Genomic DNA, 57,671 nt, shown 5'->3' on the forward strand with positions numbered 1-57,671 from the left:
ACCGCATAAAAGAAACGCGCTTTTTATGGGAAGGCCCGCGCCTGCTGGCTGAATTTAATGGCTATCGCTCGCAAATTTACGCCTACGGCGATCAAAACAGCTTCGCCCCGCTCGCCCGCATCGACGGCGGTGGCGACGACAGTCAAATCTATTACTATCACAACCAGGTCAACGGCCAGCCGGAGGCGATGACCGACCGTGAAGGCAACGAATGCTGGCGCGGCGAATCTGACAGTTTTGGAAAAGTCACGGGTGAAACCCGCGCACAGCGGATAATGAGCGGTGGCCCACAGAACCTGAGAATGCAGGGTCAATATCTCGACAGGGAAACCGGGCTCCATTATAATTTACACCGTTATTATGATCCGGATAGCGGACGATTTACCCAGGCTGACCCGATAGGGCTGGCGGGCGGACTGAACCTTTACCAGTACGCGCCGAATGTGCTGGGGTGGGTGGATCCGTGGGGGTTGAGTTGCGGAACAATAAAAGCTAATAGCCGAAATGAAGCGTTGAATCGAGCTCAACAACATGCACAAGTTCCAAGAATTTCTCGTGGTGGGCAAGATATTAGTTTGAATGATTTAAATCCAACTAGCCGTGGGGATAATTGGGGAAAAATGAAAGCTGATGGAGCTCAGAAATTAGGCCGACGTAACCCTAACGGGAAAAACTCTCGATTTGAACATCCAGATGGACATCCGGCAGATGCTGGAAAACCAGATATACCAGACCATCATTCAAATGGGCATGTTCATGCAATCAATACTAAAGGGGAAGAGGTAATATTCACATGGTAAAACATGAAAGATTGATAAAATTCCCAATGCCTGATTGGAATAGAGTAATTAGCTCAGATCTCGATTCAATAGCGTATTGTTTATGTTATCAATACGATATTGATCTGAACGGCAATGGGCCTTATGGGTTTAATACTAACAAAGCATCCGGAATTATTAATGATGCATTCCCTAACTTATTCTTTTATGAGAATAACGGTAAAAATAATAAGGTTAAGTTACTCAGTACCCAGGCGATTAAAAGTAATGGTATTTACCTGTATGGAAACGTCGATAAAATAAATTTATTACAACAGGATTTGAATTATTATTATTTATCAGAGAAAAAAAATGAGATGAGGTTGAAAAGATCCCTTGCGCCCGAACCTTTACCCTCGGAACCTTTGCTATTGAACCTGGTGAGGAATCGTGAATATAGGAGTGATAGCATAAAGAGAATAATTGACTCAGAATGTGGTTTATTTGTATATCATCATTATATGCCAGCTGCAGGTGACTGTGTTATATTATTTGACCGCCATCTTGTATTTTCATTAAAGAATATTGCATTGAATTTTGATGTGGAGTACTTCGAAGTAGATTCAATCGATTTTTTAAAAGCATGGTGAAATGTAAAAATCCACATAAGTCGCAAGATCTTCCCGGCTGTTTTTATTGGTATGTTAAATGCCCCGGAGCGCCGCCTAAGCGGCGTTCTTCATATCTCGGTTAGTCAGCTTATCCTATACACTCCTCCGTGCTTACTTCATGATCCGGCATAGAACCCTTTGGAGCCGGCCATCAACATCGTGGTATGCCAGTTGTGCGCATTTTTACGACATCTACAGTACCGGCTACAACGGTGGATTATCTATTATCGAGTATCTCGGCTGACGCCCTGCCCGCACCTGGTTTATTTGATTAAACCTATTTGGTTTCAGGTGGGCTCATTTTGGTCATCCCCGCCCGCTTATTTCCCGGGCTGAGAACCAGCCACACGGCCACGCAAATGAGTATTCCGCCTGCGAAGAATCCCCTTGAGAGCGTTTCATTGAGCATCAGATAGCCCCACAAAATACCGAACGGCGGGATCAAAAACGTCACCGTCATACTGCGTAGTGGGCCGATATCGGCGATCAGGCGGAAATACAGGATATAGGCCCACGCCGTGCAGATAAGGCCGACCGCCAGCACGCATAGCCAGACCAGCGGCTGCGCCCAGTGAACCGGTGCTTCGGTCGCAGAGGTGTAGAGGAAGAACGGCAGCAAGAACAGCGTGGCGCCCAGCTGGCTGCCGGTGGCGACCAGTTTCGGGTCTAGGCCGCCGCGTTCAGTTATCCAGCGGCGGGTCAGGAAACCGGCCACGGCATAACAGCTGGTCGCCACCAGACAGGCGATCACGCCCGCCAGTAATTGCGACACGGATTCTGCGCTGCCGGTGGTGGTCAGCAAGGTGATGCCGAATAAACCAGTCAGCACACCGAGCGCTTTTTTGAACGTCACGATTTCGTGGAAAAATAATCCGCCGAACACTACGCCCATCAGCGGCGTGGTGGCGTTGAGGATCGCCGAATACCCTGCCGGTAACCAGCGCGCGGCCAGACAATACATCAGGAATGGCAAACCGGAGTTGATGACTCCGAGCAGCAGCGAACTGCCGAATTTTCGCTGGTAATCACGCGGTGTCCGCATCACGGCCAGAATAACCACCAGTCCTATAAACCCGAACAGTACGCGCAAAAACGCCGTATTGATGGCACCGAACGCCGGAGCCGCCACCCGCATAAACAGAAAACTGCCACCCCAGATCGCCGCTAACAGTAACAGACGGCAAAAATCACCCGCTTTCATTCGCGTCCCCTATTGAAAATTAGCTATTGCCTTGTTTTAGTACTGGAATTAGTCACGATGAAAATCGTGTTAATCAGTGTAGTGAATACGCTGGCGGATTAACCTCCTTTTTCTTGCTTTTATATTCTGAACAGGACGCTTAAATGACCGATTTTTCGCAGGCTGATTTTGATGTTCGTGTGGAATGGGGCGCGCCAGCCATTGAGCATCTGGCGGCGGAAGCGGACTGTATCGTGATTATCGACGTGATGTCGTTTTCCACCTGCGTCAGCGTGGCGACTGAACGTGGTGGAGTAATTTTCCCTTATCCCTGGAAAGACGCCCGCGCGCAGCAGTTTGCCGCAGAGAATAATGCTGATTGCGCTCACTTTGACCGCCGTTTTCAGGGACCCGGTTTTACCCTTTCGCCATGTTCTTTGCGCGATATGCCCGCCGGAACACGGCTGGTGTTGCCGTCACCAAACGGATCGGCACTTACGTTTAAAGCCAAAACGCATACTGCAGCGATTTTCAGTGCCTGTTTTCGTAATCTGACCGCGACCGCCCGCGCCTGTGAGCAGTATCGCCACATTCTGATCGTGCCCGCCGGTGAAAAGTGGCCGGACAACTCTCTGCGTCCGGCGCTTGAAGACCTTGTTGCCGCCGGCGGGCTGGTTTCCCGTTTTACGTACAGGAGTTTGTCGGCAGAAGCCCGTGCAGCCCGCGCTGTGTATCAAAACCTGACTCGGGCAGAACTTGAAGATTGCGGCTCAGCGCGTGAACTCACGCGTCGCGGCTTTGCTGCGGATGTCACGCTGTGCCTGCAGGAAGATGTCAGTGATTTTGCCTGCAAGTTGCAGGACGAAGCCTTTACTGTGGTCCGCTGAAAGAGAAATCGCTCTTTTTGATCCTCGCCGGATCTGTAATCCGGCCAAAGTTGTGTGATAGGTTAAATACTTATCATCTATCTTTTGCTGCGCCTTGCGGCGATGCTGTTTTTTCCGGGACAGAAGACAATGAGCCAGAGTAAATCGGATGCGTCACAACATCCGCAGGGAGAAAGCGCTGTCAGTAGCGGGATCTCCGTTATTGCTTTATTGGTTGCTGCTGCTTTTTTCATGGAGTTTATCGACGGCACGGTGATTGCGACGGCGCTGCCGCAAATGGCGATTTCATTCGGCGTTTCAGCGGTTGATCTGAATGCCGGAATGAGCGCTTATATGCTGACGCTGGCGGTGCTGATCCCGGCCAGTGGCTGGGCGGCTGAACGTTTTGGTGCCCGCACCGTATTCACCTTTGCCCTCGCCGTCTTTACGCTGGCGTCGCTGTTTTGTGCAATGGCGACTAGCGTCAGTGAATTCATCATCTTGCGTATTATTCAGGGGATTGGCGGTGCGCTGATGGTGCCGGTCGGGCGTCTCACTGTGCTGAAAACGACGCCGAAACCGCAGCTTATCAAGGCCATCGCCACGCTGACCTGGCCTGCGCTGGTGGCGCCGATCCTCGGGCCACCGCTCGGCGGGTTTATTACGCATTACGCCTCGTGGCACTGGATTTTCTATATCAACGTGCCGCTCGGGATTATTGCGATGGTTCTGGCGTGGCGGCTGTTTCCGCAGGAACGCCCCACAGAAACCAAGCATTTCGATAAACCGGGTTTCCTGCTGACCGGGCTGGCGATGCTGTCGCTGGTGACGGGGCTGGAGCTGATCAGTCAGGATCATATCCTGTGGACCACTGCCGTGCTGTTGCTGGTGGCGGGTGTGGTACTTTCGGTTCTGGCTGTCCGTCATCTTTACCGCGATCCGGCGCCGATGGTGCATCTGGGATCGATGGTGATCCCGACGTTCCGTATCTGTATGGGCGGCGGTTCACTGTTTCGCGTCACCATCAGCGCGGTGCCCTTCTTACTGCCGCTGATGTTGCAGGTCGGGTTCGGGATGGATCCGTTCCATGCCGGTTTGTTAGTGCTGGCGGTATTTGCCGGTAATCTGGCGATGAAACCGGCGACAACGCCACTTATCCGCCGTTTCGGTTTCCGCCCGGTACTGGTGGTCAACGGATTACTCAGCGTTTTCTCGCTGCTGTTTTGTGCGTTTATGACGCCCGGTACGCCGGACTGGCTGGTGATGTTACTGCTGTTCCTCGGGGGCCTGAGCCGTTCAATGCAGTTTACCGGCATCAGCACGCTGGCGTTTTCGGACGTGCCGCAAAAGCAGATGGCCGATGCGAATACCCTGTTCAGCACGGTGTTACAGCTATCGGTCGGACTTGGGATCACCGTGGGCGCGCTGGGCACAAGGCTCGGCGAGCAACTGATCAGCCTGTTCCACTGGGATGATGTACCGGGGATGAGCTTTAAAATTGCCTTTATCGTGATCGCCATTCTGACACTTATCGGCTGGCTGGATATGCTGCGGCTAAAACCCGATGCAGGCTCGACAGTCTCAGGCAAAAAGTGAATAACTTCACTATGATGAGTCGTGTTAATTAACCTTGTTTGGAGACTCCGATGTTCAAAGGATTAAGTGCATTTCCTCTTACACCGCTGACTGAAAAAGGCATTGATGAAAAATCGTTTGTCAGACTGATAGAGCGGCTGGTCAGTGCGGGTGTGGATTCGATCGGGGCACTGGGGTCGACGGGCAGTTATGCCTATCTCAAACACAGTGAGCGCGACCGTGTCGCGCGGCTGGCGGTCGAACACGCCAACGGTATTCCGGTGATGGTCAGTATCGGATCTGTGCGTACCTCGGATGTGCTGCATCTGGCGGAAGATGCTCAGCGTGCGGGCGTGAGTGCCGTTTTACTGGCGCCGGTGTCGTATCAGAAACTGACCAGTGACGAGGTTTTCACGCTCTATGATACGGTGACGCGTCATCTTTCCGTGCCGTTGTGTGTTTACGATAATCCGGGCACGACGCATTTCGATTTCACCGATGAGCTTTACGGGCGCATCGCGCAATTACCTCATGTGGCGAGTATCAAAATCCCCGGTTTGTCTGCTGATCCCGTTGCCACACAAAAACGTCTGGCTGAAATTCGTCCGCTGGTACCAGAACACGTCACGCTCGGTGCGGCAGGCGATCTGGCTGCTGCCACGGTTCTGACACAAGGCGGCGATGTCTGGTATTCCGTGATTGCCGGTTTATTCCCGGAGATCCCGCTGGCGATCACCCGTGCGGCACAAAAAGGAGATACCCAAACTGCGCAGGCTTTATCGGCACAGCTTGAGCCTTTATGGGAACTGTTCCGCCAGCACGGCAGCCTGCGGATTATTGCAGGCGCTGCCGAAATCCTCGGCCTGGTGTCAGCGCCCTGTCTGCCATTACCGCTGCGGTCAGTCGCGGGTGATGAACGCCAGCGTCTGGCCCGTGTTCTCGAAGAACTCGGTTTGCGCGCATGATCCAGTCGGCGGGCATCGGTCCCGCCGTCATTTCACTCTCCTGCTTCCACGCCATAAACAGCCACCCTTTTTGACCCTTATTCCCCCGTTTGATTTCGCTTAAATCCCTTAAGGTGGCTGCATCATGAACCTTTTCTGCCTGCGCGATGGCGCGGAGCAAAACCACTAAAGGCTATTCAGGCGTGGCAAAATCATTTTTACGCAGTGGCAGTCTCAACGACATCCTTGCGCTGGGCGAAAACGGGCAGCCGGTTTACGCATCAGCCCTGCAATTACGGGAAACCTTACGCTTGCGTAAACAACCTGCAATCGCGGATTGTCTGGCTATTCCGCAACTCAATGAGGCCGGAGACCGCCTCGACTGGTACTCCCCGCGCGAAGGCAAAGTCGTTTCCTGGGCGGCAGCCACTGACACCGCACGCGCCTCGGCGTTACGTCAGCTGGAAAACTGTCTTGATACCGTGGCTCAAATCAGCAAAGCGGCAAAATCCTCCGAAAAATCAGCCAGCCAGTTTTTTGGCGCGTTACTGGAAAAAGCGTTTCGTTTTCCGGATCAAAACCACGTTTATCTGGTCGGCGGTCAGCCTGTTCTGACGTTCTGGGGATTTGTCAGCTTAGACAGCACCGCCAATGCCGAACCTTTTGCAGCCCTGCGCAATACGCTCAGAGCCGATGACCCCTTACCGACCCTTTCGCTGGCCGCTGAAAAAGTCAAAACACCCGATCCGGTCATCGCGCAAGAGCCACCCGTTAGGGTGATAAAAACCATCGAAGCACGTGCGGCTGAACAGGAAGCAGCAACGCCTGAACCTGTTGCGCTACCGCGTCGTAAAATTTCACCACTGATCTGGGCGCTGCCTGTGGCGGCATTGGTGGTAGCCGGTTCGGCAGCGGGCTGGTTGTATTCGCGCACGCCTGCGCCAAAAGCAGAGATTGCCAAAACCGAGACTGCGAAACCTGCTCCGGCAGCCGAACCTGTAGCCATCGCCCCGCTGCCGGTCGCTGAGCCCGCGAAAGCGCCGGAAGTGAATGCCCCGGATGTGAAAGCAACGGGTGCCGCACCGTTACCGGCCGCCCCTGCTGCTGTTGTGGTGCCTTCACCGGAACCGGTCGCGGAAGTCGAGAAGACGCCGGTGGTGACGGAACCTGCCCCTGGGCCGGTCAGCAAAGATGCGCTGGTCATGCCGCCGGACTCGGTAAAAATTGGTTCGACAAAATTCCTCAACGGTAACTGGAGTGGCATCGTTGAAATCAAGGATCCGGTCACCGGCAAGCCGCCGGTGCTGCGTTATCAGTTCAAACAAGGTCAGGGCACGGTGAAAATTACGTATGGCGCCGGAGTCACCTGCCGCGCACCGGTGAATGCCGGTCTGATGCAGTCGGGGAATTTGGTGATCAACAGCCGTTATAAAGCGAAATGCAGTGACGGTTCCCGCTATCAGATGCCGGAAATCAGCTGTACCCAGGGCGCGACTGGCGCAGCCGTGTGTCAGGGACGCTACAACGGCGACACGGTTTACCCAATGACGATTAAGCGCGAAGGTAAATAAGACCATGCTGGCAACCATTACTGATTTTAAACAAAAGATTACTTTGATCCGCGACAGCGGCATCCAGTTTCTCGACTTCGCGCTTAAGCCGGTCTGGGATCTTGAACTGCCTGCCAAATTTGTGCGTAAAAGCGCCAACGGCCCGCTGTTGCGGCTGGATTATAATCCGCAAAATGGCCGTCATTTTTTACCGGCAGCCGACGGTGGCGCACCGGAAATGGTGCGTCCGGAGTTCAGTTTTCCACTGGAACAGTCTTTGAAGCTGCTCGATCAAATCTGGCTGCCACTGCCTTTCCTGCGCTTTAATCCGCCGCGTACTTTCATGGCGGGTCCTGATAACTGGGCACGGGTGCAGGTCCGCCAGCTGGATACACCCGAAGCGGACGGCAGCACGCACCGCGTGGTGATTGCTTTCGATACCCGTGTGGCGCAAAGCGATGACGAGCAAACCCAGCTATCGCCGGTAGCGGATGATGTGAAAAACGGCATCAGTTTTGCGCTGGCGTGGCATAACGATGAACTGCCTGATTTCCTTGACCAGACCTGGGTGGACGGCTGGCTGCGAGAAGTCTTTACCGAACAGTCCGCCATTCGTGAACAGCGTGAGGCGCGCAACATCAAAGTCGCCCTGCGCGAGTTTGAATATCAGGCGCACTACCTGAATTTACTGGAAATGCTCGGCAGCCAGCTGGGCATTCCGGAGCTGAAAATCAGCGGTGCTACTTTGCAGGAGCCGGCCATCAACGTGGATCTGATCCTGGATGTCGGTAACTCGCATACCTGCGGCATTCTGGTCGAAGATCACGTGGGTGAAACTGACGGTCTTAAACAGACCAGTGAGCTGCAACTGCGTGACCTTTCACAGCCCCATTTCCTCTATAACGAACTGTTCGAAAGCCGCGTGGAGTTTGCTCAGGCGCGTTTCGGTAAACCTAACTTTTCCGCAGAAAGCGGTCGTGATGATGCGTTCATCTGGCCGTCGATTTTGCGTGCCGGTCGTGAAGCCAGCCGTCTGGCTTTGCTGCGTGAAGGTACCGAAGGTTCGACGGGTATTTCCAGTCCGCGCCGTTATTTGTGGGATGAAGACAGTTACACGCCGGGCTGGCGCTTCAGTCAGGGCGGTCACGGCGCAGTCACCGAGCCGGTTGCGGCGGCCATGCCGCTGACGTTTCTGATTAATGATGAAGGACAGCCGTTGTCCGATCTTCCGGCAGAAGATCGTCTGCCGGTATTTTCGGCGCATTACAGCCGCAGTTCGGTGATGACACTAATGCTGTCTGAGTTGCTGGCACAGGCGCTGATGCAAATCAACAGCCCGGCGCAGCGGACCAAAATGTTGCGTTCTTCCGCCCCCCGTCAGTTACGTAATATCATCCTGACCCTGCCTTCGGCGATGCCAAAACCGGAGCGTGAAATTTTCCGCCGTCGTATGCAGGAGGCGATTGGTCTGGTGTGGAAGTCGATGGGCTGGCATCCGTCTGACGACGGTTTTAAAAACCCGGCAGACAAGGCGAAAAGCCTGATGCCGGTGCCGGATGTGCAGATGGAATGGGACGAAGCGACCTGCGGACAGATGGTGTATCTGTATAACGAAACGCAGGTGAATTTCGGCGGTCACACCGGCGAATTCTTTGCCAGTATGGCGCGTCCTGACCGCGAACTGGCGGATGACGAACCGGTCGGCAAAACCCTGCGCATTGCCTCGATTGATATCGGCGGTGGCACGACTGATCTGGCGATCACCCAATACTGGCTAGACGATGGCATGGGGAATAACGTCAAAATCACCCCGCGTCTGTTGTTCCGCGAAGGCTTTAAAGTGGCGGGCGACGATATTCTGCTCGACGTCATTCAGCTCTACATTCTGCCTGCATTACATGCGGCGCTGAAAAAGACCGGTCTGGCGAATCCCGACGGACTGATGACGCGTCTGTTCGGCAGCGAAGGCCGCATGGACGGTCACGCGACGCTGCGCCAGCAAAGCACATTGCAGATATTCATTCCGCTGGCGCACGCCGTGCTGGAAGTGTATGAACGCTTTGATCCCCTGGATACTCACGCAGAAATCGACGCGCCGTTTGGTGAGTTGCTGGAACAGACGCCGACGCAAAAAGTGCTCGATTATCTGCACTCGGAGATCCAGCGCGTGCTGCCTGCCGGTTCCGCGGTCTTTGATATTTTGCAAACCCCGCTGGTGCTCAGGCTCAGCAAGCTGCACGGTGAGTTTTTATCCAACCGGATGAGCATAACGCAGAATCTGCGCTCCTTGTGCGAAGTGGTGTCGCTGCACGATTGCGACGTCCTGCTGCTGACCGGCCGCCCTTCGCGCTTCCCGGGTATTCAGGCGCTGTTCCGTCATCTGCAACCGTTGCCGATTAACCGCATGTTATCGCTCGACGGTTATCACACCAGCGGCTGGTATCCGTTTAATAAACTCGGACGCATCGACAACCCGAAATCCACTGCTGCGGTGGGTGCAATGCTGTGCCTGCTGGCACTGGATCTGCGTCTGCCCGGTTTCTATTTCAAAGCCGGTGATTTCCAGCCGTATTCGACGGTGCGTTATCTGGGCATGCTCGATGGCAATCAGGCGCTGACCGACGAGAACGTCTGTTACAGCGACATTGACCTCGATGCCCATGATTACAAACTCGACGGCGCGGCGAACTTCCGTATTCGTGGTGCCATCTGTCTGGGCTTCCGACAGCTGGAAAATGACCGCTGGCCTGCGTCTCCGCTGTATACCCTGACGATTACTGAGCCAGAGCTGGCGCGCAAAGTGGCGGGTGACAGCGTGCTGCGGGTCAAACTGGCGGTGAAAAAAGGCGAAGATCACCCGACGCCGGAATTTTTTGATATTGCCAGCGCGGTGCTGGATAACGGCACCAAAGTGCCGGTCCATCATCTGCGTCTGCGGCTTAATACACTGGGCGAAAGCCATTACTGGATCGACAGTGGGAGCGTATTCGTCTCATGACAACCAGCACAACAGCAACAATTCCGGCGCAGGCATTGACCACGAATGTGCTGCAACGCCAGTTTGCCGCCGCGTCCGACACCATTGGCGACGCCCTGAGCTGGGTGGAGAACACCCGCGCTCAGGCGCCGCGTCTTGATCTCGAAGCCGACCGGCTGAATTTGCAGTTAAAGCGCTGTCGCGACAAAGCGCAACGTCTGGCGCTGGCCTGTGAACTGCCGCCTGCGCTGGGCTTTTACGGCCATTCTCAGGCCGGGAAGTCCTATCTTATCTGCTCGCTGGCGGCGGGCAATTATGGCCGGTTAGAAACCCGCCTGGGCGGCGTGACACTGGATTATCTGACACAAATTAATCCGGGTAACCGTACTGCGCGGCTGGCTACGCGATTCACGCGCCAGTCCGATGTGCGCGACCGCGCTTTTCCGGTACGCGTGCTGCTACTCAATGAGCCGGATCTGGCCCGCATTGTTATCCGCGCCTTTGAGCCAGACAGTCATTATCACGTGCCGGATACGCAGCAGATCACCGAACATCTTAATAAGCTGATGATGCATCGCCAGCCGGAGCCGGTTGAAGGCTTCAGCAGCGGGCAGATGATGGGATTATGGGATTCCATGGTCCGACTCGATGCCCGCCGGTTCCGTCACCTGAATGCGCATTTCTGGCCAGTCGCGGTGAACCTGGCGCCCTATCTGAATGTCGATGACCGCGCGCGATTGTTCTCGATTCTGTGGGGCAATGTGCCTGCGCTGACCACGGCTTACCGTCATTATGCGCATACGCTGCAACATCTGGGTGGCGCAAAAAGTTTGCTGGCTCCGCTGAGCGTGCTGGTTGATGACGCGATGCAACCGGCAGACGGTATTTTCAGCCAGTCTCCGGCTTTCGACATCGAGATTTCCGTCTGCCCTGAATTCGACGGGGCGAGTACTGCACCGGTGACGTTGTCACTTGAAGAGCTGACCCTGCTGGCCGCCGAAGTACAGATACCGTTGCTTTCGCCGCCACGCGAAGCCTTGTTTGAACAATTTGATTTGCTGGATTTACCGGGGTACGGCACCGCAGAGGAGGATGACAGCGATGACGACATCACCCCGCTGTTTCGCGCTAAAGTCGCTTATCTGCCGGAACGCTATACCGACCGCCATGAGATGAACATGCTGATGGTCTGCACTGCCGCGGATAAACGTGATGATGTGGTCGCCGTTGGCCGCACACTCGAGCACTGGGTTAAGGAGATGCACGGCGAAAACACGCAGGTGCGCAGCCGTCGTAAACCGGGGCTGGTCTGGGTGCTGACGCCGTTTGACCGGCGGATGACGCAGTCTTTGCATTTCGACGAAGCCGTTCAGCGTCATGTGGGAAATCCGGGCGATGCCTGGGGCGCATTGCTGGCAATGGACGAGCGTGGGCTGCAACGCATGGCGGATTATCTGGTGGCAGAAATCCGTCCTGATGTGCGTCTCAACCGTCTGAGTGAATTGCGTGATGAACTGCATCGCGAACTGGCGGATAACCTGCTCGGGCGCTGGTATCAGGAAGGCGAAGCCGCTGATCCGTTACAAAAACAGCGCACGGTACAGACAGTGATAAAAGCGTTGCAAACCCGTACCGGCGTTCACGGCGAATTACTTGAAAAACTGTTGCCGGGCCGCGATGAACTGCACCGTATTTATCTGGAACATACTGGCCAGCCCGCAGAAACCGGGGTTCAGGATGAAGCAGGAGCGGAAAGTTTTGGTATCGGTATCGATATTGATCTCTTCGCCGAACAGCAGGATGCGCCTGTGTGGCAGGCGAAACCGGATGATGGCACCGCGTTTGCCCGTCAGGTGCAGCGTTACTGGATAAACCATCTGCGCAGCCTGCCGGAGAACGAGCCATTGATCGCCTTGCTCGGTGTGGCAAAACCGACGGTCGAATTGCTGATGGAAGAGCTTATCACCGCCAGTTTCCGGCTCAGTTTGGGCGAGGCGCTGGTGCGGTCGCTGGGCAGTGTATACCCGGCGGGGGCGCGGGAACATGACCATCATGCCGACCGGCAGGTTTCCCGTGCGCTGACCGTATTGGGTGACTTCGTGGCGTGGCTGGGCTTTGAAAAGCAACCGGAAGATGAGCGCCCGGAAAGCCGTATCAATAAAGGCCACAAGATCTTCGCCAAACCGAAGAAAAGCATCGCCAGCTGGAAATCTTCCCGGCGGCTGACCAAACTTTCCGCCACCCCGACCAATTCCACCGCATTTTATATTTACGACTGGCTGGTAGGATTGCAGGAAAGCATTATGCGCAATACGGGTTACGCGGCGGGCGGCGAAATCCCGGCAACGGAACGTGCTGCTCTGGCCAGACTGCTGAAGGCATTAAAAGCCGGTCACTAAAAAGATAAAACCGGAACAAACCAGGTTCCTTACCCAGATACCTCACAGGCACTGTTTGCAACAGTGCCTGTGAGGAGTTGCCGTGACTTATGATTAAAACGCGGTTTCTAACACTTCGAGCACGTTGTACTCTTCATCCACCAACAGCAGTGCTTTCCATTTATCAAATGTCAGACACGGGTGGGAGGTGCCGAACACCACAATATCCCCGACCTGTACGTCAGCACCTGGTTTAAACGTTAGCATGGCATGCTGATCCATAATTCCTGTCGTTTCAATGGTTTCCCCGGGGCTATCAAGTAACTTACCCTGGCGATAATGCGCAACAGGATGTGGCAGGCCTGCGTCGAAGGCGCTGTCACGCTTGCCGAAGTTCACAATCGCACGGTCACTTTCTGGCACGGACTGTACCATTGCCACCAGCTCCAGTGCCGAGACCAGATCTCCCCCTAAATCGCAGGCGACTTTGTCACGCGCCATCAGCTCATTCTGCGCCTGGAGATAGATACCGCCGTCGTGGGTGATATAGCAACCAGGGCGGATTACCACGCGGCAGTTGGCGGGTTTCTTCGCTTCCAGCCAGACGTTGCAGACCACGTCATACCAGACGGAACCTGCTCCGGTAAGTATAAATTCACCCCCGACATGGCGTTCCAGCTGGCAGGCCAGCACGGCGGCATCGCGCAGCAAGGCTTCAACGTGTGGTCGTGGATTTTCACCGTGCAGCACGCCCTCATACAACTCAAGTCCACGCAGACGCAAACCCGGCAGCGTAGAAATAGTTTCTGCCAGCATCAGCGCATCTTCTGCTGTTCGGCAACCGCAGCGCCCGCCGGGTACACCCAGCTCAATCAGGACATCAAGTTGTTGGTTTTGCGCGCTGAAAAATGCATTCAGCGATTTCGCATTGGTGAGGCTATCTACGCAGCAAAGAAAATCTACGTCCCGATACTCATTTTTAAGATCCGCGACCAGCTGCATGTTCGCCTTGCCCACGAGCTGATTTACCATGAGCACGCGCTTCACACCAGCGACCATCGCAATGCTGGCCTGCCAGGCGCTGCCCACGCCAACAGCCCAGGCACCGGCCTGCTGCTGCTGTTGGAAGATCCACGGCGTCATGGTGGTTTTACCGTGTGGTGCAAGGGATACACCGCGAGTATCGGCATAACGCTGCATCCACTGAATATTGTTCTCCAGCGCCGCTTTCCTGATTACCGCTGCGGGCAGACAAACGTCTTCTTGCAGGATATTCGCCGGGGTAAACATCAGGGCGGATTTATGTGGGGCGAGGTTACCTGACTGGTATTTCATAACATTACTCCTTGAAGAGTGTCATTTTTATAATAACGAGTATCGCATGTAACTTATTGAAATTAAGGTATATGTAATATTATCTTAGGATTTTGTGAATAAAAGTATCATAAATATGTGTGTTTTTTGCGTAGTCTTCCACTGTTTTTATGGCTTGTAAATGGTTAACTTTAATCAGGAACATTGCGGAGGTATGGAAGACATGAAATTCGATTATCTGTTCAGGAACATTACGGTTATCGACGGCAGCGGCGGCCCGGAATACCGCGCTGATGTTGCCATCAAGGACGACTTGATTGCTGAGATTGCACCGGCAATCAGCGGTCAGGCGCAGAATGAAATTGACGGCACGGGCCACGTGCTGGCTCCGGGTTTTATCGACGTCCACACCCACGATGATATCAACGTGATCCGTATGCCGGAGTATCTGCCGAAAATCAGTCAGGGCATTACGACGGTGATTGTTGGCAACTGCGGGATCAGCGCCGCGACGGCCACGATGAAAGGTTGCGTGCCAGATCCGATGAATCTTCTCGGGGATGTGGCTCAGTTTATCTACCCAACGGTTGCTGACTATGCGCATGCCGTTGAACAGGCTCGTCCGGCGATTAATGTCGGGACGCTGGTGGGTCACACCGCGTTGCGTAATAACCATATGGACAATTTGTTGCGCACCGCGACTGAAGATGAAATCAGCGGGATGCGCAAACAGCTTCGCCTTGCGCTGGAACAAGGCGCTCTGGGATTAAGTACCGGGCTGGCTTATGCCTCAGCATTTCAGTCGTCTACTGAAGAAGTGATGGCGTTGGTGCAAGAGCTGGCGGCGCAGAAAGGGATTTACACTACCCATTTGCGCTCTGAGTTTGAACCGATCCTTGATGCGCTGGATGAGGCATTTCGCATTGGTCGTCACGGCAAAGTGCCGGTTGTGGTCTCGCACCATAAATGCGCCGGTGCTAAAAACTGGGGCCGTACCGTTGAAACCCTGAAGCTGTTCGATAAAGTACGCGAGCACCAGGATGTGTCCTGCGACTGCTATCCGTATTCCGCCAGCTCTTCCACGCTGGATATTCAACAGATTACTGACGATTTCGACATCGTTATTACCTGGTCAGAGCCCCACCCGGAGATTGCCGGACTGTCTTTAAAACAAATTGCGGAAAACTGGTCAATGACGTTGGTTGAGGCGGGCAAGCTGTTGATGCCAGCCGGAGCAATTTACTACAACATGGACGAACAGGACGTCCGTCGGGTGTTGACCTATCCGGTGACAATGATCGGTTCTGACGGTTTACCCAATGACCCGATGCCGCATCCCCGACTTTGGGGGGCTTTTCCCCGCGTGCTGGGTCACTATAGCCGCGACGAGAAGCTATTCCCGCTCACGGTGGCAGTACACAAGATGACCGGTATGTCAGCAGCACGGTTCCAGCTTCCAAAACGCGGCCTGGTGAAATGCGGCTATTATGCTGATCTTGTTATGTTCGATCCGCAAACCGTGCGCGATGTGGCCAGTTTCAGCCATCCCCAGCAAACTGCTGCGGGCATCGAAGCGGTGATGGTCAATGGTGTGATGAGCTATGGTCAGGATAAAAAAGTTATCGGACGAGCAGGACGTTTCCTGCGCCGGTAAAACAATAAAGTGGAAGATTACCTCGTCATCCACCCCAAAAAAGGAGTAAGCATGAGCATTAAACGTTACGGAGTAGGCGGAAGCACCGGTACCGGCGGGCAAAAACTGCCCTTCGCTAAAGCTGTAGAAGCGGGCGGCTGGCTGTACGTTTCCGGACAAACCCCCATGATAAACGGCGAAGTGGTAGAAGGCGGTATCATCGAGCAGTCACGCCTGGCGATTCAGAACTGCGTGGACATCATGGAAAGCGCGGGCTACACCCTGGCCGACGTGGTACACGTCAAAGTGTTCCTGACCGATTCCCGCTATTTCCAGTCATTTAACAAAGTATTCAGCGAGTACTTTGCTGACCATCCCCCTGCCCGCGTTTGTTGCGTGGCTGACCTGGTGGTGGACTGCAAAGTGGAAGTGGATTTGACCTGCTATAACAGCGAACGGGCGAAATAAGTCTGACGCAGGGCGGATATTATGTCCGCCTAACTAAATATTAAAAAATATTATTCGGCATATTTGCAATGTATGCCAATGGGTTTTCTGTATGTTTTTTCAGGAAGCTAATTTCATATTTATTATTAATCTGGAAGTGAGTTATGAATAACCCTGTATTCTTAATCGGTTTCATTATTTATGCTCTCGCCATGATTTGGCTTGGCTGGTTTGTTTCACGTAATCAAAAAAGCGGTGAGGATTTTCTCCTTGGCGGTCGTTCCCTGCCGATGTTCTTAACGCTGGGCTCAACAGTGGCAACCATGGTCGGTACCGGCTCAAGCATGGGTGCGGTTGGTTTTGGTTACAGCAATGGCTGGGCGGGAATGCTGTATGGCCTGGGCGGTGCAGTAGGAATTTTACTGGTCGCCTGGTGGTTTGCACCGATTAGAAAATTACGCTTTATGACGATGAGCGAAGAACTTTCTTATTATACCGGCGGTAGCCATGTTATAAAAAATATTGTCGGACTGCTGATTTTCGTCGCTTCTATTGGCTGGCTCGGCGCACATATTCTCGGTGGGAGTTTATATTTATCCTGGGCGACGGGTATCGACTTAACCGTGGCGAAAATTATTATTGCGTTTGCCTTTGCTATATATGTTGTCATCGGGGGATATTCTGCGGTGGTCTGGACAGACACAATCCAGGCGTTGATTTTATTCTTCGGTTTCATTCTGATGGCGATCCTCGCGGTAGTCCACGTCGGAGGATGGGATGCCATTCAACATGCGATGGATCCTAAAGCCCTGAGCTTCCTGGCGGTAGATAAGCTCGGTGTGATACCTGCATTGTCTCTGGCAACCGTTATCGGGGTGGGTGTACTGGCAACGCCGTCATACCGCCAGCGAATCTATTCAGGTAAAGATGTTTCTTCGGTCCGCCGTTCGTTTGTCTATACCGGCATCTTGTACTTATTCTTCTCTATTCTGCCTGCGATCATCGGCATGGCCGCTTTCACCATGAACCCGTCGCTGGAAAACAGCAATTATGCTTTCCTGTTTGCGACGAGCTTCCTGCCAAGCGTACTTGGGATGGTTGTGCTGATTGCCGGGCTTTCGGCGACCATGTCTTCTGCCAGTTCTGATGCGATCGCCGCGGTGGCTATCATGATGCGTGACCTGTACACGATGGTGACCGGCAAGATGCCACCGGAAAACAAAGCCATCACCCTTTCTCGCTGGATGTTGGTCTTTGTGATTGGTTTGGCTCTGATTTGTGCACTGACCTCAAACGACATCATTAGCTATATCACTAAAATGATTTCCACCCTGATGTCGGGGCTGTTTGTATGTTCAATTCTGGGGCGTTTCTGGATGCGTTTTAACTGGCAAGGGGCATTAACGGCGTTGTTAGCTGGCGCGGCAGTCTCTATCGCTGTTCTGGTGAATGACAGCTGGATGGCATTCTGGGGTAACCCATGTATTCCTTCCGTTCTCGCGAGCTTGTTGGGTTCGATTTTGGTGACTGTATTGACTCCGGCGAGCAAAGTCAGTCGCGAAGAAGCGCTGGAGATGATTACCCGTGAGCGTGAAGGTCAGCCAGCTGCCCCGGTCCCGCTGGGCAAGAGCGCGACTGAGAACGCATGATGAACGAAAACTATATTGCCATTGACTGGGGTTCGACACATCTGCGCGCCTGGCGCTACCACAGCGGACAGTGTGTCGACAGCCTGCAGTTGCCTTACGGTGTGAGCCGTCTGGCAGAGAAAACTGCTTGCGAGGTGTTCGAACAATACATTGCGCCGTGGCGTGAGCAGGAAGTGATCCCGGTGGTGATGGCCGGGATGATTGGCAGCGACGCGGGCTGGCAACCCGTGCCCTACCTGCCCTGCCCGGTTTCTCTTCTTGAGTTAAGTGATCAGATTTATGAAGTCGCTGAAAAAGTGTGGATTGTGCCAGGGTTGCGAACCGGGCAAAACGTGATGCGCGGTGAAGAGACCCAGCTGTTGGGGGCAATGCTACTTTCGCCCGCCGCCTGTTATGTCATGCCCGGTACACACAGTAAATGGGTGAGCATCGCAGGAGATAGGGTCAGTGATTTTGCGACCGCCATGACCGGCGAACTTCATCACATCCTGATGAACCATTCGCTGATCGGCAAAGGATTACCGGCGCAGCAAGATGATGTCGCGGCATTTGCGGCTGGCCTGCAAAGTGGGCTGGAATCGCCAGCCCTCATCAACAAACTGTTTGCCGCGCGGGCCAGCCGGGTACTGGGCTCCCTGCCGGCAGAGTCGGTGAGCGAATGGTTATCCGGCCTGCTGATTGGGGCTGAGGTCGCTACGCTGCAGGACAACACGACCCAGGTCACGTTGGTAGGAGGCGGATCCTTGTGCCGCCGTTACCTTCAGGCGTTCGCTACGGCGGGCATTCAGGCCAGCGAAATCGCAGGTGATACCGCATTCCAGCAAGGAATAAGGAGCATTCTTGATGCAAGATACTAACGCACTGGTCGCGATACTTCGCGGCATCCATCCCTATGAGGCCAGCGAGCATGTCGGTGCACTGATTGCAGAAGGTTTCGGCTATATCGAGATCCCGCTAAACTCGCCGAACTGGCAGCAAAGCATTCCGGCAATGGTGGAAAGCTACGGCGATAAGGCAATGATTGGTGCGGGAACAGTGCTGCACGTTGAGCAGGTTGATTTTCTGGCGAAAGCCGGGGCAAAACTGGTGGTGACGCCGAACACCAATCCTGCTGTGATAAGGCGTGCGGTTGACGCAGGAATGCTGGTTTGTGCCGGGTGTGCGACGGCGACTGAGGCATTTGCTGCCCTGGAAGCCGGCGCGCAGTGTCTGAAAATCTTCCCGTCTGCGGTTTTTGGCCCGGCCTATATATCGGCTCTGAAGGCTGTATTACCGCCCGACGTCCCGGTTCTGGCCGTGGGAGGCGTCACGCCTGAAAATCTGGGCGACTATCTGAAAGCGGGTTGTGCCGGAGCCGGTCTTGGCAGCGATTTGTATCGTGCCGGACAGGATGTGGCGGTGACGCGTACGCAGGCCCGACGGTTTATGGCGGCATTCACGGTGTAACCACGCTGCCAGCAAAACTAATCTCCCAGCGGCTGGCGGTCAACGCCGCCGCGATGGCTGTCCAGCGCCAGTTTAATGCGACGCAACCGGTCTTTGGCCTGACTCTTGTTGGCCATAGCCAGCTCTGTTGCCAGCACGTCAATCATCGCCAGCATCGCGTAGCGCGACGTACTCGGTTTGAAGATGTAGTCGTTCTCACGCACGATCAGCGGCAAAACTATATCGGCACTGGCAGCAAGCGGTGTCTCTTCCGGAGTGATGGCGATAACTTTCGCACCGTATTGTCGCGCGATTACCGCGCTCTCAATGATCTCCTGCGTGTAGCCCCCCAAAGACAACACCAGCACCACGTCGTTTGGCGCGACGGCGGAGCACATCATGCGCACCAGAAGACCGTCGCTCTGGCTGACGACCGGCAGGCCGAGGCGGAACAGACGGAATTGCACCTCCTGAGCACAAATCGTTGAACCGCCGCCCATGCCAATGGCCAGTATTTGTCGGGCCCCACTCAGCCAATCCACGGCTTTCTTCAATAACTGCGGGTTTAGCGCGCGGCGATTGATATCCAGCACGTTGATGATAGTTTCATAAATTCCCTGCACCCCTTCCAGGTCGGGAACGTCAAGAATAAAGCGTTGCCCGACGGCCAGCGACTGGGCCAGCTTCACTTTCAGTTCCCGAACGTCTTTACAACCAATTGCGCGGGCGAAGCGGGTAATGGATGCCTGGCTTGTCCCGGTAAGACGTGCCATTTCTGCAATCGGCAGTGTTGTGGCGGATTGAACATCGTCGAGAATAAATTGCGCGATACGCTTTTCCGTAGCGGTCAGTTCCACAAAGCGGTCGGTGATACAGGAGATAATGTCGATGGACAAGGCCATGGTACGTCTCAGATAGTGAAGATAAATAAGTGGTACTTTGTACCATTTCAGGCACTGTTGCAAATACCGTCATAAGAAGTGTTTCGCTGGCGTCCCCTTCCCCTTTTCCACTGAAATTTGCTTAAATGGAAATACAGATTCCGCACGCAATTCCGCAAACGTTGTTACACAAATTGCCGGTAAGCGGACGATAAGTATGGGGTCAGTAAATTTCATTCACTGCTCAGCGTGTACACCAAACTGACGACCGAACATCCTATCGTTCGGGGGCGTTATCAGCTGGCAAACTGTTATAGGGGGCGCGCGGGTTTAATTAATTCTGGCGGTGTGGCATTAATTAATGCCGTGCAGGATGTCTGTCTGGACAAGAAAGTCACTATTGTCTGATGTTATTTTAGAAATATTAGTTTAGCTGAATAAGTGTGCGAGTCGGGAGTCACCTTCCGGCTTTTTTATGTCGGTTCAGAATATTTTGTTTTTGATTAATTTCAGGCAGCTGATTAATTCAGAATTCGATTTAAGACTGAACTTTTTCATGATATTTCTTTTGTGTACGCTGACAGATTTCTCTGCCATTTGCAATTCTCTGGCAATGTGTACGACATCATTACCTGCGTGAAATAGCGAGGCGACGCTGGACTCCCTGGCAGATAACCTGGGTTGCCGGCAGTTGGCACAGTCACGTGGCAGCTGGTCAGGTGTACCTGTTGTGTGGTTTGCCCAGCCTGTTAACACCCGTTTTCTGATGCTGTCCAGTGAACTCTTGCGGTTAACAAAAATAATATTAGTAATGCATAAAGGTAAGTCTGAAACGAAAGGCACTGTGCGGGAATCGTATACTGCAATAATCAGGCTGTGCGAATTACGCTGCTGAAATAGAGGTTGGCAGAGAGTACTTTCACCGGCACTGAATCTTTTAACGATAATGTTCGCAGCAGAAATATTGTCTTCAGTCAGATCAGAGATCTGTACGGGTATTTTTTTTCGAGAGAAAATATCTGCATCAGAAAAATTTCCATGCCGTAACGATATGCCACATTCGGGTCATCAAAAAAAATATTTAACATGACAGGCTTCAGCTTATTAAAATAATTAATGGTGCCTGTTATCCTCCTGCAGGCTTGTGGCTGATATTACTAACTTAATGGTGATATTCAAAATTTTTTCGGGTCTACTTTTACACTAAAAACCTGTTTGCTTTTAAGATCTTCATTACTTCGTGGTTTTTAATCCGAGAATCAAAGGCCCTGAGTGCTGGCCTTTGGTTTTTACCATGCTGCGACCTACTCCGTCAGCACCCAGACGCTGACACTGCCTGCTGCACAAAAGAATACGGCGGAACCTTTTTCGTCAGTTTCGACACACTCTTGGCGGTTATCCAGCAGGTCATGCCATTTTTTGTGCCCGAAGTTATCGCCCAGTTCGATAGTTTTTTCGCCCGCTTCGCCGTTTGACATCACAACCACGCAGCCCGGATGTTCCGCGGTTCCGCTGCGGCTGAACGCCAGACAGTTCGGGTGATCAAAATAATCGATCTGAACGCCCCATGCATGAGTTTGCCGTGCTTTGATTAAGGTTTCCAGCCCCGGGATCACCGGCATGTCGATGGTGTAACTGTTACCGTCATCGCCTGCATCCTCGTAACTCGCACCGCATAAGTCCGGATAAAAGACTATTGGTACGCCCTGTTCGCGAAGCAGGATCAGCGAATAGGCCAGCGGCTTGAACCAGGGTTCAATGGGCGCTTCCAGTGACTGCAACGGCTGGGTGTCATGGTTAGCCACCAGCGTGACGGCGTGCGCGGGGTCGGCTGCCACCAGCGTATTGTCAAAAATCTGGCTCAGATTGTAATCCGCGCCCTGCTTTGATGCGTGATGGAAGTTCAGCTGCAATGGCGCATCAAAAAGCATGGTTTTACCTTCGACCTGCTCAATGTAATTTTGCAGCGTCGGAACATCATGCGACCAGTATTCCGCCACGATATAAATTGGATCTTGTGCCACGTTCTGGACGTGGTCAATCCAGTCCTTGTAGAACCACGCCGGAATGTGTTTGACCGCATCAAGGCGGAATCCGGTGCAGCCGGTTTGTTCCAGCATCCAGCGTGCCCAGTATTTGAGTTCCTCGCTGACCGCGTTGTTGCGAAAATCGACGTTGGCGCCCATCAGGTAATCATAGTTACCGAATTCGTCATCGACCTGATCGTTCCAGCCGCCGCCGGTGTAGTCGTTGATGATTTTGAAGATGCCCTGCTCATCAGGATTTTCGATGTGATCGACGCCGCTGAAGCAGTGATAATCCCAGACGAATTTTGAATACTGACCGTTGCGGGCAGCGAAGATAAAACGCGTCCAGGCATCGGCCTCAATGATGTCGTCACTGATTTCTTCACGATTGTCGATATTGACGCGGTTCACCTGCACGCGCTCTTTCTCATCCGCACCCATTTTATGGTTGAGCACCACGTCGAGGATCACGCCCAGTCCCTGAGATTTCAGCGCGTTGATGGCGGCCAGTAAGCCCTCTTTATCGCCATATTTTGTTGCGCGCGTTCCTTTCTGCTCAAACTCACCCAAATCAAATAAATCGTAAGTGTCATAACCGACCGAATACCCGCCGGAATCCCCTTTATACGCAGGGGGTAGCCAGGCGGCAGTGATGCCGGTTTGTGCCAGCCATTCGGCCTTTTCGGCAATTTCCGGCCAGAGCTGGCCGCCGTCCGGGTAATACCAGTGGAAGAACTGAAACAACGTAGGATTCTGCATACAGGATTTCCATTCAGATGACCGGGAAATGAAGTATGGAGCAAGATAGGAAAAAATGCGGTAACAGGTGGAAAATGAGGCAAAAAAAAGCCGGTCAGCGAAGTGACCGGCCTGGAGATAACGCGGCGTTATGATCAGTCGATATCAGGATGCTGCGCAGTCAGGTTCTTTCTTTTGGCTTCAAGTTCAACAATCTGCGCATCAATATCTTCGATTTTCTGTTCGATATTGTCGTGATGTTCCTGAAGAATTTCTTTCGCTTCTGCGCGGTCGGAAGCAGCCGGTGTCGCGCCTTTGAGCGGGCGATTAGCGGTTTCTTTCATGAAGATACCGGTGACCAGTCCGATAACTGCCACGACCATCAGGTAGTAAGCAGGCATGTACAGGTTGCCGGTAGCCTCTACCAGCCAGGCGGCGATAGTCGGCGTCAGACCGGCAATCAGCACCGAGATGTTGAAAGCAATGGCCAGCGCGCTGTAGCGGATATGCGTCGGGAACATTGCAGGCAACGTTGAGGCCATGACGCCGATGAAGCAGTTCAGCAATACGGCCAGGATCAGAAGTCCGGCGAAGATCAGCCCGACTACGCCGCTGTTAATCAGAATGAAGCAAGGGATTGCCAGGATGAACAGGCCAATACTGCCGATGATAACGAACGGTTTACGTCCAAAGCGGTCACTCAGCAAACCCATGAACGGCTGGACAAACAGCATACCGACCATGATGGCGATGATAATCAGTACGCCGTGATCTTCCGAGTAATGCAGGCTGTGCGACAGGTAGCTCGGCATGTACGTCAGCAACATGTAGTAGGTGACGTTGGTGGCGATGACCATCCCGACGCAGACAATCAGCGGTTTCCACTGTTTGGTCAGAATTTCACGGAAAGAGACTTTAGGCGGTTCTGCGATATCTTTACGTGAATCGCTGTCGATTTTATCGACGTGCTGCTGGAAAGTCGGGGTTTCTTCGAGCGCATGACGCAGGTAGATACCGATCAGGCCCAGCGGTGCGGCGATGAAGAACGGAATACGCCAGCCCCATTCCAGGAAGTTGGTCTCACCTACAATGCTGGAAATCAGTACTACCACGCCCGCGCCGAGGATAAAACCTGCGATAGAGCCGAAGTCCAGCCAGCTACCGAGGAAGCCGCGTTTTCTGTCCGGAGAATATTCCGCAACGAAAATCGCTGCGCCGGTATATTCACCACCGACAGAAAAGCCCTGCGCCAGTTTGGCCAGTAACAGTAAAATTGGCGCCCAGATGCCGATGGTGGCGTAACCGGGGATCAGGCCGATACAGAAGGTACTGACCGACATGATAATGATGGTGACGGATAACACTTTCTGACGGCCAAACTTATCGCCCAACGCACCAAAGAACAGACCACCCAGAGGCCTGACGAGGAATGGAACGGAGAACGTGGCCAGTGCGGCAATCATCTGAATGCCCGGATCAGCGCCAGGGAAGAACACCTGGCCCAATGCGAAAGCAACAAAACCGTACACACCGAAGTCGAACCACTCCATCGCGTTACCTAGCGCTGCTGCGGTGATTGCCTTCTTAAGTTTGGAATCGTCAATGATGGTTATATCGTTAATATGCATTGGTTTAATGCGTTTTTTTCTCAATCTAATCATGTACATCCCTTTTCTAAAATAACTTCACTGTGTAAAGCGTGAGGTATTTGTTCAGTACCCTTGATCTATATAGGGTAATAATTGTTATTTACGAAACTATGACATTATAGAATGTTTTTTACAGAAGTGAAAAATGTGATCAATGTTGCATTTTTAACAGCAGCACCGTCAGAGTACGCCGGTAAGTGGTAATGTGTTTTCAATTTAATGAAATTGCATTTCAATTAATAAAGGAAGCCCAGATACGGCTGATTTTATTGCCACTTATGAGGTGAATCATGGCGAAAGGTTCTCAGATTCAATTCAATTTCCACACCGTTCAGGATGCACAGACCGGCGCGCGCGTAACACGTCTGACACCGCCGGATGTTCTCTGCCATCGCAACTATTTTTATCAGAAATGCTTTACCCGCGATGGCGGTAAGCTGCTGTTTGCCGGTGAATTTGATGGCAACCGCAATTACTATCTGCTGGATCTGAAAACGCAGAAGGCGGTTCAGCTGACTGAAGGCAAAGGTGACAATACCTTTGGCGGCTTCCTTTCCCCGGACGATCAGTATCTTTATTACGTGAAAAATGAGCGGAGTTTGCAACGCGTGAAGCTGGCTGATTTCAGCGAGAAAACCGTCTATACGGTGCCGGAAGATTGGGTCGGTTACGGAACATGGGTCGCCAACAGCGAATGCACCAGTCTGGTCGGTATCGAAATCAGCCGTGAAGACTGGACGCCGTTATCTGACTGGAAAATCTTTCAGGAGTTTTATCACAGTAATCCGCACTGCCGCCTGCTGCGTGTGGACTTGATCAGCGGCAAATCACGCGTAATACACGAAAAAAATGAGTGGCTCGGACACCCGATTTATCGTCCGTTTGACGACAATACCGTCGCGTTCTGCCATGAAGGCCCGCATGACCTGGTGGATGCCCGTATGTGGCTGGTGAATGAAGATGGCAGCAATGTGCGCAAGGTGAAAGAACATGCGCGGGGGGAAAGCTGCACGCATGAATTTTGGGTGCCGGACGGATCCGCACTGATGTATGTGTCTTATCTGAAAGGCCAGCAAGACCGCCATATCCGTCGTTATGAACCGCAAACCGGCGAAGATATTTGTCTGATGACTATGCCTGCCTGTTCACATCTGATGAGCAATGAAAACGGGACGCTGTTGGTCGGTGACGGTTCCGGTGCGCCGGTAGATGTGAAAGATACCGCCAGTCATACGATTGAAAACGATCCGTGGCTGTATATTTTTGATGCCCGAACCCGCCAGCATGCCCCGCTTGCTGCGCATAACAGCTCTTGGCGGGTGCTTGATGGCGACCGTCAGGTGACGCATCCGCACCCTTCCTTCTCGCCCGACGATCGCCACGTGTTGTTTACCACCGATTATGAAGGCCTGCCGGCGCTGTATCTGGCAGAAATTCCGGATGCCCTGCTCAGCTCGTTAAGAAAGGACTAACTGATGTTTGTATTTAAAAAAGATATCCCCCTTCAGGATTTAGGCGATGGTGTAAGCCGTCGCGTTCTGGCGCATGACGGCAGCATGATGGCCGTTGAAGTGTATTTCGAGGAAGGCGCGGTCGGGCCGATGCATAACCATGTGCATGAGCAACTGACTTATGTGTTGTCTGGTCGCTTTAAATTCACTATCGGTGAGGAAACTCACGAAGTGAGCGCGGGAGATACGCTGTATAAAAAGCCGTACATCATGCATGGATGCGTATGTCTGGAGAAAGGTGTGTTACTGGATACCTTCACTCCACAAAGAATGGATTTTTTATAACTGCTTTCTGCCATAAAGAAAACCGGTGCCACTTGAGCACCGGTTTTCTTGTCATCTGAAAACCAACTCTTACGCGAGGATTTCACGCACAAAGTTTTCGATTTCTTTGTTCTGGCAGTTTTCGAAGAAACATTTCTGGAAACGCTCGCCGGTGACAGCGGTTTTCACCAGTTCCGGATCGATAGCGCGCAGCGTATCGAGATAGTTTTCTTTCACAACCGCGGCTTTCACCTGGTTCAGAATACCGGCATTGCGCACCTGAGGTTCTTTACGGTCTGCCGGATAGCCCTGACCTTTCACGCCGGTAAAGGCTTTCTCGAAGATGAAACGCACGTTAAGTTCTGCGCCCCAGCCGAAACCTTTAGCGAATGGCAGTGACAAAGCGTTGCCGTTATTGATTTGTGCGAACAGGAAAGCATCCGCCGGATCGATACAGTAACCGCAGTTAACGCCCGGATGAATGTTAAGCGACATCAGCGCGCCCTGACCTGTCCCGCAACCCGCCACCACAAAATCAACCGCTTTGGAATTAAGCAGAATGCTGGCCATGATGCCCAGATGGATGTAAGTCAGGTGGTGGTCCTGCTCATCAGACATGCCCACGTTGTACACCGGATATTCTTTCTCAGATGCCACTGCGTTCAGTTCTTTCAGGATAATCGCGTTTTTAGCGGCCTGACTGTTTTCCATCATCAATGCAATTTTCATGAGATTTCCTCTTTGGGCAGCGGTTTGACCCGCTGCTGTCGGTGATTATTGAACAATAATTAACGTGCCAGCCAGCCGCCATCAACGGCAATCGTGTAGCCATTAATATAGTCGGACGCCGGAGAAGACAGGAAAACCACCGGCCCCATCAGGTCAGCCGGCAAGCCCCAGCGGCCAGCCGGAATGCGCCCCAGAATTTCTTCGCTGCGCGCTTCATCGGCGCGAAGTTGCTGGGTGTTGTTGGTCGCCATGTATCCCGGCGCGATGGCGTTCACGTTGATATTGTGTTTCGCCCATTCGTTTGCCAGCAGACGCGTGACGCCCATTACGGCGCTTTTCGATGCGGTGTAGGAAGGCACACGGATGCCGCCCTGATAAGAAAGCATCGACGCAATGTTAATGATTTTGCCGCCAGTGCCTTGTGCAATGAACTGTTTAGCAACGGCCTGGGACATGAAGAACACCGATTTGATGTTCAGATTCATGACGTCATCCCAGTTCTTTTCACTGAAATCAATGGCGTCTTCACGGCGGATGATCCCGGCGTTATTGACCAGAATATCGATATGACCCATTTCGGCCACCGCGCGTTCGAGCAGCGCCGGAATGACTTTGGTATCGCTGAGATCGGCAGTCAGGCTCAGGAAACGACGCCCTGTTGCGCCGACGCGTTCGATAGTTTCAGCGGGTTCCACAATGTTGATGCCGACAATGTCACAGCCTGCTTCTGCCAGACCAATGGCCATACCCTGGCCTAAACCGGTATCACAGCCGGTGACGACCGCGACTTTCCCCTTCAGAGAAAAATTATCCAGAATCATGATGTTTCCTTTTCATAAAACGGAGGCGAATGCGCTTTTCCGTAGGATTTTTTGGTTGTCGGGCTTTGCCCGGCTCCTGAGTCATGGAAAGAGTCTAGCGAGAAAATCCGCGCAACTCAACAAAATGAAACATCATTTCAATTTATATAAACTTTGGTGTTGATTTTTGTTGAGTTGATCACGTCCTGAGGAATACCGCTGTGCGGATGCCTGAAAGGTACATCATTAAATGATGAGAAAAGCAGGATGAAGGCGACGGAGAACGTCAGGAAATCAAAGGGAGAGTGAGACTGGGAGAGAAAATCAGATTTCACTGCCCGGCAGGGAAGCCGGGCCAGCGGTACACGCTTACAGGGTAAGCGGAAGTGTTTTTTAGTGCAGGCTGCCCTGACATTCCGTGGCCATATTGAGGCCGCGGCGCCAGTCGCCTGGTGTCTGACCGAACTGACGTTTGAAACTGCGGGTGAAAGACTGTTGCGAGTCAAAGCCCAGCGAAATCGCCACGCTGACAATCGGCTCGCCGCTGCTGGCCAGCATATCCGCAGATTTCTTCAGTTTCTTCTCACGAATGAACTCGCCCATTGGCAGTCCGGTATGCTCTTTGAACATCCGCTGAAGATACCAGCGTGAATACCCTGCACGCTTGGCGACAGTTTTGATATCCAGTCGCTCTTCCAGATTGTGATCGATCCAGTCGATCAGGTCGTGAATGAAATCCTCGGTTCTCATGGGCAATCTCCTGCTTATTTTTTTGTTTGTGCGCCCCGAGGGCGACTCGTCTTTTTATAAACTGACGTAGTTTTTGTTTAAATGCAAGTTTTACTATTGCATTTAATTTGCCGTTACCGGATAGTCACCTACCCCGAAGTAAACATTCTGTAAAATAGCACAAAAAGTGTAACAGTAATTCTTGCACTTTAGTAGGCGCATCCTTACAATCCCCTCGAATCAATTGTATCAGTATTTGATACATTATTGTGCTGATGAACGGCACAAGTCCCAAAAAAGTCAGATCAGGCAAAGGACGTTACCCGGCGGACAGGCCGGTGTATTGCCTGACAGCACTTACTCACTGGAAATAAAAATAATGATGAACCTGCAAAAATCACAGGTTGTTGCACGCGGCCGCTCCGGTGGTACGCATTTGACGTTGCGTCTTTCAGGGATCGCGCTGATGGTTGCCCTGCTTGCCGGGTGTGATAACAGCGTGGCACAAAATTCGGCTCCGCCTGCCCCGCAGGTCAGCGCCGCAGATGTTTTGATCAAATCTATAAGCCAGTGGGATGCGTTTAACGGACGTGTGGAGGCGGTACAAAGCGTACAACTGCGGCCACGGGTATCCGGTTATATCGATAAGGTGAATTATCAGGAAGGTCAGGAAGTGAAAAAGGGTCAGGTGTTATTCACCATTGATGACCGCACTTACCGGGCGGCACAGGAACAGGCTCAGGCAGAGCTGGTTCGTGCGCGCAATCAGGCCGGTCTGGCGAGAAGTGAATCGGCACGTACCGAGGCGCTGATGGGTACGCAGGCGGTATCAAAAGAAATCGCCGAGCAGCGTCGGTCTGCGGCATCGCAGGCGCAATCTGATGTGCTGGCCGCTCAGGCACAGCTGGATATGGCGCAGTTGAATCTTGATTTCACCCGCGTGATTTCGCCGATTGATGGCCGTGCCAGCCGTGCGATGATCACATCAGGAAATCTTGTGACCGCCGGTGACAGCGCCAGTGTCCTGACGACGCTGGTTTCACTCGATACCGTTTATGTCTATTTCGACGTTGATGAAGGCACTTTCCTGCGTTATCAGGCGCTGGCCCGTGACGGAAAATTTAATGACAACCCGCAGAATCGTTTGCCGGTTCACGTGGGATTAGTCGGCGAAAACGGTTATCCACATCAGGGCGTCGTGGATTTCACCGATAACCAGCTCAATTCCGGTACCGGCACTATCCGTATGCGCGCCCTGCTCGATAACCGCGACCGTACTTTCACGCCGGGATTATTCGCCCGAGTTCAGATGCCGGGCAGCGCACAGTTCAGCGCGATGCTGGTGGATGATAAAGCCGTGCTGACCGATCAGGACCGCAAGTTTGTGTATGTGGTCGATAAAGACGGTAAAGCCCAGCGTCGCGATGTGGAAGTCGGCAGGATGTCCGGCGGCTTACGTATCGTGCAAAAAGGCCTGGAAGCCGGTGACCGGGTGATCATCGATGGCGTGCAGAAAGTATTTATGCCGGGAATGCCGGTGAATGCCAAAACCGTCAGCATGGCGGCCAATGTTTCCGCTCCTTCTCCTGCTGCCGTTCAATAAAAGAGAATCCTGAATCATGGACTTTTCCCGTTTTTTCATCGACCGGCCTATATTTGCGGCTGTTTTGTCGATTTTGATTTTGGTTACCGGGGCAATCGCCATCCCGCTGCTGCCGGTCAGTGAATATCCCAATGTCGTACCGCCGAGCGTGCAGGTGCGCGCCGAATATCCGGGGGCCAACCCGAAAGTGATCGCGGAAACCGTGGCGACGCCGCTGGAAGAAGCCATCAACGGCGTTGAAAACATGGTGTACATGAAATCGGTGGCCGGTTCTGATGGCGTGCTGGTGACAACCGTGACGTTCCGTCCGGGAACTGATCCGGATCAGGCACAGGTTCAGGTGCAAAACCGTGTGGCGCAGGCGGAAGCACGTCTGCCGGAAGATGTACGCCGTCAGGGGGTGACCACACAGAAACAATCGCCAACGTTAACGCTGGTGGTGCATCTGGTTTCCCCTTCCGGCAAGTATGACTCCCTGTATCTGAGCAACTACGCCACGTTGAAGGTGAAAGATGAGCTGGCACGTTTGCCGGGTGTCGGACAGATCCAGATTTTTGGTGCAGGCGAATATGCCATGCGCGTCTGGCTGGACCCGAACAAAGTTGCCGCCCGTGGCCTGACGGCTTCTGATGTGGTGAAAGCCATGCAGGAGCAGAACGTGCAGGTTTCTGCCGGTCAGCTGGGTGCAGAGCCAATGCCCAAAGACAGCGATTATTTGCTGTCGATTAACGCGCAGGGACGTCTTAAAGACGAAGACGAGTTCGGCAAAATCATTCTGAAAAGCGGTGATAATGGCGAAATTGTTCGCCTGCGGGATGTGGCGCGTATCGAAATGGGCTCCGGCAGCTATGCGCTGCGTTCACAGCTGAATAATAAAGATGCCGTGGGTATTGGTATCTTCCAGTCGCCGGGCGCTAATGCTATTGATTTATCGGACGCTGTGCGCGCCAAGATGACTGAACTGGCTACCCGTTTCCCGGAAGGGATGAGCTGGCGTGCGCCGTATGACCCGACGGTATTTGTGCGTGATTCGATAAGCGCCGTTGTCCATACGCTGCTCGAAGCCGTGGTTCTGGTGGTGCTGGTCGTTATCTTATTCCTGCAAACCTGGCGTGCGTCAATCATCCCGCTTCTGGCCGTGCCGATTTCAGTGATCGGGACGTTCAGTATTTTGTATCTGCTCGGGTTCTCGCTCAATACCTTAAGCCTGTTCGGGCTGGTTCTGGCGATAGGGATAGTCGTCGATGACGCCATTGTAGTGGTGGAAAACGTCGAGCGAAATATCGAGGAAGGACTCGCCCCGAGAGAGGCGGCGCATCAGGCGATGCGGGAAGTTTCCGGCCCTATCATCGCGATTGCGCTGGTGCTGTGTGCGGTGTTTGTGCCGATGGCGTTTCTGTCCGGCGTAACCGGCCAGTTCTACAAGCAATTTGCGGTGACTATCGCCATTTCTACCGTAATTTCCGCAATCAACTCGCTGACGCTCTCCCCTGCACTGGCGGCGTTATTGCTGAAAGCGCATGGCGCACCGAAAGATATGCCATCGCGTTTGATTGACCGTCTGTTCGGCTGGATTTTCCGTCCGTTCAACCGTTTCTTTAATGCCAGTTCTCATCGTTATCAGAGCGCGGTGTCGAAAACGCTGGGTCGTCGTGGTGCGGTGTTTGGTGTTTACGTTCTGTTGTTATGCGCAGCGGCGTTTATGTTTAAAGCGGTGCCGGGTGGCTTTATACCGACGCAGGATAAACTGTATCTGATCGCCGGCGTGAAGATGCCTGAAGGGGCTTCGCTGTCGCGTACTGATGCGGTGATCCGCAAAATCAGCGCGATGGGGCTGAGCACTGACGGTGTGATTGATGCGGTGGCCTTCCCCGGTCTGAATGCGTTGCAGTTCACCAATACGCCAAATACCGGCACGGTGTTCTTCGCACTCAAACCACTGAGCGAACGTACGCGGACAGCGGCGGAGATTAACGCGGAAATTAACGCCAAGATCTCGCAGATTCAGGAAGGTTTCGCCTTCTCAATTATGCCACCACCAATCCTCGGGCTGGGTCAGGGTTCAGGCTATTCCCTGTATGTGCAGGATCGCGCAGGGCTGGGTTATGGCGCGTTGCAGACGGCAATCAATACGATGTCCGGTGCGATTATGCAAACGCCTGGCATGGGTTATCCGATCTCGTCTTATCAGGCTAACGTGCCGCAACTTGACGCGCACATTGACCGCGATAAGGCTAAAGCTCAGGGTGTGTCGCTCGATGATCTGTTCAGCACGTTGCAGGTTTATCTCGGTTCGTCGTATATCAATGACTTCAACCGTTTTGGCCGTACCTGGAAAGTGATGGCGCAGGCCGATGGTCAGTTCCGTGACACCGTGGAAGATATTGCTAATCTGCGTACACGTAACGATAAAGGCGAAATGGTGCCGATCGGCAGCATGCTGAATATCACCACCACTTACGGGCCTGATCCTGTTATCCGTTATAACGGCTATCCGGCGGCTGACCTGATTGGTGACGCTGACCCGCGCGTACTGTCTTCTGCACAGGCGATGACGGAACTGACTGCGATGTCTAAAAACCTGCTGCCGAATGGGATGAATATTGAATGGACGGATCTGAGTTACCAGCAGTCCACACAGGGTAACGCCGCGCTGATTGTGTTCCCGATGTCGGTACTGCTGGCGTTCCTGGTGCTGGCTGCCTTGTATGAAAGCTGGACACTGCCGCTGGCGGTTATTCTGATCGTTCCGATGACCATGCTGTCTGCGCTGTTTGGCGTCTGGCTGACGGGTGGCGATAACAACGTCTTCGTACAGGTCGGGCTGGTCGTGTTGATGGGTCTTGCCTGTAAGAACGCGATTCTTATCGTCGAGTTTGCCCGTGAACTGGAAATGCAGGGTAAAGGGATTGTTGAATCGGCTCTTGAGGCATGTCGTCTGCGTCTGCGCCCTATCGTGATGACCTCGATTGCGTTTATCGCAGGGACTATCCCCCTGATCCTGGGACACGGTGCCGGTGCGGAAGTGCGCGGTGTCACTGGTATTACCGTGTTCTCCGGTATGCTGGGCGTGACGCTGTTCGGCCTGTTCCTGACGCCGGTGTTTTATGTGGCACTGCGTAAGCTGGTGACCCGCAAGAAAACGGTGCTGGAAACACAGACCGTGTGATCTGAAAATCTGAATGCAAAAAGCCGGGAGATTATCCCGGCTTTTTTATGTGCTTTTTCTGAGATGTCTAACAGAAAATGGCTGAACGCTATTTGGAACAGAGCGAACTGTCTGCGTATTCCGCTGCTAAGTCTTTAGTGCATTTGTACTTGCCACCGCGCTCGAATTCCGCCAGTGCATCTGCCACAGTGTGACGCGCCAGAACCTGGAGCGACGCTTCTTCAGCTTCGTTGACGATATTCTTGAAATACATACAGGCATTGGCGCTGACGACACAGCGTGCCGGAACATCGGGACGCGCAGCCCACAGGCGCTTGTCTTCTATCACCGCGCAATAAATATCACGCAGGGAAATCTCTTGCGCCGGGCGACCCAGAGTGATCGAGCCGGTGCGGCCAAGCGTGGAAACGATAATGCCGTGTTGCGTCAGCGGCACCATCAGTTTGCGGATAAAACTGGAGTTGGCTTCCAGACCCGTTGCTAAAATCGCACTGGTGCAGCGCTGGTCAGCCTTTTGGGACTGAGCGATACAAAACACCATCTGCATAGCTGTCGGAAAGCGATAATCTAACATGTCATTGTCCTGAGAAACCAAGTCTTAGGTAAAACACCGTATCACAGAGGAATTACCCTGTCCGTGATCTGGTCAATAATATAACAAAAACCCTGCGTATTGTACATGTGATTTATCAATAGATTTCAATCATGTAGAGCACAAATCGCTTAATAATTAACCCTTGCCAAATCCCCTTTCCACCTCTTTAAATTCAAGCGCTTGTAAGAAAACCAAGCAGGATCAGGCAAGGAATTGCCGGGTTTTTAAACGGAAATAGCCTCCATTACTTAACCAAAATATAACATGATATTCATCGATCGGTAAAAGCGCTCAATCAGCCAAAACTGATCGTACCCTTTAGAATTTTGTGGTCTTAGCCGAGACTATTCTGACACTTTGTTTGGCAGGGAATGGTGATGAGGTTCTTACTGAATGTTCTGGTCTAGGGTGGGGTTGTTTTTGTTGCTGTGGTTATTCCTGGGGTATGTCTAAACAAGCTGACCGCGTCGAGTGAAAAGGATTGTGCGCACAAAGGATAAACAGAAGAGTGTTTTTATGATTAGACTTATCAATATAATATTAACAAGTCGGCGACAAATAACCTGTTTAATATAAAAAGCCCATCCGGAGATGGGCTGAATAATATTCATTGTTGTCTATTCAGATAACAATATTAGAACTGGTAAACCATACCAACACCTACGACGTCATCGGTAGAGATACCGTTGTTTTCGTAGAAGTCATCGTGTTTGTCCAGCAGGTTGATTTTATATTCAGCATAAGCAGACATGTTTTTGTTGAAGTAGTAGTAAGAGCCTACTGAAATATAATTGACCAAATCTTGAGTATCGTCATTACCTGGTGCTGTACGACCGGTATTTGCATTCAGACTTTTACCACGGGATTGCAGGTAAGACACTTCCGGACGCAGACCGAAGTCGAACTGGTATTGCGCTGTCACTTCAAAGTTATGAGTTTTGTTTGCTACTGTATCGCCATCACCGTATGGAGTCATATTGGTGGTTTCTGAATACATGGTGGCCAGATAGATGTTGTTAGCATCATATTTAGCGCCAACAGTCCAGGCATTCGCTCTGTCACCGCCAGCAGTAGTATGGTTGACTTGTTCATTGGTACGGTCAGACGAAGTGAATGCAGCACCTAAAGTCAGACCCATGCCAAAATCATAGGCAGTGGATAACCCGAAACCATCACCATTCTGATGGCGGACGTCACGGTGATTATTCGTACCTTCATTAGCATTGAAATTGGTATCTTCAGTGTTGTTGCTGCCGTCATTAGCCCCCTGATATTGCAGAGCAAAACTCAACCCCTGGACTGCGCCGAAGAAATCATTGTTACGATAGGTTGCAACACCGTTTGCACGTGACGCCATGAAGTTATCGGTGTAGGAATATGAGTCACCACCGAAATCTGGCAACATATCTGACCAGGCTTCTACGTCATATAACACGCCGTAGTTACGGCCGTAATCGAACGAACCGTAGTCGCCGAATTTCAGACCTGCAAAGCCCAGACGCGTAGCGTTGCCACTGGTACCATTGTTTTCGCTGTTGTTGGCTTGAACGTTGTATTCCCACTGGCCGTAACCGGTCAGCTGGTCAGTAATTTGAGTCTCGCCTTTAAAGCCAACACGAATGTACGTTTCATCACCATCATCACCCGTGTTATCAGAAAACTGATGGCGTGCGTCGACTTTACCGTACAGATCAAGTTTATTGCCGTCTTTATTATAAACTTCTGCTGAATGAGCAGCGCCTGCGACCAGTAATGCTGGAATAATAAGGGCCAGTGCTTTTAATTTCATGACGTCATTCCTTTATCATTTAATTGAATGTTTAAATTTATTATATATACATAATCAATGAGTCAGAGCTCGCATTAATACTACCTATATAGTTCCGTGGTTCAGAAGATAAATTATCTGTTTTGGTTTTATTATTCATTGCTAATTATTTCAGTGTGATATTTCAATATTCAGCATGAATGTATAAACAACATGCATATGAAATTTATATTTATAGTGATGCAATATATTGTGATAATTTAATTTCCGAGTTCTGGCATCATCACCGGAATTCAATTTTCCCTTCCTTGGTTTTAACTTCATGAGTCATGTCGCGACCCCTGTTAGCGGCTTTATATTTTTGCCCCGCCTGATTGCGGGGCTTTTTTTTCATAAAAAAACCCATAACCGGCGAAAGTTATGGGCTCAACAATTGAGAGAGAACTAAAATTTCTACGACGAGGTCAGAGAGACTTCCCACAACAACCTTCACAAAGGAGGCTGGCACTGTGCCATGCACAAGGGCAACACCCGTTATTCAGGGGACAACACATCATACTATCAGGAGAAAGTGAGGCTAATCGCACAGCTCATTCCAGTAGCTAAAGCGCATTAAGCGTGTGTAGCGATCAGGCGCGGCGAAACCAGGCCGGATCACTGTTCCCCACATCGATACCGTACAGACAACCTGTCGCCAGAAAACTCTCCAGCAGACGCGATGTGTCCTGCGCCATCTCTTCAGTATGTTGATGTGGCTTACGCCCAGTAATGCGCTGCCATAAAGAACGGTGTTCAGTATTTTGTGCGGTCGTTGACATACAGGCCTCCGGTTATTCACGGTTTTCTGTTTAAAGCTGTTTTAGAGCAAGCTTTTCAGACTCGTAGCAGACGGTATCTTCTGCTGGAATACCTTCAGTTAACCTTTTTCTTTGTGCAAACAGAACCAACGATTTATGCTTTCTTTATGAAGTTTTGAACTAACACTTTCCGGGCCAGACGCCTTCACAGAACAGTTTAGCGCAGGCAAGACTGTTCTCATGACGCACTTTCGGATCGCCCCGCGTCTGTGCCAGTTGTACCAGAATGCCGGTAAAGCATTGTGCCATCAGCATGGCCGGAATATCCTCGCGAAACAGTTTATTCTGCTGACTGACTATCAGATTTTCAGCCATCAGGTCACACAACAACCTTTGCGTTTCCTGTGCCTGCGGAGGTAACAAAAAGGCCTGTTCCGTAGCGGCATAATCTTCTGCAAAAAAGTTGAGCAGTTTCCGAAAGTTTAGCGCCATCCGGTCAAGCACCTGATTTTCTGCAACCTGTGGTGCAATTTGTAATGAACGTACAAGCGCGCTCAGACGCTCGCGAAAAGCAATCACATCTGTATGGTTCATCTTTCTATCCACCCTTCGACGGGGATAAGCAATCCGAGGTTATCGTCTGCCAGCCTCTCTTTTCGACGCCGGTACATCCCCGCCCAAATTCACTCAGAGTTGCCCCAGCGGGATATAGTATTCGCAGGTCACGCCGTTAAGCGCGGATTCACGCGAATATTTTTCGAGATCCGGCTGCATGATGAACTCCAGCCCCAGCGTCGGTAAAAATACCGAATAGAGATACAGGATAAAGTCATTCAGACGGCCGAGATCGTACGGATAATTGATCTTCAGATAACGGCTGGCCGGTACCAGGATAGAATGGTTATCGCTCAGTCCGACCTGATGCGCCACGGTGTATTCCATCTGCAAGGCGTTGGCGACTTCATCCTGAGTATCAGGACGACAATCTGAAAGCCCCCAAACCGGTGCCAGCAGGGATTCCGGCGTTTCAAGATAGCGCAGTAAACCGGCACGGTGGACGTGGTTTTTACTGTTGAATAACGCTTCTATCGGATACGAATGGATAACCGTTTCCCCTTCGAACGCCATCTCCGGCAAATCGACAATTTCATATTTGGGTTGCGGAAATTCATCGACAGTCAGCGGTGCCGTGATGCCGTTCATGGTCCATGACGCGTTGCGACGGTACATTCCCGGTGTTTCTGCAAAGTTCTTTTTGAATGAACGTGTGAATGTTTGCTGCGAGTCATAAGAGTAATACAACGAAATATCGAGGATCGGCATATTGGTAAGACGTAACGCGATCGCCGCCATAGTCAGACGGCGGTCACGAATGTATTTGCCCAGTGCGTAACCCGTTTTACTTTTAAACAAACGCTGAAGATACCACGGAGAATAGCCGGTTTTTTTCGAGGCTTTTTCCATGGTCAGACGGTCACTTAAGTTGACTTCGATCCAGTAGAGTAACTCTTTGATCAAGTCATCGTGAAAATCAGGTTTTTGTTCGCTCTGCAAAATGAACTCCCGGTGCTGCTATAAAGTCGCGCGGATTAGTGCGCAACAGATTTTGAAAACACGTTCACTACGATGACACCCGCGATGATAAGCCCGAGGCCAATGATCGCCGGAGTATCCAGCTTTTGTCCGTAACCAAACCAACCAATAGCAGAGACCAGAACAATGCCGACACCTGACCAGATGGCATAAGCAATACCGGTCGGCAGAGTTTTCAGAGTCAGAGACAATAAGAAGATGGCGATCGTATAGCCCAGCAGCGTAATGACGCTTGGCCATAAACGGGTGAATCCTTCGGAGCTTTTCAGGCAGCTGGTTGCAATAACTTCGGCCACGATAGCCAGCCCGAGAAGTAAATATGTTTTAAACATCTGATGCTTCCTTACTGCACGACTTCCGGGTATACAGCTCATTTTCAATGGCACGGCCGAGGTTGTATTGCGCGCAGGTCGCGCTGAGCCCGAGGGTTTCCAGTCGTGACATGGCGTCCATGCTGCTGCTCAGGCCAATCAGGCGCCAGGAGATATATTCAGCCGGTTCGCCATGCACAAACTCCCCTTTTTGTCTGCCAAACCGGATGGCATCAGAAACCAGCTCATGCCAGTCAGCCACTGAAAGCGCAAAGGCGTCTTTGATCAGCGGGTCCTGTTCGGTCAGCAACATGGCCTGATGCCACAGCGGGATTGCCATCAGAGATCCTTCGTCTTGCGGATCAACCAGCAACAGATTTAGCCGTTCGCGGGCGGTCAGCGTCAGAGACTTTTCCTCAAGCTGGGTTTTGAGGATTTTCATTACCTGCGTATAAGCCTGCGCCCGCAACTGAGCGGCGCTGGAAAAGTGGTGATGAACCTGACCTGTTGCAGCCCCGGCTTCTTGTGCGACCCGACGGACAGTCGTCGCGGCCAGTCCCTCACGGCGGGCAATTCGCGCAGCAGCTTCCAGGATGGTATTGCGGCGTGCTTCTTTACACAGATAAACCACAGAGAAATCCGAAGCAGAGTAGGCAGATAGAGGATAATGCCAACACTTGGACGGATGTTCAAGATTTTTTGAGAACGTTCATTCACCTGTGGTTATGTATAGGTGTAGATATAGGTTATATACCTGGTGAATGAATTGTCATTTATTTATCAGTGCACACAAAGCTGGATGCGGAACGGATATCACCCTGCCCGTTATATTTCGGATACAGCGGATAATCGCACAGGGGCATTTCCCGCCCTGCTGTCGCTTTGTTGACATCAATCATGACCTGCTGTCCGGGAGGGATCCCATGATCGACCCATTTATCCAGCGTGCCGAGTGAATCCCAGCTCGCGCGGAAAGTCCCGCTGCTGTGAGTGAATCCCGGGGCCAGATAGAACCGGGCAAACTGACGGAGTTCTTTCTCGCCAAACTCTGCCCTGAGTTTTTCGTAATACGCCACGGTATTACCCGGCGGTACCGCCACGTCGGCGGTGCCGTGCATCATCAGTAATTTTCCACCATGCTGAACAAACGCGCGGATATTTGCATCGTCGTTATCCACTTGGGAGGCAAGTTCTTTGAGGCGTGTCTGATGAGCGCCGGGATCAAAGGTCAGGGAGTCATAATCTGCGTCTCGCATGACTTCATAACGAACGGCCTGATCGCCCATCATGTAAGGAAAGGAAATAATAATATTGGAGGCTTCAGGTTTTGGCTTGTCTGCGCCGGAACCAAATACGCTGACCAGCGCCGAGGCGTCTGCGCCGCGTAGTATCGGCCAGGGCGCAAAATGATCGCCGCTAGGCAAATTAATCCCCAGCGGCACGGGATTATTGAGCATCTCTACCAGCGAGATTTGCGTGTCTGAAAGACAATTTGCGCCGGTATCTTTGCCCTGCGGACAGCGCAGATGCGCTATTTTAAATGTTGCGCTACAGGCATCAGGATTAGCCACCACGCCGTCAGCCAGTCCGTCCAGTTTGTCACAGGCACCGGTCACGGCATTGGCAATCAGCGCGGCTTTGGCCGGCGAAATCCACGCACCCGGCGTATTGTAGATGGCCTGTCCGATACGGATACCCGCCATGTGTAATTCCACGACGTTATATACCGGATGGATGGCTATCGCGCCGTCATAGTCGAGCGGAAAGCGCTGGATTGCGGCAAGGGCTTCGTGCCCGCCCTGGGAATTGCCCTGATAATACAGGCGTGACGGCTTTTTACCGTAAGCCTGCGTGATGAGTGCGACGGCGACATCGTGGGTCTTCTTAATCTGAGCGCCTGCGAAATTGTCCCACGCTTCTTCATTGAGCGTAAAAGACGCATCCGATACGCCGCCCTGATGACCGGAGTCGCTGCCAAATGTGGCATAGCCCTGTTTCAGCGCGCCCGGCGTTGCAGCGGGCGCCAGTCTTGCGGTATCAGCATCTTTAACCGCACCGTCAAATCCACTGCCTCCCAGTTGCAGGGCTTTCCCGTTCCAGCTGAGAGGCAGGTAAAGCTGAAAATTAATGTCGGGTGCTTTTAAATCAATGGGTTTTATCTGCCCTTCGATTTTACAATGCAAATTCCCGGGATGCCCGGCCATCGCGACATTGGCCACCACCGCGCCACGGGTAGGTAAACCAATTCTGGCGGCTTCGATGCGGGTATTTTTCAGGGCCACGCACTGCGCTTGTGTGAGAACCGCCGGGGACGCTTGCACAACGTTTGCGAAGAACAACACAAAATACAGAGTATAAAAACGCACTTTCATCAGACAGCGGTCATCCCATCGGCATAAAAATGGCAGTTTGTCATTAAATGCTGAGCGAAAACAGCCCTATGTTTATTCATTTTATCTTTAGAACGTCCAGCGAACTCCGCCCGTATAACCCCAGCCTTTTGCGCCGTTGCTGTTAATTTCTTTGCGATAATCCACTTCGGCATACAGTGACAAATCGTTTTTAAAGGTCACGGTTCCCCCGCCACCCAGTTCGCCCATCTGCCCGAATTTGCCGCTGGTAAAGTTCTGACTGATTTGCGTGTTTTCGGCGCCAATCGTGGTTTTGGCTTCGCCACCCCAGCCGCGATAATAGTTTGCACGAACGTAAGGCGTATACTGGCGACCGGTATCATCAAGCCAGGTGCGGTCGGCGCGTAAACCCACGCGGCCAATGGTCTGACTGTAATCCTGATAATCCACCGTGGTGCTGTCTTTATCCGTGAAGTTATCCATATTGATGCGGGTGTACATCAGTTGCGCCTGGGGTTCCAGCTTCATACCGTTATCAAACTGGTACGGATAACCGGATTCCAGAGAGGCGCTCCAGCTTTTCGCCTTGGGTGAGCCCACATTATTTTGGCGCGAAATATCCGTCTCACCGTGATGATTATCGAATGACAGAACGCCATCCATATAAAAGCCATTCTGCCGTTGCCAGGTCAGATAAAGCGCAATGCTGTTGCTGTCAAACGTCGTGCTGCTGTAACCATCTGCCGCTTTAGGCCGCATGCGGCTGTTGCCACGCGTATAGGCCAGACCGCCACGTAAACTGTCTTTGTCGCCGTCGAGACGCAATACGTTTCCGCCGATCTGCATGGCGTTGTAATCCATATCGAAATCATAACCAAACTGCTTAAAGCCGACGTTGGATTTATAGGTCATGTTCGAACCGATATAGCGCAGGAACATTTCACCACCTGTGCCGTCCGTCAGGCTCTGTTCGTGGCGTAATTCCCCCAGCCTTTTGTGTAAATCGTCAATGACGGAGGCGTTGTAATAGGCCAGTGCCACGGGTGCGGAAATATACGCAGGAACCTGCGGGGTGACGGCCCGGCGGCCCGGCGCGCAGTTGTCCACGCCATTCACCACACAACCGTCATCAGGAGGATTAGTTAGCGGCTGGGTGCTGGTATCAACCGGTGTGGACGGAGCCTCCGGGGTTCCCGGATTTGCAGGCGTGACCGCGACCGGTGGAACCGCTTTATTACACGCATCTCCCTCACAGACATAGGCATTACCAATGCGGTAATCCCAGAATGTATTGGTGATGCCACCCGCCACCGTGCGCTGATTGGCGTCGCTGTTGCCCGGCGCAAAGCTGTACAAATCATAACGCCATGGGCCGGCCGCCAGATAACCTCCTTTTAGCGCAAAACTCTTAACGCTCGAATTCCCGGCCACCTGCACTAACGAAATCCCTTCATAGGCTTGCATTGAAGAAGAATGATTGAGGTCAGTCAGTACGCCCGTACTGGCGGCAGCCGGTGTGACATCCAGAATAGTCGTGCCGCTGCTGGCATTGCCGGTAATTTTTAACGTGTCGGTAAACTGGTTACTGCGCACTCCACCTTCATTAAGGTCAGTTATCATGTTTACCGTACCGCCATCCGAGACCAGATCGCCGTTAATGGTCAGGGAGTTACCCGGAGATCCGCTGCCGTTGGTCAGATCAATCAGACCGGCATTGGTGACTATTGCAGAATTCAACTCGCCGCCGGAAATAACCGGATCGACACCGTTACCGGCGAACAGGGTAGAAGTGTTGTCGATGTTCACGTTGCTGTGTGCCAGTTGCAGATCACCGGTAAGTTCCCACTGCGTGCCATCGGTGAAATTAATCACATTCCAGCCATTGCCCAGGTTGACGCCGCGGCTCAGGTCGTCGGCATCAAAGGTGCCGCCCCGCGCGACGATTTTCGAGAAGCTGACTTCATTATCTGTGCCGATCCCGCTGGTGATATGTCTGGTGGTCGATAGATCCACATTGTTGATATAAGCGCGGTTAGTATTCCCGGCGCCAAGAGACAGGCTGCCGTCAAGTGTGCCGCCATTCCATGTCACGGTGTCATCGCCCGCACCGGTGCTGATATCTCCAAGAACATTGCCGGAAGTCAGCAGGACGTCATCGTTCCCCGCGCTGCCGGAAACGGCAACTGCGCTGGCAGAAGATGGCGTGACAGTGCCGCGGTTTTCAAACCGTGCCGTTGTACCGTTACTGAGATCGACCACCGGTGCGGTCAGGCTGGCGGATGTCAGGACGCCGGTATTGAGCACGTTACCGGCATTGCCCGCTATCAGCGCAGATCCCCCGGCGGCATTGGTGATATTGACGGTCGCAGAGGTGACAACGTCACCTGTGGTGTTGGCGTTGATCCCCGTTCCGCCTGCGCCGGTCACGTTAAAGACGTATCCGTCACCCAGTGTTAACGGGCCTGCCGTGGTGGCGAGATTGGCCTGAGTGAAATTAAAGGCCGTGCCATTACCGCTAACATTCGCCCGAAGCGTTGATGCGGGATCGAACGCAGTGGCAGTGCGTACGCCGCTGCCATTGGCAACGTTGATGGTCGCGTTTTGCAGGGTAACATTGCCGGTTTCCGCGCGGTTTTCGATACCATTGCCGGAACCCGTGATATTGAGCGTGGTATTGTTCATAGCCAGCCCGCTTGCACCGATATCGAGTAACACGCCGTGCGCGGTGCCGCCGCTGGTAATATTATTATCGTCACCGTTGAGAATAAGGTTTGTGCCATCCGAAATCCGGATACCGGCCACGCCGTCGCTGACCGTGATATTGCCCGCCCGCGCGACGGAGGTTCCGCTGCCGCTGGCATCTATCCCGGTTCCCTGCACAACTTGTATCGCACCATTGTTGGTAAATGTGCTGCCTGATACGACCTGTGCGCCCGTGCTTCCCGCGCCGGTAAGCGTTATCTGATTATTATTAACAGCCCTGCTGCCGAGTTGCGCCAGCATGCCGGTACTGTCCGCGCCGCTCATCGTCACGACGCCGTTGTTAATCACATTACCGAGATTTGTGGCCATGTACCCAATCGCGCCGGAGGCATTGGCAAGAAGCGATGCGGCGCTGGTGAGCGTGGTGCTGGCGTCGGGGGCTGTCACAATGGACCCGTCTGACTCATGTTTTTGGCCGTCAGCCACGCCGCCGATACTGCCGGTTCCGCTGAGGGTTATTGCGGTGGTGCTGTCGAGATTGCCCATCGCGCCGCCTTCGACGGTGACGGCTTTTGCCCCGCTGCCACTAGCAAACAGTTTTGAACCCGCGGTATTGATTTGTGCGTTAGTACCGGCGCTGACCAGTGCCATGCTGTTAGCACCAGAGGCAGTCAGCGATGAGCCATTGCCGAGTGTCAGCGCGGCGCCATCGGCAATGCGATAAAGCGTCGACCGCTCAGTATCAACATCAAGTACCGTCGTTGCGCTGTTAATGACCGAGCCCGCGCCCACGGCACGGTAGGCTATCTGATCGGTATTGCTGAAAGTCGGTGTGGCGGAACTGGCAATATTTACCGTACCGCCGTTCAGGGCGTCAGCGCCAATCGCCCCGACGCCGTTAAGGTTGATGAGCGAACCGTTGCTGAGCGTAGCAATCGCTTTAGCTCCGCTGGCACTGACACCACGGGTGCGGATGGCGATGCTGCCGCCGTTGACATCAATAGTACCGCTGGTGCTCGCGGTGGTGTTCAGTCCGCTGGTGCCGCTGTTGACTACCATCCCCGCACCACCGTCATTAATCGCAATGTTACCGGTGTTAGAGCCGGTCGCACCGCTTTGTACCAGGATCCCGGTTGCGCCAGCGCCGGTAAAATTGATATCGCCGGTGTTAGTCAGCGAGGCGCGGTTACGGGCAATGAAACCCGTCAGTCCGTTTTGTGCCGACATCAGGGAAGCGGCGGAAACCAGCGCGGTACTTTGCACCGGTGAACCTGAATTTGTGCCGGCGAGCGTATGTTTCTGACCGTCGGCAATCGCCCCCACGGCATTAACGCCCGAAAGATTGATGGTGGTATCGGCGTCGATTGAGCCCGTCGCACCTCCTTCAACAATCAGCCCGGTAGCCCCGTTGCCTGACACTTCCAGCGTGGCGTTTTTGGTGACCACCGTAGTACCGCCGGTTCCCGTGCCCATGACACCGACGGAATTAGCGCCTGAAGCAGTAAGGGACAAATCCGTGCCATCAAAATCAGCGCCCTGCTCCAGCCTGAATAACGTCGAACCGGAGGTGGTCACATTGAATGAATTGTTGCCGACAGTATTAATTTTGGCATTGGGGCCAAACGCGAAGAACGCGATCTGATTACTGCCCTGACTGAACATCGGGATGGCGTCGGGCGAAACATCTACCGTCGCGTTTCCACGTGCGTGAACGCCGATAGCGCCATTGCCGGAAAGGTTGATCGGGCCATCAACGGTAGCCGTCGCGACGCCGGTGCCCTGGCCTTCAACCCATATGCCAAAATTACGCGTACCACTCGCAGGATCTGCGCCACCGGCAACGTTTATCGTCCCGGTAGAACTGGCAGATGAAGTATTCCCGTTTGTAGCTACTACTTTAACGCCGGTTCCGTTAACGCCATTGACGTTAATAATGCCGGCGTTATCGATATCGCCCGTGGTATTCATCACGGACATGCCAATATTTTCGCGCGGAACCGTCGTGGCTTTGCCGTTGATATCTATTGTGCCGTTATTGAGAAGAGTGGTCCCCGTTCCTCCGCTGGCATACATTCCGGCGGCATTCTGCACCCGGCTGCCAATCACAATGTTGCCATTGTTGATGGCACTTCCTCCGGCACTGACCTGCACTCCGGCTGTCAGTCCGCTCTGATTAACGGCGGTATCCGCCGTATTATCATTCAGGGTATTTTGCGGACCGCGACCGATATAAATGTTCGCGTTGGTATTGTTGATAAAAGACGCCGTTGCATCACCGACCATCACGCCGGTAGTACTGCCGGTTGCGCTGGAACCATTGATCCCGACGTTAATATTTCCACTGTTGCTGGCTGAAGAATTAATGCCGAGATTAATGGCTGACGTTGTTCCACCTGTGGTGGCGAAATTCACGATGCCGTTATTATCAAACGTGCTGCCGTTTTGCACCTGCACACCATTTGAGCCAAAGCCTGTGGAGCCAACTCCGGTGCCGTCAATCCGGTTGATGAATCCGCCATTGATGACGCCATTATTGGTGCCGGTGCTGTCGTCGAGGTATAAGGCAGAACCTTCTGAGCCCGTAGAACCCGAGCTGCTGACCTTGCCGTTCACAGTAATTTCAGCATTGTTTGTTCCGCGTATTGCCCCGCCATTTGCACCAATCACTTCCAGGGTTTTCCCTGCCGCGATATTCACTTTTGCGTTGGCCCCGCTGGCATTAATGACAATGCGGTTGCCAATAGCCTGTGCAACATCATCATTGGGATCATCGGCTGAAATCAGATAATCGATGGTATTGGTGCTGCGGGTAAATGCTTTATTGAAGTTGGTGAGATAAGTACTTTTATCGAGGTTGCCGGATTTGAGCTGCGTGATCAGCCAGTCATTGTAATTTTTTAGGCCTGCCGCGTCAGTGACGTTGAAATTAGTCACTGCGTTATCCAGCGTCTGCACCGTAAATGCGCCGTTAAAGGTAATGAGGTTTTGTACGGAAAGCTGACGCGGCACGGTGGGATCAGCCGCTGTGCCAATAAAGGTTATACGATTGTTCGAATTCCAGTTCAGAGTGGTATTGGTCCCACCGGTGCCATCGACATTAAAAAGAGTGCTTTGCTTGGCGGCCATCGTCCAGGCATTGTTCGTGCCGCTGGCGGCGGCGTTTGCCTGACCGATATTAACGTTTAATGTACCGCCGGTACTGACATCGGCAATCCGCGTATTAATGTACTGATCGTCAATCACATTGATGACATCCGGGACAGTCGTACTGGCATCTATGGGGATCAGGGCGATCAGGCTTGCCGGGTTATAAACCTGAAATGTCGTATTGCCACCCGTCGTGGGGTCAGGAATGGTAACCCCAAAATTTGCAGGGCCAATATCAAGGCGGGAGGCGCCAATAACGCCATGATCGTTAACAATGCGTCCCAACCCCTGAAGTGCGCCTAATGTGGTATTGACTGAACCCTCTGTCCCGGTACGAAATTGCTGATTACCTGTCAGGTCAATCACACTTCCTCCTGAGACGATAAGGTCACCATTAAGCTGGTCATTATCTTCAGGGTTAAATGCCTGCAATATCACGGCATGAGCGGACAGGGGAAATAAAAGTGCAGACGGAGAACTTATTACAACGTAGATGGCAATGGATACTTTGGATAATAGCAGTCGGCGCGCCATAGAATACTCCAGCAAATTGGGGCATAACGTATCAGGGAAAGTCCCTCTCCTCTGGATCAAAGAAAAACATGTTTTTCAAGGTATTAACAATCAAATAGCCACTCATCAAAAACCTATACGAAGTTTTTGTTTTGTACAGTTTGCGTTAATTTAACGTTAGATGAGGTAAATGTATTTTGCAAAAAAAAAAGGGGCATTAATTTCCATTAGGTCCCAAAGGGATTATTACAAAGGGGAAGTAGCCGCAATAATCAACCTTATAATAACTACAGGTATTTACAGGACGCCCCTCTGCGTTTTGTCTAATCCCTTGTCGTTATGCATATATTAGTTACAACATTCTTATGCTTTTCAAACATCAACGACAGTGAACACTTAAGCACCTATTAATAAATCAGTTTATCAGACGTGGAAGATCTGCTTAGGCGAGATGCGACCGCGGACATTAAAAAAAACGGCCGCATCGCGACCGCTTTTCATCTCAAAATGAAGTCTACCGCTTACGCCACAGCGTCAGTTGTGCAACGGTATGCTGGAATTTTCTCGCGGTTTCACGGATAACGAACGGAACGTCTTGCGGTTGCTGGACTTCCTCGAATTCACTCGCCAGCAAGCGGCGCAATGCCTGATGCGTGGTCACTGCCTCGCCGTTCTCACGAAAACCCCCTATCCAGTTTTCTTTAGGCGTGAACTCCTCAAGCCAGGTATAAGGTGACGACAGCATCAGTAATCCCCCTGAACGGATCATTGGTGCGATGTCTTTCAGAAAACGCGCCGGTTCACGCAGACGGTCGATCAGATTAGCCGCCAGAACCAGATCATACAGTTCAGCCTGAGGTTTAAGATTGCAGGCATCGCCCTGCACAAAACTGACACGCTCTGTATGTTGTGTCTCTATCCCTGCTTCCGCCAACGACGCCTGACAATAATCGACCAGTTCGCCCTCTTCCGGGATCACATAACGACACGCTTCGCCGCGCGCAAGAGCCAGAGCGACGTCAATAAACCGGGCGGAGTAATCCATGCCCACGACCATATCGAAATGACGCGCGAGTTCAAAACTGGCACGGCCAGTCGCACAACCGATATCCAGCGCCCTGCCTTTCTGACTGGAATTTTTTACTGCGATATCAACCAGTTGTTCGGCGTAGTTAGGGACATTAAAGTGACGCGGACCATACTGGAAATCCAGATACTGAGCGACCAGGCCGTCGGTTTCGTATGGATTCACCGTGACAACTTCCTGATGACTGGACACCACATATCGAAAACCCGCATGCTGGAAGAAGTGACGGCGGAACGCATAACGCGAGGATTTCAGTGCCTCGTTGCCCGTCGAAATCCAGCTGCCGCCCTTGATCATGGAGTGTTTACCATCAAAAGTCGGTGTCGAAAAATCGTCATATAACGGATGAACACGGAAGCCATCAAAACCGCTGATAGGAGTAGACGCCCACTGCCAGACGTTACCTACCACATCATAAAAATTGCCCTGCTGGAAATGATCTACCGGACAGGAAGAGGCCCACCACGCCAGATTGATATTACCCGGCGCGGTTTCCCAGTCAGGCTGATCGCCAGGCACCTGATTACGTAAAATCATCCACTCAGCTTCAGTCGGTAATTGCACAGACTCGCCGGTTTGCGCTGCTTTCCAGCGACAAAAAGCCGCCGCTTCCAGCTGATTAACTTCTGCAGGCCAGTCCCACGGCATTGACACTTCTTCTGTCATGAGGCGTAGTTTCAGTTGCCCGGGTTCACGCGGCGAACCGACCCAAAATGTCGGCATTTCTGCCTGCGCAAAATCACGCCATCCGGCACCTTCTTCGTCCCACCACTGCGCGTCCTGATACCCCCCTGCCTCGATGAAAGTATAAAATTCTGCGTTGCTCACCAGCATTTTACTGGCGCTAAATGCCTGAATTTTATGCTCAGAAGTCCCGTATTCATTGTCCCAGCCGTAGGTATCATCTTGCTTTCCTAGCGTGACAACGTCACCTTTAACCGCCAATGTTTCGTTTTCCGGCACCAGGTTACGGTCATGTTTTGCCAGCGGACAGGCTGGCCAGTGTGCCTGAGGTTTGACCCACTCCACCGGTAACTGACGGATCAGTACGCTGGATGTTTCCAGATGGATACGTTCATGCTCAATCCCCATCAGGATAACCCAGGCAGGACTGTTCCAGCCGACAGGCAAACTCAATGGCATCGTATCGATGATGCCGAGCACTTCTTCCCGAACTTTGTGGCGATATGTGCGTAAATTGGCGACAGATGGCCAGTTATAGTTCTGATCATCGAGATCGTCCCAGCTCATTTCATCCACACCGATCGCCAGCATCGCTTCGATTTGGGAATCAACACGCTTTGGAATTAAACCGGCCGCCATCAGCTTGTTGATATAGAAAGTGGCGGTATGGCCGAAATAGAAAATCAGCGGATGGCGCAGGGAAATCGCTTTGTTGAAATATGCCCGTTCGTCATCCAGACAATCAAACAGGCTCTCGTAGAGTTCCCAGGTCTGAATAAAGTAATCACGTATTTCCTGACGTTTTTGCTCCGCCGTTCCGGTGCTCAATAAAATTGTCTGCGTCGGTTGCGGAAGGCCGTTAGCGTTCTCTGGCTGTGATAGCATCATTAATTCCTCTGTCTTCTGGCAACGCCAAATCAATACTCAAGTGTAGCAGCTGACATCAGCGGCTCTTTTCCGCCGCGTGCTGGCCGGTCTGTAATTCATTTTATTCGTTGATATAAAAGGCACCCAAATTGCGATTAAAAGAGCTTATCTTTCCATATACAGCAGCGATATCTCGGGAACTTGCAGAGATTCGCCTTCAAATTTATGGTGTAAATCGAAGTAATCCGACGCGCTGATTATGCCCTGAATATTGTCAGAAAATGCTTCCAGTGCCTGTTTCATTTGTGGCAGATAGTCGTGGGTATCATAAACACGGTCGATACCCTCCAGCGAATGATTCATGATTTTTCGGGCAACATCGTTCGGCACATTCAGGGAGGACAGTTTGGATCTCGCCGTCCGGCGCAAATCACGGGTGGCAAAAGGCTCAATGCCCAGCCCTCTTTCTGCACGCAGCATACGCCGGATAACCTGAGTGACCGCCCCGCGCGACAGTGGTTTTTGTGCGTCGAACGGAGACGGAACCAGCCATGGGCTGTTTTTCGGGCTGGCCGCAATCAGAGCATTTACGCAAGTCACCATTAAATCGGTTAAAGGCAGGGTGTGGTCGCGTGCGGATTTATTGCGCGTACCCTGCCGCCAGATGCCAATTCGCAGGTGAAACTCTTCTTTTCTGGCACGTACTATTTCATCGGGACGTCGTGCGGTCAGCAAACACAGACGTAACGCCCAGCGGCATTGTTCTGAAACATCCCATAAATCAAGACCATGCCAGAAAACCCAGATCTCAGCATCCGTTAATGCCCGTTCGCGCGGCGGCGTATTTCTTCCCCCGACGTCACGGCGTTTCATTGAACTCAGAGGTGAATGGGAAAGATATCCCTGAGTTTCCGCCCAACCGAAAAACTGCTTACACAGGGCAAATATCCGTTTGGCTTCTGAAATTTTTCCGTCGGCTAACAGCACATTGAATAAACGGTTGAGACGCAAGCGGGTAATTTTATTCAGTGGCACATCGCCTATCACCGGCAGGACATGCTTCATTAAAGACGAAACGGCAATTTCGGGACGGCGGCGGGTCAGGATCAGGGAAAGCCGGATCCAGACATTGATCACCTGACCGACCGTTGCGTTCCCCTCTTCGTCAAAATCGTCCAGCTGTGACAGCGGTGTCGTTTTAATATTCTGAAGATAAGCGAGTACATGCCGGCCGACATTTTCGGTGGCGAAATTTGTTTCACTGGTCGTTCCGGATACCGCGTTACTCATCAGCCCAATTTCACCTGAAAAATCACAGGTCGGTTTTATAACAAGTTAGAGGATCTTAGGCAAAAGGTTTATGACTCCAGACCTATTAAGTCTGGAGTCACAATGACAATCAATGAAGAAAAATAAAGGACTTAACAGAGGGATTTATGGTGTTCTGATTAGGGTAAAAAACCGCAAGACAAAGTGCAACCCGAAGTCCCGACCATACCGAATTCAGGGTGCTCAATGGCTACCTTAAACCTAAAAAGGCCGTTTACTGGTCAACAGTTTCCGGCCCTCTCTTTAACTGACAATGTCGATAATGTACTTACGCGTGAGCCAGCCTGAATGCAGAAACGGACTGGGTCAGAGATAAAACCTGCTCTTCAAGCGAGGCTGCTGCCGCGGCGGACTCCTGCACCAGCGCGGCATTCTGCTGAGTTACGCCGTCGATTTCAGTCACAGCTTGCTCAATCTGGCTTATCCCGCGACTCTGCTCATCGGAAGCAGTAGAGATATGTTCCATCAGGACATCAACCTGCGTCACGGAAGAAATGATTGCCGAGATGGAATCGCCTGTACGTGAGACCTGTTCGGATCCCTCCTTTATATTGGCAACAGATTCTGAAATCAGGCTTTCAATTTCCTTGGCCGCGACCGCGCTGCGCTGAGCCAGGCTGCGCACCTCGCTGGCGACTACCGCAAATCCTCGCCCCTGCTCACCGGCACGCGCTGCTTCAACGGCCGCATTGAGTGCCAGAATGTTTGTCTGGAAAGCAATGCTGTTGATGACGCCAGTGATATCCTCGATTTTCTTAGAGCTGCTGTTAATGCGCCCCATCGTTGCGATCACATCCTGCGCCACCTTTTCACCTGCACGGGCATTTTTAACTGCTTCACGTGTCAGGCCGCTGGCACGGGTGACATTCTCAGTATTTTGTTTCACGGTTGCGCCCAGTTCTTCCATGCTGGCTGCGGTTTCTGTCAGTGCCGCCGCCTGCTGTTCTGTGCGGGAAGCCAAATCAATGTTACCAGCGGAAATCTCCTGCGATGCATGGGCAACGGTATGACTGGTGTCGCGCACCTGCCCGATAATGCGGGTCAGCGACTGTCGCATATGCTCGATGGACTGCATCAGTTCTTCAATTTCGCTGCGCGAACGGGCGTTAACTGGCACAGGAGTATCGAGATATCCTTCAGCAATCTGGCGGCAATGATCGCGGGAATTCAGCAGCGGCGTCAGAACGAAGCGTTTTAGCAAAATCACCACGCCAATAATGATGATCAGGAACAACAGACCAAAGCCGATAGTCAGCGCGATACCGAATTTAAAATTGTCCTGTGCGTCATTATTGAGATTTCTGGCGTACTGTTCGTGCAGCGCCAGCACTTTATCCAGTACGATTTCATACTGGCGGTCGAGTTTTATCACTGTCGGGATCTGTGCTTTAAACCGTGCCTGGTTGCCCGCTTTAGCGGCATCGATCAGCGGCTGGATCCCGTTCTGACGATATTCCAGATAAGTGGCGCGATACGCCTGCGCCAGTTCATCCTCACCCTGCAACTTCGGTGCATTCGTGTAAGCCTGGAATGCGGCATCCGCTTTCGCGATAACGTCATTAACGCCGTCGAGCGCAGCGCCGGTTTGCTGACCATTGCTGTTCTCAATTTCCTTCATGTATTCCATGACGCGAACGCGCGAGGTACGGCTATGATTGATGGGATCAATAACGGACAAGACGACCCGGATTTCTTTGTTGACGTCATCCAGTGAATGATTACTTTGGGTCAGCAACCAGACATTGGACAGCATACTGGTGAAAAAGAGAGCGAAAAGAACCACAAGAACAAGTAAAGAGGACTTTTTAAGCGACATCGATAGATTCTCAAAACGGAGCAAGGATCTGTCTATCGGCATTTTGCTTAAAAGGTTTAATTTCCGCGTCGCCCTATCAGAAATTTAGCAGACGATGGTCGACCCGCCGTCAAATTTTTGGTCTTATTGCATCGCCGCCTTCTGCAGTGCCACGATTCAGCCACTAAACCCGCACAAACTTAAATATGTTTTTTTAACTTTTAGATGAATAAAACCCGCTATGAAATCTCTTATACCGAAACGTGAAAAGCATTTATTCTTAGAGGAAAAATCTTAATGGAATATACAATTAGGTCTCTCAAACACCATGCCCTTTTTGCTTCACACCTACAACACCCATTCTTCCCGTGAATACTCCTACAAACAAACATGAAAATTCTTATAAATTAACCTCTACCTTTAAATGAAAAAACTTTCATGAGAAAAAATAATGTCAGATATTCCCTACATTTTTCACTCTATTAATCCTAAATAATCTCCAGCTTTAAAAATATTTTCCACGACAAAATGAGGCGGGATGCCTTATCCCATGCCACCTGCATGGGCATAAGAAGAAAAATCCTATATATCAATACGATGATCTGTAAGAATTCGCCGACAAAATAGTTACATCTAGTTACACATTATGATTTTCAATGGGATCACTAATGTTTCTAAAATGCGAATGACAGGTACTTATCTGAAAATCTCCTTTCCAGATAAATTCAATACACACTGCGAAATGTTTCGATAAAATATTTTAGCTCGCTTGTGACCCTGAAGTTATTCGCACATTCTGATGCGGTATGGATGCAGTTTTATGGCAGGGTTGCCAGCTTCAATTTATTTGTCAGACACATTGGCAGCGTTTATCACTCCACAGTAAGGGATAGGCATGTCTAATAGTTTTCAGGAAGAAATACCCAAAGCCCGCGTTAATATAAAATTGGATTTGCACACCGGCGGCGCCCAGAAAAAAGTCGAATTACCTTTAAAATTAATGGTAATGGGTGACTACAGCAACGGCAAAGAAGATCGCCCTTTGTCTGAGCGTGAAAAAGTTAACATCAATAAAAATAACTTTAACAGCGTTTTGGCTGATTTCAGCCCTGCGCTGAATCTGACGGTTGAAAACACACTGGCAGGCGATCACAGCGAAGAAAACATTTCTCTGAACTTCAACGAAATGAAAGATTTTGAGCCAGAACAGGTTGCCCGTCAGATCCCACAGCTGCGCGCCATGTTGGCAATGCGCAATCTGCTGCGTGATCTCAAATCGAACCTCCTGGACAACGCGACTTTCCGCAAAGAACTCGAAACCATTCTTAAAGATCCGTCCCTGAGCAATGAGCTACGCAGTGAACTGAATGCTCTGGCTCCCAAGGCATAACGGCCTCCACTTAACGGATTAATGCGAGATAATGCTTATGTCAGTCAATACTGAAAACTCTTCTTCAAGCCAGACTACTGTTCTTGATCGTCCTGAAACGGGCACCGTGTACGCTTCGCTGTTTGATAAAATCAACCTGACGCCGGTGACTTCACTGGGCGACCTGAATGCTTTTCAGGACACCGCTGCCCTGGCCGATGTGACCGCTGACCAACGTGTGACGGCCGCTGTTCAGGTGTTTCTGGAACGTCTGAAGCAATCTGGCCAGACCGTTGAGCGTCTGGATAAAACCCTGCTCGACCATCACATTGCCGAACTGGATAATCAGATCAGCCGTCAGCTGGACGCTGTCATGCATCACCCTGATTTTCAGCGCGTGGAGTCCGGCTGGCGGGGCCTGAAGTTCCTGGTTGACCGCACCGATTTTCGTCAGAACGTCAAAATTGAAGTACTGGACGTTTCCAAAGACGATCTGCGCCAGGATTTCGAAGATTGCCCGGAAATCATTCAGAGCGGCCTGTACCGTCACACCTACATTCAGGAATATGACACACCAGGCGGCGAGCCAATCGGTTCTGTGATTTCCAACTACGAGTTTGACGCGTCGGCACAAGATATCGCGCTGCTGCGTAACATCTCGAAAGTCTCCGCTGCGGCGCACATGCCGTTCGTCGGTGCTGTTGGTCCTAAATTCTTCCTGAAAGATTCCATGGAAGAAGTGGCCGCGATTAAAGATATCGGCAACTACTTTGACCGTGCCGAATACATCAAGTGGAAATCCTTCCGTGATTCCGACGATTCCCGCTATATCGGTCTGACCATGCCACGCGTGCTGGGACGTCTGCCGTATGGCCCGGACACCGTACCGGTTCGCAGTTTCAACTATGTTGAAGAAGTGAAAGGCCCGGACCACGAAAAATATCTGTGGACCAACGCGGCGTTCGCTTTTGCTGCCAACATGGTGAAAAGCTTCATCAAAAACGGCTGGTGCGTCCAAATTCGTGGCCCGCAGGCTGGCGGTGCAGTGACTGATCTGCCAATCCACCTGTATGACCTCGGTACCGGCAATCAGGTGAAAATCCCGTCAGAAGTGATGATCCCTGAAACCCGCGAGTTTGAGTTTGCCAATCTGGGCTTCATCCCGCTGTCTTATTACAAAAACCGCGATTACTCGTGCTTCTTCTCTGCGAACTCCGCGCAGAAACCGGCGCTGTACGACACTGCTGATGCCACCGCAAACAGCCGCATCAATGCGCGTCTGCCGTACATCTTCCTGCTGTCGCGTATTGCGCATTATCTGAAGCTGATTCAGCGTGAAAACATCGGTACTACCAAAGACCGCCGTTTACTGGAACTGGAACTGAACACATGGATCCGCACGCTGGTCACTGAAATGACCGATCCGGGCGACGACCTGCAGGCTTCTCACCCGCTGCGTGACGCCAAAGTGACCGTAGAGGATATCGAAGACAACCCGGGCTTCTTCCGCGTGAAACTGTACGCCGTGCCGCACTTCCAGGTCGAAGGTATGGACGTGAATCTGTCATTGGTTTCTCAGATGCCGAAGGCTAAGGCATAAACGGAGAAACGATGAAAATTTATCGCCCGTTATGGAGCGACGGGGCCTTTTTGGCCCCGCAACAGTTCCAACAGCAAGCCCGTTGGGATTCCTTTGTTGCAGATACGGTCGCGCACATGGGGCTGGCTCATCCGTGGGGAGTTATTGAAGCCGCGTTTGACAACGGCTCGCTGGCGCTGTCTCGCCTGAATGCTCTCCGTCTGGCGGTTCGTTTTCCAGACGGAACACTGGTTGATACTGAACTGGCGGACAATCTTCCGCCAGCCTGTGATTTGTCGGCAATTGCTGACCGTGACCAGGTAGAGGTAGTGCTGGCGTTACCTTTGCTCTCCGCTAACGGTGGCAACCTCGATGATGGTCAGGACAGTGAGCGCCCGCGCCGCTGGCAACAGGAATGGGTGACAGTGCAGGAATTGTCCGGGCACGAACGGACAGAACTGGCTATTCAGCGTCATGCGGTCACGCTGCGTTTTGCCCATCAGGAAAACAGCGCGTATCTGACCTGCCCTGTCGTACGACTGGTGCGTAATGCGCAGGGTCAGTGGATGCAGGATGTTGATTTCATACCGCCAATGCTGTCGTTGTCGTCCAGCCAGGCAGTGCTGACAGAACTCGGTGATTTAATCCATCGGTTGCAGGCACGCCGCCGCCGTCTGATGGCGATGCGCCGTGAAAGCAATGAACGGATGGCTGATTTTGCAGTCGCCGATGTGTCGCTGTTCTGGCTGCTGAATGCGCTCAATAGTGCGGAACCGGTATTGATGGAACTTTATCAGACCCCGGCCCGTCATCCGGAACTGTTCTATCGTGAGCTCGTCCGTCTTGCCGGGAGTCTGCTGACGTTCTCACTGGAGCATAAAGCTGAGGATATTCCGCTATATCAGCATGACGCACCCGAAAAGGTATTCCCGCCGCTGTTCACACTTTTGGATGCCCTGCTCGAGGCCAGCCTGCCATCGCGTATGGTCGCGATTGAACTGACGCATGAAGGCCAGTTCTGGACCGGTTCCCTGCATGATCCCCGTTTGCGTGAAGGTGCTGATTTCTATCTGTCTGTACGCTCTTCGATTCCTAACCACCTGCTGCAGTCACAGTTCCCGCTGCTTTGTAAAGCAGGCAGTTTCGAGGATGTTTCTGATGTCGTGAACGTGGCGCTGAACGGTGTGGTAATGAAGGCACTGTCTCATGTCCCGGCCGCCATCCCGCTACGTCTTGAGAATCAGTATTTTGCCCTGGATCTGAACAGCCCGGCGGCCCTGACCATGCTGGACGCAGGAAACTGTGCGTTCTACACCCCCGGCTCGCTGGGTGAAATCAAACTTGAACTGTTTGCGGTGCTGCGCTCATGAGCAAAATAAATACGTCGGTCATTGATGAAGTCTTTTATCCCTGCTGGCTGATGGTCAGTCAGTTGCGTAACGGACAGGAAATAGATAACGGAGAAGCCCTCTACCACCGTGCCTGTGAATGGATTGAAAGCGCGCGTGAGTCCCTGACTCGCGCCGGTTTTAGCGAAGCCAGCTGCGACCACATGCTGTATACCCAGTGCGCATTGCTGGATGAAAGCGTGCTGAATCGCCAGAAGCAGGACAGTGGTTATACCAAGTGGATTAAAGACCCGCTTCAGGCTCGCTATTTCAATACCCTGAATGCGGGTGAGGAATTGTGGGAGCGCATCCGTAAGGTACTACAGGA

Annotated in this window: 42 protein-coding genes and 1 pseudogene (1 of these 43 running past the window's edge); 22 read left to right on the forward strand and 21 right to left on the reverse strand. The window is 52.1% G+C overall.

The features are described from left to right. Positions 1-800 (forward strand): RHS repeat-associated core domain-containing protein (locus D6C13_RS07965; RefSeq protein WP_147408175.1); only part of this gene is annotated, 800 nt, incomplete at its 5' end. Beyond that, a complete protein-coding gene (locus tag D6C13_RS07970; RefSeq protein ID WP_120132254.1) occupies positions 794-1,408 on the forward strand; it encodes a hypothetical protein in 615 nt (204 codons plus the stop codon). The genes D6C13_RS07965 and D6C13_RS07970, both read left to right, overlap by 7 nt. 298 nt (positions 1,409-1,706) lie before the next feature. On the opposite strand, the gene D6C13_RS07975 is transcribed toward D6C13_RS07970, so the two are convergent. Beyond that, the gene (locus D6C13_RS07975) at positions 1,707-2,630 is read right to left on the reverse strand and encodes a DMT family transporter (protein ID WP_120132255.1); all 924 of its coding nucleotides are present in this window, start codon (positions 2,628-2,630) and stop codon (positions 1,707-1,709) included. A 143-nt stretch (positions 2,631-2,773) separates the two neighbouring features. Here D6C13_RS07975 and D6C13_RS07980 point away from each other — a divergent pair, with 143 nt between their 5' ends. The 6 genes from D6C13_RS07980 (at position 2,774) to D6C13_RS08005 (ending at position 12,920) form a co-directional block, all read left to right on the forward strand. Continuing rightward, a complete protein-coding gene (locus D6C13_RS07980; protein ID WP_120132256.1) occupies positions 2,774-3,496 on the forward strand; it encodes a 2-phosphosulfolactate phosphatase in 723 nt (240 codons plus the stop codon). A 129-nt stretch (positions 3,497-3,625) separates the two neighbouring features. Beyond that, positions 3,626-5,071: a DHA2 family efflux MFS transporter permease subunit gene (locus tag D6C13_RS07985; protein WP_120132257.1), complete on the forward strand. Its 1,446-nt coding sequence runs from the start codon at positions 3,626-3,628 to the stop codon at positions 5,069-5,071. Positions 5,072-5,121: 50 nt separating this feature from the next. Beyond that, complete coding sequence (locus D6C13_RS07990; RefSeq protein WP_120132258.1) at positions 5,122-6,015, forward strand: dihydrodipicolinate synthase family protein; 894 nt, start codon at positions 5,122-5,124, stop codon at positions 6,013-6,015. A gap of 182 nt (positions 6,016-6,197) precedes the next feature. After that, a complete protein-coding gene (locus tag D6C13_RS07995; RefSeq protein WP_120132421.1) occupies positions 6,198-7,565 on the forward strand; it encodes an SrfA family protein in 1,368 nt (455 codons plus the stop codon). 4 nt (positions 7,566-7,569) lie between these two features. Beyond that, positions 7,570-10,542, forward strand: a complete 2,973-nt coding sequence (locus tag D6C13_RS08000; RefSeq protein ID WP_120132259.1) for a virulence factor SrfB — start codon at positions 7,570-7,572, stop codon at positions 10,540-10,542. Continuing rightward, positions 10,539-12,920 (forward strand): virulence factor SrfC family protein, encoded by a 2,382-nt coding sequence (locus D6C13_RS08005; protein WP_120132260.1) that lies wholly within the window; start codon positions 10,539-10,541, stop codon positions 12,918-12,920. The genes D6C13_RS08000 and D6C13_RS08005 overlap by 4 nt, the downstream gene beginning before the upstream one ends. Before the next feature lie 93 nt (positions 12,921-13,013). Here D6C13_RS08005 and D6C13_RS08010 read toward each other — a convergent pair whose 3' ends face one another. Then, entirely contained in the window at positions 13,014-14,234 is a 1,221-nt protein-coding gene (locus D6C13_RS08010; protein WP_120132261.1) for an amino acid deaminase, read from the reverse strand. A gap of 202 nt (positions 14,235-14,436) precedes the next feature. On the opposite strand from D6C13_RS08010, the gene D6C13_RS08015 reads away from it, so the two are divergent. The 5 genes from D6C13_RS08015 (at position 14,437) to D6C13_RS08035 (ending at position 19,388) form a co-directional block, all read left to right on the forward strand. After that, positions 14,437-15,867 (forward strand): N-acyl-D-amino-acid deacylase family protein, encoded by a 1,431-nt coding sequence (locus tag D6C13_RS08015; protein WP_120132422.1) that lies wholly within the window; start codon positions 14,437-14,439, stop codon positions 15,865-15,867. 51 nt (positions 15,868-15,918) lie between these two features. Further along, positions 15,919-16,314, forward strand: coding sequence for a RidA family protein (locus D6C13_RS08020; protein ID WP_120132262.1), 396 nt, complete (start codon positions 15,919-15,921; stop codon positions 16,312-16,314). 143 nt (positions 16,315-16,457) lie between these two features. Continuing rightward, positions 16,458-17,942, forward strand: coding sequence for a sodium:solute symporter family protein (locus tag D6C13_RS08025; RefSeq protein ID WP_120132263.1), 1,485 nt, complete (start codon positions 16,458-16,460; stop codon positions 17,940-17,942). Continuing rightward, positions 17,942-18,799 carry a 2-dehydro-3-deoxygalactonokinase gene (locus tag D6C13_RS08030; protein WP_120132264.1) on the forward strand — a complete coding sequence of 286 codons (858 nt, stop codon included), beginning with the start codon at positions 17,942-17,944 and terminating at the stop codon, positions 18,797-18,799. Before D6C13_RS08025 ends, D6C13_RS08030 begins: the two co-directional genes overlap by 1 nt. Further along, positions 18,786-19,388, forward strand: coding sequence for a 2-dehydro-3-deoxy-6-phosphogalactonate aldolase (locus D6C13_RS08035; RefSeq protein ID WP_120132265.1), 603 nt, complete (start codon positions 18,786-18,788; stop codon positions 19,386-19,388). The genes D6C13_RS08030 and D6C13_RS08035 overlap by 14 nt, the downstream gene beginning before the upstream one ends. A gap of 17 nt (positions 19,389-19,405) precedes the next feature. On the opposite strand, the gene D6C13_RS08040 is transcribed toward D6C13_RS08035, so the two are convergent. After that, entirely contained in the window at positions 19,406-20,269 is an 864-nt protein-coding gene (locus D6C13_RS08040; RefSeq protein WP_120132266.1) for a MurR/RpiR family transcriptional regulator, read from the reverse strand. A gap of 228 nt (positions 20,270-20,497) precedes the next feature. Between D6C13_RS08040 and D6C13_RS08045 the strand changes: the two are divergent. After that, a pseudogene (locus tag D6C13_RS08045) lies at positions 20,498-20,656 on the forward strand (class I fructose-bisphosphate aldolase); the annotation flags it as partial. A 75-nt stretch (positions 20,657-20,731) separates the two neighbouring features. Here the strand turns inward: D6C13_RS08045 and D6C13_RS26185 are convergent. The 3 genes from D6C13_RS26185 to proP all read right to left on the reverse strand — a co-directional run bounded on the left by D6C13_RS26185 (position 20,732) and on the right by proP (position 24,671). Further along, positions 20,732-21,091, reverse strand: coding sequence for a helix-turn-helix domain-containing protein (locus D6C13_RS26185; RefSeq protein ID WP_425272702.1), 360 nt, complete (start codon positions 21,089-21,091; stop codon positions 20,732-20,734). Between the two features lie 461 nt (positions 21,092-21,552). After that, the gene (gene amyA / locus D6C13_RS08055) at positions 21,553-23,034 is read right to left on the reverse strand and encodes an alpha-amylase (protein ID WP_120132268.1); all 1,482 of its coding nucleotides are present in this window, start codon (positions 23,032-23,034) and stop codon (positions 21,553-21,555) included. A 134-nt stretch (positions 23,035-23,168) separates the two neighbouring features. Then, on the reverse strand, positions 23,169-24,671 hold the full coding sequence (proP, locus tag D6C13_RS08060) for a glycine betaine/L-proline transporter ProP (protein ID WP_120132423.1): 1,503 nt from the start codon (positions 24,669-24,671) through the stop codon (positions 23,169-23,171). Between the two features lie 281 nt (positions 24,672-24,952). Between proP and D6C13_RS08065 the strand changes: the two genes are divergently transcribed. Beyond that, positions 24,953-26,134, forward strand: coding sequence for an oligogalacturonate lyase family protein (locus tag D6C13_RS08065; RefSeq protein WP_120132269.1), 1,182 nt, complete (start codon positions 24,953-24,955; stop codon positions 26,132-26,134). A 3-nt stretch (positions 26,135-26,137) separates the two neighbouring features. Beyond that, complete coding sequence (locus tag D6C13_RS08070) at positions 26,138-26,458, forward strand: cupin domain-containing protein (protein ID WP_120132270.1); 321 nt, start codon at positions 26,138-26,140, stop codon at positions 26,456-26,458. 69 nt (positions 26,459-26,527) lie between these two features. On the opposite strand, the gene D6C13_RS08075 is transcribed toward D6C13_RS08070, so the two are convergent. From D6C13_RS08075 to D6C13_RS08085, 3 genes are all read right to left on the reverse strand, one after another. After that, the gene (locus D6C13_RS08075; RefSeq protein ID WP_101079130.1) at positions 26,528-27,166 is read right to left on the reverse strand and encodes an RpiB/LacA/LacB family sugar-phosphate isomerase; all 639 of its coding nucleotides are present in this window, start codon (positions 27,164-27,166) and stop codon (positions 26,528-26,530) included. Between the two features lie 59 nt (positions 27,167-27,225). Continuing rightward, entirely contained in the window at positions 27,226-27,987 is a 762-nt protein-coding gene (kduD, locus tag D6C13_RS08080; protein WP_120132271.1) for a 2-dehydro-3-deoxy-D-gluconate 5-dehydrogenase KduD, read from the reverse strand. Between the two features lie 372 nt (positions 27,988-28,359). Further along, positions 28,360-28,716, reverse strand: coding sequence for a helix-turn-helix domain-containing protein (locus D6C13_RS08085; RefSeq protein WP_120132272.1), 357 nt, complete (start codon positions 28,714-28,716; stop codon positions 28,360-28,362). Between the two features lie 358 nt (positions 28,717-29,074). On the opposite strand from D6C13_RS08085, the gene D6C13_RS08090 reads away from it, so the two are divergent. Both D6C13_RS08090 and oqxB read left to right on the forward strand, forming a co-directional pair. Then, the gene (locus D6C13_RS08090; RefSeq protein ID WP_425272703.1) at positions 29,075-30,298 is read left to right on the forward strand and encodes an efflux RND transporter periplasmic adaptor subunit; all 1,224 of its coding nucleotides are present in this window, start codon (positions 29,075-29,077) and stop codon (positions 30,296-30,298) included. A gap of 16 nt (positions 30,299-30,314) precedes the next feature. Continuing rightward, positions 30,315-33,467 carry a multidrug efflux RND transporter permease subunit OqxB gene (gene oqxB, locus D6C13_RS08095; protein ID WP_120132273.1) on the forward strand — a complete coding sequence of 1,051 codons (3,153 nt, stop codon included), beginning with the start codon at positions 30,315-30,317 and terminating at the stop codon, positions 33,465-33,467. 88 nt (positions 33,468-33,555) lie between these two features. On the opposite strand, the gene D6C13_RS08100 is transcribed toward oqxB, so the two are convergent. The 12 genes from D6C13_RS08100 to D6C13_RS08155 all read right to left on the reverse strand — a co-directional run bounded on the left by D6C13_RS08100 (position 33,556) and on the right by D6C13_RS08155 (position 53,028). Continuing rightward, positions 33,556-34,041: an RrF2 family transcriptional regulator gene (locus tag D6C13_RS08100; RefSeq protein ID WP_120132274.1), complete on the reverse strand. Its 486-nt coding sequence runs from the start codon at positions 34,039-34,041 to the stop codon at positions 33,556-33,558. Positions 34,042-34,696: 655 nt separating this feature from the next. After that, positions 34,697-35,851, reverse strand: coding sequence for a porin OmpC (gene ompC / locus D6C13_RS08105; protein ID WP_120132275.1), 1,155 nt, complete (start codon positions 35,849-35,851; stop codon positions 34,697-34,699). A gap of 608 nt (positions 35,852-36,459) precedes the next feature. Continuing rightward, positions 36,460-36,648, reverse strand: coding sequence for a hypothetical protein (locus D6C13_RS08110; RefSeq protein ID WP_120132276.1), 189 nt, complete (start codon positions 36,646-36,648; stop codon positions 36,460-36,462). 159 nt (positions 36,649-36,807) lie between these two features. Next, positions 36,808-37,221 carry a hypothetical protein gene (locus tag D6C13_RS08115; RefSeq protein ID WP_120132277.1) on the reverse strand — a complete coding sequence of 138 codons (414 nt, stop codon included), beginning with the start codon at positions 37,219-37,221 and terminating at the stop codon, positions 36,808-36,810. A 93-nt stretch (positions 37,222-37,314) separates the two neighbouring features. Beyond that, positions 37,315-38,181 carry a helix-turn-helix domain-containing protein gene (locus tag D6C13_RS08120; RefSeq protein WP_120132278.1) on the reverse strand — a complete coding sequence of 289 codons (867 nt, stop codon included), beginning with the start codon at positions 38,179-38,181 and terminating at the stop codon, positions 37,315-37,317. Between the two features lie 35 nt (positions 38,182-38,216). Then, on the reverse strand, positions 38,217-38,552 hold the full coding sequence (locus D6C13_RS08125; protein ID WP_120132279.1) for an SMR family transporter: 336 nt from the start codon (positions 38,550-38,552) through the stop codon (positions 38,217-38,219). Next, positions 38,545-39,162 (reverse strand): TetR family transcriptional regulator, encoded by a 618-nt coding sequence (locus D6C13_RS08130; RefSeq protein WP_120132280.1) that lies wholly within the window; start codon positions 39,160-39,162, stop codon positions 38,545-38,547. The genes D6C13_RS08125 and D6C13_RS08130 overlap by 8 nt, the downstream gene beginning before the upstream one ends. 142 nt (positions 39,163-39,304) lie before the next feature. After that, positions 39,305-40,813: a tannase/feruloyl esterase family alpha/beta hydrolase gene (locus D6C13_RS08135; protein ID WP_244212652.1), complete on the reverse strand. Its 1,509-nt coding sequence runs from the start codon at positions 40,811-40,813 to the stop codon at positions 39,305-39,307. A 177-nt stretch (positions 40,814-40,990) separates the two neighbouring features. After that, complete coding sequence (locus D6C13_RS08140) at positions 40,991-47,098, reverse strand: autotransporter outer membrane beta-barrel domain-containing protein (protein WP_244212653.1); 6,108 nt, start codon at positions 47,096-47,098, stop codon at positions 40,991-40,993. Positions 47,099-47,759: 661 nt separating this feature from the next. Next, on the reverse strand, positions 47,760-49,901 hold the full coding sequence (gene ovoA, locus D6C13_RS08145) for a 5-histidylcysteine sulfoxide synthase (RefSeq protein ID WP_120132283.1): 2,142 nt from the start codon (positions 49,899-49,901) through the stop codon (positions 47,760-47,762). Positions 49,902-50,048: 147 nt separating this feature from the next. Beyond that, positions 50,049-51,173, reverse strand: coding sequence for a tyrosine-type recombinase/integrase (locus tag D6C13_RS08150; RefSeq protein WP_120132284.1), 1,125 nt, complete (start codon positions 51,171-51,173; stop codon positions 50,049-50,051). Positions 51,174-51,480: 307 nt separating this feature from the next. After that, a complete protein-coding gene (locus D6C13_RS08155) occupies positions 51,481-53,028 on the reverse strand; it encodes a methyl-accepting chemotaxis protein (RefSeq protein ID WP_120132285.1) in 1,548 nt (515 codons plus the stop codon). Between the two features lie 874 nt (positions 53,029-53,902). Here D6C13_RS08155 and tssB point away from each other — a divergent pair. The 4 genes in view from tssB to tssL are tightly spaced (at most 31 nt apart) and all read left to right on the forward strand, a layout consistent with a single transcriptional unit that may run on beyond the window. Then, a complete protein-coding gene (tssB, locus tag D6C13_RS08160; RefSeq protein ID WP_120132286.1) occupies positions 53,903-54,397 on the forward strand; it encodes a type VI secretion system contractile sheath small subunit in 495 nt (164 codons plus the stop codon). 31 nt (positions 54,398-54,428) lie between these two features. Further along, on the forward strand, positions 54,429-55,976 hold the full coding sequence (tssC, locus tag D6C13_RS08165; RefSeq protein ID WP_120132287.1) for a type VI secretion system contractile sheath large subunit: 1,548 nt from the start codon (positions 54,429-54,431) through the stop codon (positions 55,974-55,976). Between the two features lie 11 nt (positions 55,977-55,987). After that, positions 55,988-57,325 (forward strand): type VI secretion system baseplate subunit TssK, encoded by a 1,338-nt coding sequence (gene tssK / locus D6C13_RS08170; protein WP_120132288.1) that lies wholly within the window; start codon positions 55,988-55,990, stop codon positions 57,323-57,325. Further along, a protein-coding gene (gene tssL / locus D6C13_RS08175; RefSeq protein WP_120132289.1) for a type VI secretion system protein TssL, short form crosses the window boundary here: on the forward strand, positions 57,322-57,671 show its 5' portion. Its footprint extends 304 nt past the window's final position; 350 of the gene's 654 nt are visible here — the first part of the coding sequence; its start codon is at positions 57,322-57,324; its stop codon lies beyond the right edge, outside the window. The genes tssK and tssL overlap by 4 nt, the downstream gene beginning before the upstream one ends.

The sequence above is a fragment of the Rahnella woolbedingensis genome (genome assembly GCF_003602095.1).
Taxonomy (GTDB): domain Bacteria; phylum Pseudomonadota; class Gammaproteobacteria; order Enterobacterales; family Enterobacteriaceae; genus Rahnella; species Rahnella woolbedingensis.

What these genes read in the sequence shown, in the direction of transcription:
- D6C13_RS07970 (WP_120132254.1), top strand. Translation starts at nt 794, where the DNA reads ATGGTAAAACATGAAAGATTGATAAAATTCCCAATGCCTGATTGGAAT.
- D6C13_RS07975 (WP_120132255.1), bottom strand. Translation starts at nt 2,630, where the DNA reads ATGAAAGCGGGTGATTTTTGCCGTCTGTTACTGTTAGCGGCGATCTGG.
- D6C13_RS07980 (WP_120132256.1), top strand. Translation starts at nt 2,774, where the DNA reads ATGACCGATTTTTCGCAGGCTGATTTTGATGTTCGTGTGGAATGGGGC.
- D6C13_RS07985 (WP_120132257.1), top strand. Translation starts at nt 3,626, where the DNA reads ATGAGCCAGAGTAAATCGGATGCGTCACAACATCCGCAGGGAGAAAGC.
- D6C13_RS07990 (WP_120132258.1), top strand. Translation starts at nt 5,122, where the DNA reads ATGTTCAAAGGATTAAGTGCATTTCCTCTTACACCGCTGACTGAAAAA.
- D6C13_RS08000 (WP_120132259.1), top strand. Translation starts at nt 7,570, where the DNA reads ATGCTGGCAACCATTACTGATTTTAAACAAAAGATTACTTTGATCCGC.
- D6C13_RS08005 (WP_120132260.1), top strand. Translation starts at nt 10,539, where the DNA reads ATGACAACCAGCACAACAGCAACAATTCCGGCGCAGGCATTGACCACG.
- D6C13_RS08010 (WP_120132261.1), bottom strand. Translation starts at nt 14,234, where the DNA reads ATGAAATACCAGTCAGGTAACCTCGCCCCACATAAATCCGCCCTGATG.
- D6C13_RS08015 (WP_120132422.1), top strand. Translation starts at nt 14,437, where the DNA reads ATGAAATTCGATTATCTGTTCAGGAACATTACGGTTATCGACGGCAGC.
- D6C13_RS08020 (WP_120132262.1), top strand. Translation starts at nt 15,919, where the DNA reads ATGAGCATTAAACGTTACGGAGTAGGCGGAAGCACCGGTACCGGCGGG.
- D6C13_RS08025 (WP_120132263.1), top strand. Translation starts at nt 16,458, where the DNA reads ATGAATAACCCTGTATTCTTAATCGGTTTCATTATTTATGCTCTCGCC.
- D6C13_RS08030 (WP_120132264.1), top strand. Translation starts at nt 17,942, where the DNA reads ATGAACGAAAACTATATTGCCATTGACTGGGGTTCGACACATCTGCGC.
- D6C13_RS08035 (WP_120132265.1), top strand. Translation starts at nt 18,786, where the DNA reads ATGCAAGATACTAACGCACTGGTCGCGATACTTCGCGGCATCCATCCC.
- D6C13_RS08040 (WP_120132266.1), bottom strand. Translation starts at nt 20,269, where the DNA reads ATGGCCTTGTCCATCGACATTATCTCCTGTATCACCGACCGCTTTGTG.
- amyA (WP_120132268.1), bottom strand. Translation starts at nt 23,034, where the DNA reads ATGCAGAATCCTACGTTGTTTCAGTTCTTCCACTGGTATTACCCGGAC.
- D6C13_RS08065 (WP_120132269.1), top strand. Translation starts at nt 24,953, where the DNA reads ATGGCGAAAGGTTCTCAGATTCAATTCAATTTCCACACCGTTCAGGAT.
- D6C13_RS08070 (WP_120132270.1), top strand. Translation starts at nt 26,138, where the DNA reads ATGTTTGTATTTAAAAAAGATATCCCCCTTCAGGATTTAGGCGATGGT.
- D6C13_RS08075 (WP_101079130.1), bottom strand. Translation starts at nt 27,166, where the DNA reads ATGAAAATTGCATTGATGATGGAAAACAGTCAGGCCGCTAAAAACGCG.
- kduD (WP_120132271.1), bottom strand. Translation starts at nt 27,987, where the DNA reads ATGATTCTGGATAATTTTTCTCTGAAGGGGAAAGTCGCGGTCGTCACC.
- D6C13_RS08085 (WP_120132272.1), bottom strand. Translation starts at nt 28,716, where the DNA reads ATGAGAACCGAGGATTTCATTCACGACCTGATCGACTGGATCGATCAC.
- D6C13_RS08090 (WP_425272703.1), top strand. Translation starts at nt 29,075, where the DNA reads ATGATGAACCTGCAAAAATCACAGGTTGTTGCACGCGGCCGCTCCGGT.
- oqxB (WP_120132273.1), top strand. Translation starts at nt 30,315, where the DNA reads ATGGACTTTTCCCGTTTTTTCATCGACCGGCCTATATTTGCGGCTGTT.
- D6C13_RS08100 (WP_120132274.1), bottom strand. Translation starts at nt 34,041, where the DNA reads ATGTTAGATTATCGCTTTCCGACAGCTATGCAGATGGTGTTTTGTATC.
- ompC (WP_120132275.1), bottom strand. Translation starts at nt 35,851, where the DNA reads ATGAAATTAAAAGCACTGGCCCTTATTATTCCAGCATTACTGGTCGCA.
- D6C13_RS08110 (WP_120132276.1), bottom strand. Translation starts at nt 36,648, where the DNA reads ATGTCAACGACCGCACAAAATACTGAACACCGTTCTTTATGGCAGCGC.
- D6C13_RS08115 (WP_120132277.1), bottom strand. Translation starts at nt 37,221, where the DNA reads ATGAACCATACAGATGTGATTGCTTTTCGCGAGCGTCTGAGCGCGCTT.
- D6C13_RS08125 (WP_120132279.1), bottom strand. Translation starts at nt 38,552, where the DNA reads ATGTTTAAAACATATTTACTTCTCGGGCTGGCTATCGTGGCCGAAGTT.
- ovoA (WP_120132283.1), bottom strand. Translation starts at nt 49,901, where the DNA reads ATGCTATCACAGCCAGAGAACGCTAACGGCCTTCCGCAACCGACGCAG.
- D6C13_RS08150 (WP_120132284.1), bottom strand. Translation starts at nt 51,173, where the DNA reads ATGAGTAACGCGGTATCCGGAACGACCAGTGAAACAAATTTCGCCACC.
- D6C13_RS08155 (WP_120132285.1), bottom strand. Translation starts at nt 53,028, where the DNA reads ATGTCGCTTAAAAAGTCCTCTTTACTTGTTCTTGTGGTTCTTTTCGCT.
- tssB (WP_120132286.1), top strand. Translation starts at nt 53,903, where the DNA reads ATGTCTAATAGTTTTCAGGAAGAAATACCCAAAGCCCGCGTTAATATA.
- tssC (WP_120132287.1), top strand. Translation starts at nt 54,429, where the DNA reads ATGCTTATGTCAGTCAATACTGAAAACTCTTCTTCAAGCCAGACTACT.
- tssK (WP_120132288.1), top strand. Translation starts at nt 55,988, where the DNA reads ATGAAAATTTATCGCCCGTTATGGAGCGACGGGGCCTTTTTGGCCCCG.